We start from the raw sequence: 42,053 nt of genomic DNA, 5'->3' as shown, positions 1-42,053 counted from the left end.
CGCGCACATGTATTGAACCCGGGCCGAGCCGGGAAGCGCCCGGGGGGAAATTGGGTCCCCGGGGGCGCTTTTTGTCCGGCGCAGAAAAATTTTTGGAAAAGTGTTAATTTGTCTCCGGGCCTGACGATATAAGGAATGTAAGGGTTCCAGTCACCCCCTGTGAAGGCCTGCGGGGGATGGCGGGAATACCTTGAAGGGACAAGATGGAGCTTGTCCGACATTTCAAGGAGGAATTTTTTATGCGTATTCAGCACAATATCATGGCTATGAATGCCTACCGCAACTACACCAACAACACCTCCGCGCTGTCCAAGAACCTGGAGAAGCTGTCTTCCGGCTACAAGATCAACCGCGCCGGTGACGACGCTGCCGGTCTGGCCATCAGCGAGAAGATGCGCGCCCAGATCACCGGCCTGGACAAGGCCCAGGACAACGCCAAGGACGGCATCTCCCTGGTGCAGACCGCCGAAGGCGCCCTGACCGAGGTCCACGACATGCTTAACCGCATGTATGAGCTGGCCGAGCAGTCCGCCAACGGTACCTTTGAGGACGGCACCGACCGCAAGCAGCTCCAGAAGGAGGTCGATCAGCTCAAGAGCGAGATCAACCGTATCGCCGATTCCGCCAACTTCAATGGCATCAAGCTGCTGGACGGCTCTATGGCTGCCAATGGCACCACCAAGATCAATGGTGCTGCCGCTTCCGCTAAGGCCGGCGTGGATGTGAGCATTGTGGCGGACTCTCTGTTCGCTGAGGACGGCACCCGTTCTGAGCTGAAGTTTTCTCTGGCTGCTGTTTCTTCTGCCGGCAAGGAGGGCGTCGTAGTTAAAAAGGGCGGAGTTACTATTTCTCTGCAGAAGGGGAAGGAGTATTCTGCGGCGGACATTCAGGCCCTGTTGGCAAAGGCTAAGACCAGCGGCACCGGTGTAAGCGAGGATATGATGAAGTCCGTGCAGAACGCTACCATTACTGGCACAGGCGTTACGAATGGAACACAGGCTTGGACCTCCCTTGCCAAGTCTACTGGTACGGCTCAGCCCAATCAGGGTAAGCCCCTCACTCTGCAGATTGGCGACACCTCCGACAGCTTCAACCAGTTGAAGGTGGGCATCAAGGACTGCCACGTGGACGCTCTGGGCCTCACCGATATGAAGATCGGCGATCAGGACAGCGCTGCCAAGGCTCTGGACAAGATCAAGAGCGCCATCAACTATGTCTCTGATGTCCGCGGTACCCTGGGCGCTACCCAGAACCGCCTGGACCACACCATCAACAACCTGTCCGTCATGCAGGAGAACATCCAGGATGCCGAGTCCACCATCCGCGACACCGACGTGGCCGACGAGATGATGGCCTACACCAAGAACAACATCCTGATCCAGTCCGCCCAGGCCATGCTGGCCCAGGCCAACCAGGTGCCCCAGGGCGTGCTGCAGCTGCTCCAGTAAGCTCTGGTGTTGGCTGAGCATCTGCACGCTCCCGAACCCTCCTGTGCTGCCCCGCCCTGGGGCACGGGGAGCCCCGCCGAAGCCCAGCGAAGCGGGTTCGGTGGGGAGAGGAGGCGCGACGGAGAGAGCAAGCTTTGCCGCCTGCGGCGAAGCAAGGGATTCGAAGTCCGCGCCGACGAAGGGCGTGCTGCAGCTGCTGCAGTAATCCGGAGCAGTTGTTCTTTCACAGCAACCACAAGGGGGCCGGGCACTGCGCCCGGCCCCCGTTTTTCTATGCTGAGACAGGGAGGAACTATGACAAAGGAACAAACCGCCTTGGACATCGCCCGCCGGATGGCGGAGCTGGGAGAGCGGAGCCACGCTGTGACGGCCTATACCCTGGCTCTGGCGGACGCCCGGGGCCGCCAGCCGGAGACAGAACTGGAGGCCGCCCTTTACCTGTTTGAAAACGGCGGGAACTACAAGGTGGCCTATGACGCCTTCCGCTCCCTCTACCGCCGGGGCTTCCAGCGGGAAACTCTGCTGGAGCTGATGACCCAGGCTTTTTACCAGCCCAACATCAAACTCCTGAAGAGCCGATACGAGAAGAACTGCCGCCTGCTGCGCAAATATCCCTACTGCTTCCAGCAGGACTTTCCCGCTTTTGAGGAGCTGCCCCTCCGCTTTTACCCCTACGACGACCAGCGCTACATCCCCTTTACCGTAGAGACGGAGACCTTCGGGGAGCCTTTGGACCTCCGGCACCCGGTGGTCAGCCGAAACTTCTTCCAAAACCTGGACAAGCCCGTACTGGCGGCGGATGTGTACTCCCAGTATGAGCTGGAGTACCTCCGGGACAATGTGCGGAAAAGCGAGTGGGTGGGCCGGGAGAACCACGTCTATCTCCATTACACGGACTGGGGGATCTTCTGCGCCTATCTCCAGGTCCTGAACCTACGGCCCCTGCTGGAGGAGGAGAAGCTGGTCTTCCTGATCGGAGACGAGATCAGCCAGTACCCCATCGACTTCCAGGCCCGGTTCGGCATGGATTACAGCCAGTATCCCGTCAAGCCCGTCGGCATCCGGGAGATCCACCGGCTGATCTGGCACACCCAGCTCTCCAGCCATAACGGAGGCGACTTTTTCAACGAGATTTTTGACAACCATCCCAACCTGATTGCGGTGGAGTCAGAAATGCTCTACCATCTGCGGGATCAGGTATCGAAGTTCCGACAGCTCCTCAGCAGCGGCGGAACGATCACCTTTGACAGCGTCATCGGTGACGGGGATCTGGAGAAGCCCCAGCGGCTGGCGAATCAGCTCAGCCGGATGCGGGACCGGACGGACAAGGATATCTTCGTGGCCCTTTATCTGGCTATGGCGGATCTGCGGAACCTGGACCCCGCTGCCCGAATCGTTCCATCTATTTTTTTCCAACCCCACTTCCACAACTACCACTGCACTCTGGGCGCGAACGACCAGAACCGGGCGGTGCTGGACTCCCCGGAGTATCAGGAGCTGCGGGACTTCTCCCCCCTCAAGGGCTTCAAGTATATCAAAACGTTTACACCCCTGCGCCGTCCCACCACCTCCACCGGGGCGTGTGTGCGATTCATGCAACGCCAGATTGACGAGTGGAAACCGGGCCAGGAGCCGCTGACAATCCCCGACGAGCTCACCGAACGGGTCCTGAACCGGAACTACATGGTGGACTGGCAGGACCGGCTGTTTCAGGATTCGGTGCTGGTCCGCTTTGAGGACGGCAAGCTGAATCCGAAAGCCACCTTCACCGCCCTGGCAGCCTTTTTGGACCTACCCTATACGAAGAGCATGACCTACTGTTCCCGCAACGGCGAGCGGGACCCGGAGTCTTTGAAGGGAAATGACCGGGGCTTTGACCCGGCGGCCATCTACCGGACCTATGAGGAGTACCTGGGCCGGGAGGAACGGGTGTATCTGGAGTATCTGATGGGAGACGTATACCGGCGCTACGGCTATGATTTTCAGTATTACGACGGCGCGCCCATGGACGAAGAGGCGATGAACGCGCTGGTCGGCAGGCTGCACGGCTGCACGGACCTGATCCTGGCCTCCTATAAAAAGGCGATGGAGCACAGGGTGTTTTTCGAGGGGGAGGACCCGGAACAGCGGCGGCGGGAGATCTTGACCGAGATCGGGGAAAACATGGCGGCCAAGCGGCGGGAGATCGCAGGCGTTTTGATGCGGGGGCTGCGGTTCGTCAACAAAAACGGCGCGCCGCTGAACTTCATGCCCCTTTTGGAGCTGGATCCGGCGCTGCTGGAACAGCCGCTGTATCACTGAGGAGGAGGACATGGAACACAAGGGAACCGTATACTTTTTCACCGGCCTGTCTGGGGCGGGGAAGACGACCGTGGGCAGCCTGTTCTACCAGCGGCTCAAAAACACCAAGCCCAATGCGGTCTATCTGGACGGGGACGAAATCCGGTTGGCCTTCGGCGAGGATGTGGGCTACACCAACGATGAGCGCCTGCGCTGGGCGGGCCGGATCTTCCGGGTGTGCAGGCTGCTCTCCGACCAGGGTATCGACGTGGTGTGCTGCTCCATCGCCATGTTTGACACTGTGCGCCGCTGGAACCGGGAGCATATTCCAAATTACAAGGAAATCTATATCCGGGTCAAAAAAGAGACCCTCATCCAGCGCAACCAGAAGGGCCTGTATACCGCTGGACACAATGTGGTGGGAGTGGACCTGCCCTTTGACGAACCCAAGTCCCCCGACCTGGTCGTCCAGAACGACGGTAACCGCACACCGCTGGAGCAGGTGGAGGAGATTGAGCGGGTCTTTTATCCCAACATTGTGGAAGATCCCATCGATAACACCGATTACTGGAACCAGTACTATCAGAACAGGGTGTGCTCCACCCAGCCCTCCCCTTTTGCCCAGTATGTCTCTACTTTGGTGGAGCCGGGAAAGGCCCTGGTGGATCTGGGTTGCGGCAACGGTCGGGATGCCATCTACTTTGCCGGGCTGGGCCTGAACGTGGTGGCCATGGATCTCTCCGATTCTGCCATCCACATGCTAGAGGAGCAGCAGGTGCCCAACGCCCGTTTCCTCTGCGGCGATTTTATTAGCCACCCTGCCCATCAGCCCGGCGCCTACGACTACGCTTACAGCCGCTTTACCATCCATGCCATCAACCAGAAGCAGGAATCCCTCCTCTTGCAGACCATGTTCCAGGCGCTGCGACCTGGCGGAAAGTTCTTCATTGAAGTCCGCAGCGTTCACGATCCCCTCTACGGTAAGGGACAGCCCGTGGAACGCAACGCCTTTTTCTATGACAACCACTACCGCCGGTTTATTGTTCTCAATGAGCTCACCAAGAGTTTGGAACAGTACGGCTTCCGGGTGGAATACGCCAAGGAACAGACCGGATTTGCTCCCTATGGAAACGATGATCCGCCGGTGATCAGAGTCGTAGCGATCAAACCACAATAATGAGGTGTGAATCATGATACAACTGGTGGATCTGCATACTCATTCCACCGCCTCTGACGGACAATACTCCCCAGCCACACTGGTGGACAAGGCAGTGGCGGCGGGGGTTTCCCTGCTGGCCCTCACCGACCATGATACCCTTGATGGTGTGGCGGAGGCGGTGGAAGCGGCATCCAGCCAGAATATCACCGTTCTCCGGGGTGTGGAGCTGGGCGCCAAGGAAGATCGCCATATGCACATTCTGGGACTGGGACTCGGGGCAGACAGTACTGCCCTGGAGACGTTGTGTCAAAAGTTGAAAGCAGGCCGGGATGAGCGAAAATACCGCATCGTGGACTTTCTGGCCGAGAAGGGTATCCATATCGACCTAGCTGAGGTGGAGGACTTGGCGGGAGGCGACCTGATTGCTCGGCCCCACTTTGCCCGGGTCATGCTCCGCCACGGCTACGTGTCTTCCGTCCGGGAGGCCTTTGACCGCTACTTGGACACCGATGAGTACCAGCGCATCGAGCGCTTTAAAGCGGATGCCCCGACCTGTATCGACGCCATACATCGCTCTGGCGGTTTGGCGGTGTTGGCTCACCCGTATCAGTTGGGCTATTCGGAGGAAAAGCTAGAGGAGACGGTTCGCTGGCTCAAGGAAAGCGGCCTGGATGGCCTGGAATGTCACTATCCCCGGCATACGCCGGAGATGGTGCGGACCTACCTGGCTCTGGCGGCGCGGTATGGGCTCCACGTCAGTGCCGGCAGTGATTTCCATGGAGAACAGGTTCGGCCTGACACTCAGATATGTCCCGTTCGCCTGGAGACGGACTGGCTGTTGGAACGCTGAAATAAATAAAAGGAAATGCCCCGGGCACGAAGCCCGGGGCATTTCCTTTTATTCATTTGGATGTCTTTAGATGGGTCATCAGCACACTGGAAATGTTCTCACAGGATGCTTGTACGGTGACTGCACCGATCTCATGGGCCACGCAGGGCATGCCATACACCACGCAGGACTCCTTGTCCTGGCCAATGGTGTAGGCGCCGGCCTTGCGCATCTCCAGAAGGCCGCTGGCACCATCCCGTCCCATGCCCGTCATAATAATGCCGACCATGTGGCACTTGACCGCGCTAGCCATAGAGGAGAAGAGCACGTCTACCGAGGGACGGTGACCGCTGACCTTTTCGCCGGGCATACAGGAGACGGTATAACGGCTGCCCAGCTGCACCACGCGCATCTGTAGATCAGCGGGGGCGATGAGGGCCAGGCCCCGGTGAATCTCGTCCCCGTTGATGGCCTCACGGACTTCCATCTGGCACAGACGGTTGAGCCGATCGGCATACATTTTTGTGAATCCGACCGGCATGTGCTGAACGATGACCATGCCTGGAATGTCGGCGGGCAGACGCTTGAGGACCTCCAGAGTGGCCTCAGTGCCGCCGGTAGAGGCGCCCAGGCCGATGATGGTGCTGTCCAAGGCGTGGTTGTTGCCCAGGGGAGTGATCGGGGGGCGGGAGGCGCTGGCTGCTGCTGCACGGGTCGCCCGGTGGACCTTGGCGCAGGAGGCCACAATGATCTTCTGAGAGAGGGCGTGGATAAATGAGGATACACTTTCGGTGCCGTCAGGCTTGCGGACAAAATCCACTGCGCCGGCAGCCAGGGCGTCAAATACCCGCAAGTCCAGTGCCGATACGAGGATAACGGGGATCGGATGTGTGGGTAAGTATTGCTTGAGAAATTCAATGCCGTTAATCCCAGGCATCTCCACATCCATGGTTACCACATCGGGAGAAAGACGGGCAATTTTATTCTTGGCATCTGTGGCGTTGATAGCGGTTCCCACCACCTGAATGCGGGGATGGGACGCCAATCCCTGGGTGATGAGGTTCCTGGCCACCATGGAGTCATCCACCACCAGCACGCGGATGGGATTGTTGTTGGCGAACATAAATTGATCCTTCCTTTTGGACAGGACAACAACCGGTCACTTCTTCTGATAGATGGAGGGGGCTACCAACCGGAATTTTGGGTCCTGCCCCAGAGACTCCGAGTGGCTCACAAAGAGGTAGCCGCCCGGGTGCATGGCGTCGTAGAAGCGATGGACCAGGGCATCCCTGGTCTCCTGATTAAAATAGATCATCACATTCCGGCAGAAGATCACATCGAATTTTAGCCGGAACTGGATAGGGTCCATAAGATTGAAGGGCCGGAAGATCACATTTTTCCGGATGGTTGGCCCAACGGCATACATCCCTGTGGCCTTATCAAAGGTGAAATACCGCTTCAGCCACTCATTGGGCATATCAGCTGGCACATGGTAAAGTCCGGCCTTGGCCTTGGCCATGGCCTGCTGGGAAATATCGGTGGCCAAAACCCGGGTGTCCCACTGTGCGGCCTTGGAGCCAAAATACTCTTTCAAATAAATTGATAGGGTATATGGTTCCTCGCCGCTGGAGCAGCCGGCACTCCAGATTGAGAGGACGTGGTCATTTTGGTGCCGCTTCTCCAGCTCAGGCAGGATGGTCTTTTGAAAATAGGTGAAGTGGTCCGGCTCCCGGAGAAAATAGGTATAGTTGGTAGTAAGCTTGTTGAGAATCAGCTCTACATCCTCTGGGTCCCGGCGAGAAAAGAGCCGCTCCAGAAATGGCTCCAGAGAGGTATATCCGCGCTCTCTTAGAGCGTGTGAAAGCCGACTGGTAATGAGGGTCTTTTTTTTGCTCAGATCGATACCGTAATTTTTCTGCATGAACTGGACCAGGCGCTGAAAGTCCTGGTCCGAGACGGTCAGGTCATGGAAAAGGTCGTCCATTGGTGCGTCTGCCTCGCTTCCGTCAGGATTGTGCCAGCAGCTGAGGACAATCAAAGACCAGCATGGTTTGACCGTCGCCCAGGGAACACATGCCGGAGACCAACTTCTGCTGATCGTGGTTGGGGGAGGGAAGGAGAGTGTTGACCGGTACATCTAGCATCCGCTGTACCGTGTCCACCAAGATGCCAACCATGGTGTCGTTGATGTTAAGAATGATGATACAGTTCTGCTCCGCCGGCTCCTGGCCCAGCAGCAGCCGGATATCCACGATGGGAATGATCTGCCCGCGCAGGTTGATGATGCCCCGGACATATTCAGGGACCAGGGGCAGGGCAGTGATGGGGTGATTGGTGATGATCTCTACCACATATTCCGCGCCGGCACCGAAAAGTAGGTCGCCAGAGAGAAACAGCAGATACTTTTGTGCTTCGGCCGTTTCTGCACTCTTCAGATTAGAGGAAGGCGCCTCCTCGGGGGCGGAAAAAACACGATCTTCTTCCATTACAAAGCCTCCTGTGGATCACTGGACAGGCGTATAGAGGTTGCTCACGTCCAGAATGATGCTGATGTTGCCGTCGCCCAAGATGGTACAGCCCGCGATCCCGCTGCGCTTGATGTTGAAGCTGTTGAGGTAACTGGGCAGCGGTTTTACCACCACCTGCTGCTCTCCCAGAAGCTCATCCACGAACAGGCAGTAGGAAGATTCTCCGGCCTCCAGCCAGATGAGGATGCCGTCTTCCACTTCGGTGTAGCCGCCGTCGATGCGGTAGAGGTCCCGCATCCGGACGACCGGATAAAAGCTGCCCATACACTTGAAAAGCTCGCCGCCGGTGGCATCATGGACCAGATCCGACTGGCTGATCTTGAAAGACTGCCGGATATTGTGAATGGGGATGGTAAAGATGGACTTGCCCACCGATACCTCCATGCCATCCATAATGGCCATAGTGAGGGGGATCTTGAGGGTGGTGGTCATGCCCTTGCCGGGCTCACTGGTAATGACCACGGTACCACCCACATTTTCCACGTTCTGCTTGACCACGTCCATGCCCACGCCTCGACCGGAGAACTCTGTAACCTCTGTGTTGGTGGAGAAGCCGGGGGCCAACAGGAAGTTGAGGATGTCCTTGTGGGAGTAGTCCACGCCGGGCAGGGCCAGCCCTTTCTGAAGGGCCTTGTTAAGCGTAGCTTCATAGTTGACGCCCTGACCGTCATCCTTGATCTCGATGATGACCTCGCTGCCGGTGTGTCGGGCAGAGAGGATGATCTCACCCACCGGGTCCTTCCCAGCGTTGATGCGGTCCTGAACATTTTCCTCGATGCCGTGGTCCATGGAGTTGCGGACGATGTGCATGATGGGGTCGCTGATGCTGTCCACGATGGTCTTATCCACTTCGGTGTCCTCGCCGATGAGGACCAGCTTTGCCTGTTTGTCCAGCTTTTTGCACATGTCGCGGACGATGCGGTTCATCTTCTGAAAGGTGGCCGAGACAGGGACCATCCGCAGGGACATAGAAACATCCTGGAGCTCGTCGGTGAGCTTGCGCAGCTGCCGGGCCGACTTGGTGAAGCTGTCCAGCTTGAGGCCCTTCAGATCGGGGGAGCCGGTGACCATGGATTCGGTGATAACGATCTCACCTACCACTGCGGCCAGCTCATCCAGCTTGCTGAGACTGACGCTGATGAGGCTCTCCTTGTGATGGGTGTTCCCTTCCGGTTTAGCGGCCGGCTGACTGGGGGCCGGAGTGGCCGGCTCTGGCTTGGCGGCCGGAGCCGGTGTCGGAGCCGGTGAAGGAACGGGAACGGGAGCGGGAGCCGGCTCAGGTGTCGGTTGAGGCGCCTGCGCCGGCGGGGTGGGCGGCTGGGGCTGATCGATGGCCTGATAGGTCCTCACAGAACCGGCCCCGGTGACAACATGGATGGCGTTGTCCCGGTCGGACTGGTTACGGAAGGAGAGAAGGAAGCCGGACTCCACGATCTGAGCCGCCGTGGAGGGGTCGTGATCCACGCCTTCCGGGGAGAAGGTGAAGTCGTCCTCGCCACAGATCTCGCGGATGGAGGTGACCAGCATGAAGGCCCGGAGGTTCTCCATACCGCAGCCCTCGTCAAAGAAGACCTGGAGGGAGTAAGGGAAGCCGGCTTGGGCGCTGGTACTCTCTGGTGCGGCAGGGGTGCCGGCCGGAGCGGCTGTGCCGGATGTGGCAGGCGCCCCGTCGCCGGCGGGAAGGGAGATTTGTTGGATGAAACTATTAATCTTTTGCAGGAGACTGTCGATATTTTGAGTTAGGGGCTGATCATTTTCAATGTGATCCATCTCCTGGCGGAAAAAGTCGATGGTCTGAAAAAGCAGATCGAAAAGTTCCGGCCGGAGGGATTCGGGAACCACGGAAATGGTCTTGTCCCGGATGATGGCAAAAAGGTCCTCCGCACGGTGGGCGATGGTCATGAGGGAATCGTATTCCATCATGGCTGAGGAGCCCTTGATGGTGTGCATGATGCGGAAGATCGTGTTGATATCCTCGTCGGAAAAGGTATCCTCTTGCTCTGCGGCAAGCACAATGCTGTCGAGCTGCTCCAGGAGACCGTTGGTCTCGTAGAGGAACGCTTCCAAAATACTGTCGTTGCCCGTACCCATAAGCAAAAATCCTTCCTTTTTCATGTTACTACTGCTTTTCTATCGACCAGTTTTTGAAAAGATTAAGTCACCCCCGGCATAAAATGTGGCCGGGACGATGATAGGCGGTAGATTGGGGAAGACAGACGGGCAATTTTATGGGATAATAAGATAAGGTGATAGAAATGGCAAACTTGATGGGTGTGACCAATCCGGTGCCGGGCTATGACGGGCCAAACAACACCCGCACCCTTCCCACCACACCGAAACCCACGGATACCAGCATTCAGAATATCCCTGATCCAAGCCGGGTGGGGCGGGCAGACGCCCGGACAGACCAGAAGGGCGCTGGAAATGCTCTGGACTCTGACGCGCTGCGATATGACTCTAACCTCCAGTTTTTCCTCCAGGCCCTGCGGGATGCCCCCGACGTACAGGCCGAGCTGGCTAAGGCCATCACCTGGATACGCGGGCTGGTGACCATGCCTGGGCTGACCCAGGGTGTGGCCGAGGAGATGGCCCAATTTCTCCAGATGCTCCGCTTGGATGCGGATGGATTCAAGCAGTTTTTCCTGGACCAGATGGCGGCGGGCAACCGGTTCAGCGGGCCGCTGCTCTCCCTCCTGCGGCAGGCCTACCAGGAGACTCCCAGTCAGGGGGTCCGGGACGGGATTCTAGCCTTCCTAAAGCGGTACAGCGACTTCTCCTCCACGGAGCACGTGGCCGGGAATCTGTCCCGGCTCTTGCGGCAGCTGCCCGAGTACATGCCCAAGAGCTGGAGTGGTAAGCTGCTGGAGCTGTCTGCCAGGCTGGAGAACAGCCTCCAGGCGGGGGACCGGACCGGGGCACTCAAGCTGCTCCAGGGAGAGATCATGCCGTATCTCTCCACCTATGTGGAGCGCACCCACGACATGGGGACGGCCCGGGGACTCATCAGTCTGCTGATGCTGAATGTGGCGCGGTACGAAAACGGCGGCGAGGAGGGGCTCCTTGCGGCCTTCCGACAGCTGAGCGGCTACGGCGACACCCTGTCCGGCCTCAACCAGCTGGACGACAAGGCGCTGCTCAAGCTGCTGCGAGAGAACACATTTACCCAGGCCGCCCGGACGGATACCTTTGCCGAAAAGCTCTCCGACATGGCCTCCAAGGCCCTGCGGGGAGAATTCGGCGCCGAGGCCCGGGAGGCGTTTCAGGAGATCGTGCGGTCTATCCTCATCAACGAGAGCGTCTTTATGCCGCTGCGCCACGGTATTCTCCCCTTGGAATGGGAAAACAAGATGATGTACTCTGAGTTCTGGGTGGACCCGGATGCGGAGGAGGACCGGGAGCAGGGTGGAAAGTCGGGTAGAGGGGGGAAAATCCAGTTCCTCTTTAAGCTGGATATCCAGGGCCTTGGCTTTCTGGACATGACCCTGGCTGCCCGGGAGGGCCAGGTGGACCTGGCGGTGTTTGGTCCGGACGCCGTGGCGGCCCACCAAGACCAGATCGCCCAGGATCTGAAGGATATCCTGGCCGACCACGGCCTGGACGGTAGGAGCGTGCGGGTGACCAAGAGCCAGCGGCCGCTGGCCATCACCGACGTGTTTCCGGATCTGTTTGAAGGGAAGCGAAGTGTGAATGTTAAGATCTGATCAGGGACAGGCAAAGCGAGCCGTGGCACTTCGCTACGGCGCCGACGACGGAGCGCCGGTGATTGTGGCTTCCGGTATGGGCAACCTGGCGGAAAAAATTGTGGAGGTGGCCTCAGAGAATGGCGTGCCTGTCTATGAGGACAACTCCCTGGCTACGGTCCTCTCCCAGATGGAACTGGGGAAGGAGATTCCAGAGGAGCTCTATGAAGCGGTGGTAGAGATCTATCTCTACTTTTTGAATTTTGATCCTGCTGACCCGGAGAAGTATCAGCGGGAGCGGCAGGCGCGTCAGCAGGGGGGAGAGCATCATGGCGTATAAGTATCTTGTCCTGGACAGCCTGGGCAGGCCGGTGGCACGGTGTATGTCACCGGAGGGCCTAGACGCGCCGGTGTGGCGGCTGGAGGCGAGCGACGAAGATCTGGAGCGGATCTTATCCCATAAGAACGTCACACTGGTGGGCACTTCGGAGGAATGGGCTGCCGCCGAAGGGCGGATTGTGCGTCACGAGGGAAACCAGGTGTGGGTAGAGGCCGTCCGGGAACTGGACGGTACGGTACGGGAGAACTTGAGGATGCCGGTCCAGTTCCAGAGCTTTCTCTATCCCGTCTCCGGCGGTTGGAAAGGGCGCCGGCTCATTCTGAGCCGGGACCTAAGCTGCGGCGGTGTGGCGTTTTACTGTGCGCAGGACCTGGGAAATGGGGAAATCGCCCAAATCGTAGTGCCGGTGACATCTCAGCCTCTCCTGTTGAAGCTGAAGATTTTGCATCAACGGCCAAGTTCAGAACCAGTCCCCCTCTATGCGGCAGAGTTTGTGGATCTGCTCCGGGAAGAGGAGAGCATGATACGGGAAGCAGTATTTAACATTCAGCTCCGCTATCCGGCAGAGCCGGGCCGGGGTACCCCGTCCAGTGGAGATACCGGAAAAGAAGAAAGGAAGTAAAGGGACATGAAGGGGAGATTTCGGCGAATTGGCGCATTCCTGCTGCTGGCCATGCTGGCGGCCATGATGCCCCAGACAGCCCTGACTGCCGTGGCGGCAAGCTATACGGAGCCCTATCTGAACCAGATGGTGGGTTGGGGCTTCATGCGCGGCGACATCGATGGGAACCTGAATCCGGACAACGACATCACCCGGGCGGAGTTTGTTACCATCATCAACCGGGCCTTTGGCTATGAGAAGATGGGGAGCACGCCCTTTACTGATGTGAAAGATACCGACTGGTATGCCGAGGATGTGGCCATCGCCTATACAGCGGGGTATATTAACGGCACTTCGGCCAGCACCTTTTCGCCTCTTGCGGAGATCACCCGGGAAGAGGCGACGGTCATCCTGGCCCGGAACCTGATGATGCAGCCGGCGGTGGGGGAGAACACCGACTTCACTGACGGCCGAGAGCTGAGCAACTGGAGCAGCGGTCTGGTGAGCACGGCGGCTGCCTACAACCTTATCTCCGGCTATCCGGACGGTAGCTTCCGGCCTCAGGACCCCATCACCAGGGGTGAGGTGGCCATCATGGTCACCAATGCCATCGGCACTCCGGTCCAGGAGCCGGGAGAGCATACCCTGGGCAATGTTTACGGCAACGTGGTCATCACTGATTCCGGCATTACCCTGCGGGATACCACTATCGCCGGAAACCTTTACATTACCGCTGGTGTGGACTTGGGCGACGTGCACCTGGAGAACGTCACCGTGCTGGGTGAGATCGTAGTCAGCGGAGGTGGTGTCAGCGAGGGCGGCGATGACAGTATCGTCCTGCGCAACGTGGACGCCCCCAAGCTCATCGTGGACAATATCAAGAACCAGCTGGTTTCCCTCCGGGTGGAGGGCGATGGTGTCATCACCACCACCAGTGTGCGTACCGACAGCTACCTGGCGGACAACACCCCGGCGGGTTACGGCCTGAGCCGCATCGAGCTGGACGGCGAGGAAGGACGCAGCCTGAAGCTGGCGGGCAACGTCAAAGAAGTGGTGAACCTGACGCCCAAATCCAGCATCGGTGTGGCTGCCGGCGAGGTGGATACCATCACCGTGGATGAAAAAGCCACCGGGTCCACCCTGAGCATCACCGCCGGTGCTCAGGTGGGTAATGTGAATCTGGACGTGGCCACTACTGTCACGGGCGACGGCGACATCGCCAACCTGACGGTGAACGCCGACGGCAGCACGGTCTCCATGCTGCCCGACCAGATCGTGGTCCGCCCGGGTGTCACTGCTACCATTGACGGAGAGCAGATGGACAGCGCGGCGGCGGCGGAGTCCTCCGCCGACCCCCGGCTGCTGGCGGGATATCCCGAGATCACGGATCTTGCGCCCACCAGCGCCACGGCCAGCTTCAGCGCCAATAAGCGGGGCACCGTCTACTGGGCCATCACCTCGGTGACCGACGGCTCGGTGGGGGTGGATGACCTCATCAACCCCCAGTCCTACGCCACCACCATCGTCAAGCAGGGCACTGTGACCCTGGGCGGCTCCAACCAGCCCGGTACCTCCAAAATCAGCGGACTGACCTCCGACGGCTCCTACTACCTCTCCACCGTCTTTGTGGACGCCCGAGGGGACCAGAGCCCTTTGAAGGTCATCTCCTTCACCACGCCGGACAACACAAAGCCCGACTTCGCTTCCGGCTACCCCTACCTCTCCAAAATCACCAACATCTCCGCCCAGGTGACGGCCATGCCCACCAAGACCTGCCGCTTGTACTGGGCGGTGCTGCCCAAGGGCTCCGCAGCCCCCACGGCCAGTGACTTTAAGGCCAACGCCGTCACCGGCAACCTGGGCTTCGGCACCCTGGACGTGACCAAGAACACCCCTTACTCCTTCGACGTGAACAGCGTGCCCCTGGAGGAGCTGGAGAGCTATGACCTCTATCTGTGGCTCACGGATGTGGACGGCGCCCAGAGCTCGGCGGTGAAGAAGCTGAGCTTCACCACCGTGGACAAGACGCCCCCGGTGTTTAACACTGAGCCCACCATCAACAAGGTGGATAAGACCTCCGTGGGTATGTATGCCAATCTGAACGAGGCCGGCACCCTGTATTGGGTGGTGGTAGCCCAGGGCGAGGAGTACCCCAAGCCCCTGGCGGGCCAGTCCGGCGCGGTGGATTTGGCCAGTGACACCGCCAAGCTCCAGGCCTCGGCGGGCATGAACGCCCTCAAGAGCGGCAAGGTGAGCATGACCGAGGGCAAGGATGTGACCTTCACCATTAGCGGTCTGGAGGCGGAGAAGGCCTACGATCTCTATTATGTGGCCCAGGACAAGGCGGGCAACTACTCCGCCACGGTGAAGAAGATCACCATTCACACCGCCGATCCCAACGCCCCCACCGTCACCCAGGAGTTCACCAAGTACAACGGAACGGATACCACCACGCCCCTGCCCAATACTGACATCCGTCTGGTGTTCAGCGAGGCGGTGCGGGATGCCGCCACCAATACAGAGCTGACCAAGCTCTATGAGGATGCCACCCAGGCTGGTTCAGGGGATTCGGATGCCCGGAACAAGATGGCAAACTTCCTTCGCAACAGCATCAAGCTGTATGTAGATACCGGTAATGGTCGGCCTGAAACGGTGCCTGAGGCTACCTCTGGGACGGATAAGGAAAAGGACGAGTGGGTCATCGATTACCGCTACGCTGAGATTACCATGGAGGAAGGCAAGACGGTGGTTACCTTCCCTACCCAGACGACTGCAGCCACCAGTGCTCTAAATCTGCAAAGCGGTGTAAAGTACTATTTTGAGATTGAGGCGGGTACCATCGCGGACACGTCGGAGACTAAAAATATTATGGGAAAGACGCCGTTGGACCCCTTCAAGACGGTCTTTGCTATTGTAAATCTGAGCAATCCCAATGTCACTAGTCTGGGACTGAGCGATAAAGACGAGGATGAAAACCGTGTGGATGTGAGCTGGACTCTGACCCCCACCACTACGGAGAGTACGGCGGACAGCGTGGACTGGGATATGGTCATCTGGTCGGATACCAGCGTGAAGTTCGAACTCTATTACCGAGATACGGAGCCCGGGGGACAGAAGGACTGGAAACTGCTGGGGTCGGAGAGCATTACCGTCCCAGGCGGTACGGAACGGGTGGGCGTCAGCCTGACCCGGCATTTTCTGGATCGCTCCAACAACCCTGATTTCGCACAGCTCAACACTCTGAAGGAGAGCGCCAAATACGAATACGCCATCCATTTCACCCAGATCGGTACGCTGACGGACCCGGAAACCTGGAGCCAGCGGGTCCGGATCGGGGTCAACATTCTGGCGGGTACGACCAATGACCTGAGCGCCCTGGCCAACAACCTCTCGGAAGACAACTACGAAACCATGCTCAAAGAGGGGTTGACCAACATCGGACAGCCCTCCGACTTCACTCTGACCAAGCAGTTCAGCGACCAAACGCCTCCCCGGTTTGCCAGTGGTCGCCCGACCTTTACGGCGGGTTCCTCGGCGGTGAACATGTCCCTGATGCTGGACCGTGAGGGAACGGTGTACTACCTCATCGCGCCTGCCGGTACGGTCACCACCGAGGGTAAGGATACCGGCGGCAAGGATGTGAGCTTTGGCAAGGATAACGCAGGTGATCTCCCCCACGCCGGCGAGTACGACAGCGGTAACTTCCGCTATGACTATACCTTTACCCAGCCGGATACCCTGAACATCATTGAAGCGGACAAACTGACCAGTTCCATTTACAAGCATGGTACAGTGTCGGTAGGCACCATCGAGGAGACAGAGCTGGTGGATGGGCTCCAGCCAAACCAGGATTATATCGTCTACTTTGTCATCCAGGGCAGATCCAACCAGAGTTATTCCCAGGTTTATGCTTATTATTTCCGGACCGATGAGGTGGAGGTGCCCTACATCACGCTGGAGGCCCTGAACCCGGAGGTGGCTTTCACCACCAGTGAGGATGCGGATCTGGACTACGCCCTCTTTGCCCCCAAGCAGCTGCCCAGCCAGTTTACCACCAAGAGCATCTCCTACAAAGTGTCCAGTACGTCGGGGGATGAGACAAAGACCATGACATGGCTGGAGGCCATGTTGGAGACCTATGATGCCTCCACCGGCGAGTCCTACTTCGACCACTATGCCAGTGAGCCGGATAAATTGACGGTCCAGCAGATTATCCAGCGGCAGATCACCAGCGGTGGTACCCCGGTGGATACCGGTGATATGACCACAACCAAGGAAAAGTCGCAGGTTGTGGACTTCACCGATGCCATGAAGAGCGAGAATGCGGACAATGCCACTTACTTCTACTGCCTGGCCACCGCCAAAAATATTCTGGGAAGTGGATACTCCTTCAAGGCAGTGGAGAACGTCCACATCCGGGACAAGGAACCTCCCTATCTTATTTATGTAGGCGCTACCATCCAGCAGGGCTCTTCCAAGGGTGTCTACTCCGGGACGCTGACCTTGACCTTCAACGAGCAGGTCTACTATATGGACAAGGTGAGCGGCGGCAGCGGCGCCGACTCCAACACGCTGCGTCCGGTGGTGGCCAACCCCTACGGTGATACCAAGGACTATATCTCCATCATCGCCGCTTCGGAGCTGACAGGCGGCACCTTCACGACCGCCGGCTACAGCACTACGCCCACCAATACCTTCACCATTAAATTTACAGACATTGCCAACGGGGCCAGCATCATTTTCTCCAACAAGGGATTTGTGAGCGACGCCTCGGAAAACAGCATTGCCACACCCTTCATCATTCAGTTCCAGGAAGGTGCGAGCGGAGTGGAAGGCTTCGTACAGGCGGGCAAGTTCGTGGTGATCTCGGGAGATTACCGCCCCACCAAATAAGGTGAGACCTGCCCGGAGCCCGGAGCGGGGGGAAATTCCGTTCCGGGGCTCCCCTTTGCCCAAGGAGGTTTTGATATGACACAGCGAACCATCAACAGAGTATTGGCTCTGTTTCTGACACTGGCCATGCTGAGCACCTCTGTTCCAGTGTCGTGGGCAGCAGAGGTGGACGAGCCCCAAACGGAGGAGCCGCCCCAGGAGACCAGCTATACCATCACGCTGCCCACCAGCTTCCCCACGATGAAGGTCGGGGAGGAGAAGACGCTCACCGCTACCATCGCTCCGGCCCTGTCAGAGGAACAGCTGGAAGGGTTGAACGTCACATGGAATACGGAGAACAACTATGGCCGTATTTCCATCCAGAAAAATGAAGATGATCCTCTTACAGTGACCATCAAGGCGGAAAAGACTGCAGAGACCACCGTTACTGTGCCTGTTACTGTGACCGCCACTACCGAGATCAATGGAAAGCCGGTGGGGCCGGCCACGTGCCAGGTGGAGGTGGCGCCCACCGATCCTGCCAGTGTCACCATTACCAATGGTGACCAGGTGGAGATGGAGCGGAACGGCTCTCTGACCCTGAAGGCCGAGGTGTTGCCTGATACAGCGGATCAGACGGTCAAGTGGCGCAGCAGTGACGCGGCAATCGCTACCGTGGACGAGAATACAGGACTGGTCCAGGCGGGAAATACGCCGGGGACCTCTGTCATCACCGCCTCCTCCGGCACCTATGATGACACCTGCACCGTGGTGGTTCGGGGCATCGTTCTGGACAAGACCTCCCTCTCTCTGAAGGAGCGGGATACCTATACCCTGTCTGTCACGGCCTATGGCGGTGACTTGGAAAAGAAGACGGTGACCTGGAGTTCTTCTGATCCCAATGTGGTGACAGTATCCAACGGCTATCTCTATGCCAAGGCGGAGGGGACGGCCGTTATCACTGCCTCGGCCGGCACGGCCTATACAGCCACCTGTGAGGTCACGGTCAAGCGCAACACCGCCGACATCATTACCGCGTCGGTGGACGCCGGGGCGCCGCTGAGCTTTTCCAGCATCCAGTCCCGGATTCAGACCCAGGCCAGCAATGTGCTGGGCCGCTCCCTGAGCTACATCAGCGGCCTGTCGGTGTCCACCAGTCAGGGCACCCTCTACTACCGCTACCAGTCCGACAGCGATACCGGCGCGGGAATCGGCACCGGTGAGCGCTATTACGTCAGCCCCTCCCTGGGCCAGATGGCCATCTCGGACATCTATTTCGTGCCTAAGGCCGATTTCAGCGGCACCGCTGTTATCAACTACACCGGCTATGCCGACGGCACCACCTTCTTCCAGGGCACCATCGAGGTGACCGTGGCCGAACTGGAGGAGATCACCTACTCCACCACCAGCCAGAAGGCGGTCCAGTTCAACGTGGACGACTTCAACCGTATGTGCCGCAGCCGCACGGGCCGGGACGTGAGCTATGTGGTCTTTGCTCAGCCCGACAGCAGCCAGGGCACCCTCTATTACGGCTATGTCTCCGCCCAGAACTACGGCAGCAAGGTGGACGAGGCCAAGCAGTACCGCCGCAACGGCTCTCCCAGCCTGGCCGATGTGTACTTCGTGCCGGTAGGGAGCTATTCCGGCGAGACCTTGGTCACCTATACCGCTTACGACGTCAACGGCGACTCCTTCCGGGGCAGGGTGAAGATCCGGGTGACCGAGACCTCCGCCACCGGAGACCTCAGCTACTCCATCTCCCAGGGCGGCAAGCTCACCCTGGCCGATGGCGACTTCAACGATCTGTCCAAGAACGTTACCGGCTACGCCCTGGACTATGTCCGCTTCACCCTGCCTGCCTCCTCCAAGGGCACCCTCTATTACAACTATACCAGCAGCGGCGGCTATGACAGCCGGGTCACCGAGTCCCAGAGCTACTACCGCTCCTCCTCCCCCTATCTGCGGCGGGTCACCTTCGTGGCGGCCTCCGACTATACCGGCACCGTGAGTCTGAGTTTCACCGCCTGGGACATCAAGGGCAACCAGTTCTCCGGCACGGTGTCGATCTCGGTGGGGAAGGTCGGCAAGGGCGACATTCGCTACTCCGCTTATGAGGGCGGCAGGGTGACCTTTGACGACAGCGACTTCAACGCCCTGTGCCGGGACCTCACCGGCAGCACCCTGAAGTACGTCCGCTTTACCTTGCCGTCCTCGTCGGAGGGCACCCTCTACTACAATTACAGCAACGGCAACTACGACAGCAAGGTGACCGCCTCCCAGAGCTACTACCGCTCCTCCAGCCCCTACCTGGATAAGGTGACCTTCGTGCCCAAGAGCGGCTTTACTGGTACCGTATCCATTGACTTTACGGGGTACAGCACCAACGACGAGAAGTTCGAGGGCACCGTGGAGATCGGGGTGGACTCCCGGAGCGATCAGATTGCCTATACCGTCCGCTATGGTGGCACCGTTACCTTTGACGACGGCGACTTCGATTCCCTGTCGGAGGACCTGACCGGCCAGCGGCTGCGCTATGTCCGCTTTGAACTGCCCTCCTCCTCCAAGGGGACCCTTTACTACGACTATGATGACGGCGAGTACGAGAGCAAGGTGACCGCTTCCAAGAGCTACTACCGCTCCGGAAACCCCTATCTGGACAAGGTGACCTTTGTCCCCGATGAGAACTTCGCCGGAACCGTCAGCATCGACTTTACCGGTTGGAACACCAACGGAGAAAAGTTTGAGGGCACCGTGGAGATCACGGTAGAGGCCCCCGCCGGCCCCACCCTCATCACCTACACCACCGCCTACGCCCCCGTCACGTTCCGGGCGCAGGACTTCACCGCCGCCTGCAGCGACCGTGGTCTGGGCACGTTGAAGTCGGTGCAGTTCACCTCTCCCAGTAGCTCCTACGGCCACCTCTATTACCGGTACACCGATCTGAGTGACACCGGTACTGAGGTCCGGTCTAGCACCACATATTACCCTGACAGTACCCCCAACCTCTCTGAGGTGACCTTCGTGCCTAAGTCAGGCTATCAGGGGACTGTTACAATCGCCTATACAGGAACCGACAGTCGAGGCAATACCTACCAGGGGCAAGTCCAGATCAGGATACAGCCCAATACCAACTCCAGATATTTCTACGATATGTCCAACGCCAGCTGGGCGGTATCCGCAGTAGACCTTCTCTATGAAAACGGTGTAGTCACGGGAACGGGCAGCGGAACCTTTGGCCCCAACCTCCAGATCACCCGGGGCGATTTCGTGCTCATGCTCTGCCGGGCTTTTGATCTACAGGCTACCGGCGGTGTGGGTTTCCCCGACGTGCCGGCCGGTAGCTATTACGCCCAGGCGGTGACCACGGCTCAGGTCCTTAACATCGCTGATGGTTATCCGGATGGCGGTTTCCATCCCACAGATCCGCTCACTCGGCAGGATGCTATGGTTTTCCTGAAACGTGCTATGCAGGCGGCGGGCTGGAGTATGGATGCCGGAAACACCGCACTGCTGTACAGTTACCCGGATGGCGGGACGGTAACACCCTATGCCCAGGATGCGATGGCCACTATGGTCTCCTACGGTATCATCACTGGGACCTCGGATGGTCTCCTTTCTCCTCTAGAAAGAATGACCCGTGCCGAAATGGTCGTGGTCCTGGCACGGGCACTGACCATTTAATACAGATTGTAAAAGGATCACCATCGTGGCACCAGTGTTACGATGGTGATTCTTCCATTTTAGAATAATAAAAGGTAAAAGTCCAAAAAATGAGATGTTAAAATATACTATTAGTTATATATGGGAATAAGTAATTAAAAGTTCGGAATCGTTATATTAGAACTTCGAAGGAAAATAATACAAGTTTCGAAATGGAAGTTAAAAAGTAAAATTGTCAAAATGACAAGAGCAAAGATAGCACACATAGAAAAACAGTGCACAAGAGAAAAAAATCATTTTTTTTAAGCATATGCACTTGAAAAAATTACAGAAATAATCTAGAATAAATTCTATAGTGAAAAATATAACTTTTGTGCGGTACAGGATCTGACAAAAGAGGAAACGACCTTTTCCATTGATTGGGAAAAGTTGAGTATTTATGGATAATTAGTCAGATTTCGGCTGGAAAACGAGGTAAAAAATAATGGATTCGATCATGCAAGCCTCAGATGTGATGATGCGGCGCTCGATGGAATACCTGTGGACAAAGCAAAGCTGCATATTGGATAACATTGCAAATGTTGAGACACCTGGCTACAAAACAAAATATGTTACATTTGAAGAATCACTGGAAGATGCCATCCGCTCCGCGGTCCAGAAGCAAGGCGGCGGTGTCTCTTCGGTCCGACAGGCCATTGAGGATGCAAGCATTCAGGTCCTGGAGGCAGAGGAGAGCACACGAATGGATGACAACGGTGTCAATATCACGGAGCAGGCAGTTGAACTGGCCAGGAATGGGTACCAGCTACAATATGTGATGGACGCTATCTCCAGTGATTTTTCTTTGCTTCGTAAGGCAATCGGCGGTTAAAGGGAGGGAGCGACATGGCCTTTCTTAGTTCTATGAATGTGGTCGGATCTGGATTGACTGCCCAACAGTTCCGGCTGGATGTAATTTCGGAAAATATCACCAATATGTCCACCACCCGCACCGAAGCAGGCGGGCCTTACCGCCGGAAGATAGTTGTGCTGGAGGAGGCGGGCGCTCAGACCCCGTTCCAGGCCGCGTTGGCGCGGGCCAGAGGTGAGGAGGTCCAGAACCAGCAGGGCGGTGTCCGCGTGGCTGAGGTGGCGGAAGATCCCTCTGACTTCAAGCTGGTCTATGCTCCTACTCACCCGGATGCGAATGCGGATGGCTATGTGGAGATGCCTAATGTGGACCTGGTGAAGGAGATGGCCGATGCCATGGCGGCAAATCAGGCCTATTCTGCAAATGTAACCGCTTTCAATGTGCTCAAGCAGGTTACTGCCAAGGGACTTGAGATTGGGAAATAAGCCGTAAGTGGGGTGAAGCGGAATGAGTATGGAACTACAGACAATGGCGGCCATTCGTCCCCTGTGGGAGAACGCCGCAGCGGGAGGGACCACGAGCGTCGGTCAGATAGATGGACCGGCGCTTCCCTTTGCAGATGTATTTCAGTCGGCGATTGAGAACGTACGGGAGACCGATGCGATTTACAGAGAGAAAGAGTATCTTCTGGCGACCGGACAGTTGGACAACCCTGCGGAGGTGACCATTGCGGCTACCGATGCGTCTACGTCGCTGGAACTGCTGATACAGCTGAGAAATCGAGCACTGGATGCATACAGCGAATTGATGCGCATCAGCATGTAATATAGAAAGAAGTAACCCGTGAGCGGAGGCTGGGACTGTGCAGGAGAAGGTAAAGGGCTTTCTGAGCAAGGGAAAGCAGTGGTGGTCAGGCACCGGGAAGAAAACAAAAATACTGTTGGGTGCAGTCCTGCTGGCGATGCTGGTAGTCATTGCTGTCATCGTGGCAGTGAGCATGAACCGTCCCTATGTCACGCTGTTCACTGAGCTCAACCAGACGGACATGTCCGCCATCGTGACCTATCTCTCCGACAATGGTGTGACTGATTATAAAGTAAGCGGAGACAACACCATTCTGGTGCCGGAGGATCAGGAGGCACAGCTGAAGGCGGCACTGCTGACCGAGGGCTACCCCAGTTCGGGTTTTGCCTACTCCACCTATTTTGACCATGTGGGCAGTCTGACCACCGAGGCTGAGCGGAATCAGTTGGTGCTCTATGAGCTTCAGGACCGCACTGCGGCGGTCATCCGCAGCATGGACGGTGTGAAGGATGCAGTGGTCCAATTTACCCCTGGCGAGGACCGGACCTATGTGCTGGACAGCGGCAATGTGGTGGAGGCTTCTGCCTACGTCATGGTGACCATGAAGGACGGTATGAAGCTGGATTCCACCCAGGCTCAGGGTATCCGCAATCTGGTCAGCCGGTCGCTGCAGGGCCTGAAAGTGGACAACATCAGCATTGTGGATGCCTACGGCAACACCTATTCCCCGGAGAACTCCCTCACTGATATCCAGGATACATCCGCTCTCAAGCTGCAGCTGGAGGAGCAGGTCAATAACAGTGTGCGTACCAATATCATGCAGGTACTTACACCGCTGTATGGCGCCGATAACGTTCGGGTGAGCGTTAACAGCACCGTGAACGTGGACCGGACCTATACCGACTCCACCGACTACAGCCTGGAGGACTGGGCTACAGGCAGCGATGACGGCATCATCGGCAAGCGCATCTGGGACGATGAGATCGTCCGAAATGACGGTACTGATACTGCCGGCGGTGCGGCCGGTACCGAGTCCAACGCTGACCTGAGTACCTACGTGGAACAGGAACAGCAGGTGGATGGCACAGAACAGGTGGTCTCCAGCTCCGGTGAGAGCGACCGCCTGGTGGACACCACCAAGCAGCAGGTGGAGCATGTTTCCGGGTACATCTCCGACATTATGGTGTCGGTTACCATCAATCAGTCTGCCGCCGGCGGAGTGGACGAGACGGATCTCTATCCTCACATCGCCCGGGCGGCCGGCATCGGCGAAGACGTCCAGGACCAGAAGATCCATGTCCTTATTGCCCCCTTCTATCAGGAGAACACCGACGTGGTGGTCCCCGGCGTCCCGTCCGCGATCCCCATGTGGGCGATCCTGGCGGCGGGCGGAGGCCTGCTGGTCTTTGTGGTGCTGCTGGTGGTCTTCCTCCTGCTGCGCCGGCGGAAAAAGCGGAAGCAGGCGGCCCAGCTGGCCGATCAGATGGCTCAGATGATGCAGAACGCTCCGGCAGCTACCCAGGTGGTGCCGGAGGGGGCTGACATCATGGATATGGACACTGAGAAGAGCATGGAGCTGCGGAAGGATGTGCGCAAGTTTGCCGAGGAGAACCCGGAAATTGCAGCGCAGATGGTAAAGGCCTGGCTGCGGGAAGGGGATAGTGTGGAATGAGCGAGACAGTCTCCGTCGCACAGAGCGGCGGCAGCCCGGTGAAGCTGACCCGGCAACAGAAGGCGGCTGCGGTTATCGTTTCTCTGGGTACGGAAAAGGCCTCCCAGCTCTATCAATATATGGACCCTGAGGATGTGGAGCAGATCACTCTGGAGGTGGCCCGCCTGGGTTATCTGGACTCGGCCACCACCGAGGAGGTCCTGAAGGAATACTACCAGATGTGCCAGACCAACAAGGCGGTGACCGAGGGTGGTCTGGAATATGCTAGGGCGGTGCTGGAGAAGGCCTACGGCGCCCAGGCGGCGGAAAGCCTGCTGGAAAAGGTGACCAAGTCCCTCAAGAACCGGGAATTCGCCTTCCTCAACAAGGCGGATGAGAAGTCCCTGTACGCCGCCCTCCAGCACGAGCGGCCTCAGACCATCGCCCTGGTCCTCTCCTACGTGGACCCGGAAAAGTCGGCTGCTGTCATCGAAGAGCTGGACCCAGACCGGCAGATGAAGGTGGTGGAGAACATCGCCAACATGGAGAGTGCCTCTCCTGCGGCGGTAAAGATCATTGAGGCCGAGATGGAGAAGAAGTTCACCAACCTGATGGCCACCAACAATGTGAAGGTGGGCGGTGTGGACTATGTGGCCAGCATCATGAATAATCTGGATCGGTCCAGTGAAAAGAGCATCTTCGATCGCCTTACTGCCCACAATGCCGAACTGGCCGACGAGATCCGGAAACGGATGTTTGTTTTCGAGGACATCATCAGCATGGACGACAGGTCGGTGCAGCGCTTTGTTCGAGACTGCGATCCCAGGGATCTGGTCCTGGCCCTCAAGGGCAGCAACGCCGAGGTGGCCAACAAGATCTTTGCCAATATGTCCACCCGTATGGCGCAGAGCATCAGAGACGACCTGGAGATCACCTCCAATGTCCGCATCCGGGATGTGGAGGAGGCCCAGCAGCGCATCGTTTCCATCATCCGCGACCTGGAGGAAAAGAACGAGCTGATTATCATCAAGGGCGGAAAGGACGATATCATTGCCTAATATCTTCAAAAGCTTCCTGAAGCCGGCGGTGGATCAGTACATATTTCCCACTATGGACGAGGTGACGGTAGAGGAGCCGGAAGTGGAAGTGCCTCAGGCGTCCGTGGAGGAGCCAGAGGAAGACGCCGAAGGGGAAGCTGTCAGCCCGGAGGAACAGGAGGAGCAGTCCAGCGCAACCTCAGTCATCAGCTTTGCCAAGGTCCAGGCCGACGAGATCCTGGCCGATGCCAGACGGCAGGGCGAGGCCCTCCTGGAGGAATACCGGAAACGGGCCGAGGAGGAAGCCGCCCAGGCCAAAGAGGATGCCAGAGAAGAGGGCTATCGCCAGGGCTACGGAGAGGGACTCCGGAAGGCCCAGGTGGAGGGCCAGAGCAAGCTGGAGGAGCAGGAGCGCCGCCAGGCCCAGGAGGTCAAGACCTTCCTGGAGCAGGCCTCTGCCGCTAGAGACGACATGCTGGATGAGACTCGGGACGAGCTCCGGGACCTGAGTATTGCCGTCGCGGAGAAGGTCATCCACATCAGTCTCAAGAGCAGCCAAGGGGTCATTGCCCGAATGATTCAGGTGGCTACCGAGAAGCTCAAGCGCCGTGAGTGGGTCCACATCTACGTGGGGGGCTGCGGCGCCAAGGAACTGGCCCAGATCACGCCGGAGCTCATGCGCTCCCTGGCTGGGCTCTCAGAGCACATCAAGATCATTCCCATGCAGGAGGACGAGTCGGGCACCTGCATCATCGAAATGCCCGACGAGATCATCGACGCCAGCGCATCCACCCAGCTCCAGAATATCCGGGAGCTGTTGAGCCAGGGCTGAATGGAACATGCGGGAGCAAGGAGGCGAGGGAGATGTTCCAGAAGCTGATTCAGCAGGTCAAGGAAGCCGAGACCATCAGCTACACCGGAAAGATCGAGAACATTGTGGGCATGTCCATCGAGGCCTCCGGCGGCCGGGCGGCAGTTGGGGACATCTGCCAGATCTACAACGGCAGCTCCGGTGGACAGGTGATGGCCGAGGTGGTGGGCTTCAAGGACGACCACATCCTCCTCATGCCTTACTCCGACATGAGTGGCATCTCCGCCGGGAACTTTGTGCGGAATACAGGCCGGCGCCTGAGCTTGATGATGGGTCCCTTTCTGAAGGGGCGGGTCATCAACGCCCTGGGACAGCCTATCGACGGCAAAGGTCCCTTTTCCGGCGGCACCCTCTTCTGTGTGGAGAACAACAACTACATCAACCCCATGACCCGTCCCCCTATCCGGGAACGGATGGAGTTCGGCGTGAAGGCCATCGACAGCATGCTCACCATCGGCAAGGGACAGCGTATCGGTATCTTTGCGGGTTCCGGTGTGGGCAAGAGTACCCTCATGGGTATGATCGCCAAAAATGTGAAGGCCGACATTAACGTTATCGCCCTGGTAGGCGAGCGTGGCCGCGAGGTGCTGGAGTTTATGGAGAAGGACCTGGGACCTGAGGGCATGCGCCGGTCGGTGCTGGTGGTGGCAACCTCAGACCAGCCGGCCATGCTGCGCAAGCAGTGCCCGACGGTGGCCACAGGCATTGCGGAGTACTTCCGGGACCAGGGCTATGACGTACTGCTGATGATGGACTCTCTCACCCGGTTTGCTATGGCCCAGCGGGAAATCGGCCTGGCTGTAGGAGAGCCGCCGGTGTCCCGGGGCTACACCCCCTCCATCTACGCCGAGCTACCAAAGCTCCTGGAGCGCAGCGGAAACTTTCAAAAGGGCTCCATCACCGGAGTCTACACCGTGCTGGTAGAGGGTGATGACACGAATGAGCCCATTGCCGATACCGTTCGTGGTATCCTGGACGGGCACATCGTTCTCTCCCGAAAGCTGGCCAACAGCAGCCATTTCCCCGCCATCGACATCGGTGCCAGCATCTCCCGACTGATGGCCGACATCGTCTCGGACGAACACAAGCGTCTCTCGGCTAAAATCCGGGATGTTATGGGAGTTTATGAGAAAAACTCCGATCTGGTCTCCATCGGCGCCTACAAGGCGGGTACCAACCCCAAACTGGACTATGCCCTGAGCAAGATTGACGGAATCAACGATTTTCTCACCCAGGGTGTGAATGAGGCCTTTACTTACGAACAGGATTTGGAGATCATGCGAAAGCTGCTGTAAAGGAGACGGCGCAGAGGATGAAAGAGGATGAAAAAGTTTCAATTTTCTTTGGATCATGTTTTAGATTATAAACAGCAGGTTCTGGAAGGGGTCCAGAATGAGCATGCCATCCTCATGCAGCGGGTCCGCAGTCAGGAAGCGCTCCTGGAGGAACTACGACAGCGCTATCAGGACTGCAACCGGGAGTTCCGGGAGGCCGAGGCGACCGGAATCACGGTGGCTGAGGCTATGCGGCTGGAGAGTGGGCTCCGGTTCTGGGAGAACGAGATCGTGAAAAACGAGAAGATTCTGGCTCAGTACCAGAAGGAAGCCGAAGAAAAGCGCAAACAGGTGGTGGCTGCCCGGCAGGACACTGCCTCTCTGGAGAAGCTCAAGGATAAGAAACATCTGGCCTATCAACAGGAGGTCCAGAAGGGCGAGGAACAGTTTATCGAAGAACTGGTAGCCTCTCGTCGGGTCGTAATAGCGGCCAGTTGAACGGAACAGAAAGTGAAAGGAGGTGAAAAAGATGGATCAGAATAGTATGCTGCTCCAGATGGCCTACATGGCGGTCCAGTCCGCTCAGAACACCTTGCCACAGAGTACCGGCACCAAGAAAGGTGACGGAGGACAGGATTTCCGCACCCTGTTGGATGAGAAGCGGACGGCGCTGAACGGGCAGAAGGAACAGCCAGCAGAGGGCAAGGAGGAGCAGAAGACGGAGCTTTCAGCGGATGCGCTGGTCGCTCAGGCGGCAGTACTGACCCAGCCCGTCGTAATCCCTGCGGCAGCGGTGGTGGTTACCGGAGAGGAACAGACCCAGCTGGTGAACGCTCTGACGGAACTCCCGACGGTGCCGGAAACCACTCAGGATGCACAGGTGGTTGTACCTGAGATGAATGCGGAGGCTACGGTCCAGGAGCTCCAGGCAGAACAGCCGGCAGAGCCGGTTGTGCAAGCCCTGCCTGAGGAACCGGAAAAGGCGGTGGAAACACCCGCGACTGATACGGAAGCGCCGGTGGAGGAGACAGTCTCCACGCCCCAGATGGAGCAAAGCAGCGCCCCTCAGAGTGAAGAGGAGAGCAGCAGCCAGGACCGTCCAACGTCGGAGAACGGTGAAGATGTTCGGACCAACGACTACGAGGTTCTGACATCCCAGTCCGGTACAGCGGAGCGGCCTCTGTTCCGGGAAAGCGTGAGCATGCCCCAGCGAGTGGGTGACGCCCCAGTGCTGGACACCCAGTCCGGCGACATGGACGCCAAGCTGACCAAGGAACTGACCTCCGCTCTGGATGCCGGTACACAACGGCTGGAACTGAAGCTTACGCCTGAACGCCTGGGCAACGTGGTAGTAGAGATGTCCCGCACACCGGAAGGCGTACTCCACGTGGTGCTCCACACCGAGAACGAGCAGGCGGCCAAGCTTCTGGCCGAGCACGCCGACACCCTGGGGATGATGCTTCAGAGTGGCCAGCAGGGCGAGGTGCGGATCGAAGTCCAGCGGCCGGCTCAGAGCGAGCAGCCCTGGCAGCAGCCCGACCAGAATGGCGGACAGAGTGGTCAGGATGGGCGGCAGCAGCAGGAACAGCGCCGGCAGCCCGCCGATCCGGAGCGTTTTTTACAGCAGCTTCGGCTGGGCCTGATTACAACGGCCCAGTGAGAAAGGAGTGACACACGATGAGCAGCGATTTCATGCCCATGGCGCTGGACAGCCTGACCAGCGGCATCAGCGCCTACACAGCTAAGACCAGCGGGACGCCAACTGCGGAAGAGCTGGAGCGAATGGGCATCAATCTGGTGGATTCGGACAATAACATGGGGCTTCAGTTTGATGATTTCCTTCAGCTGATGGTCCAGCAGCTCCAGAATCAGACCATTGACAACACGGCGGACACCAGCGACATGCTCAACCAGTTGGTGCAGATGTCCACCGTGCAGATGCTCACCTCAGTGCAGGACAGCCTGGAGGCGCTGGTCAGCGCCAGTACCCTCAATTATGCGGCTTCGCTGGTGGGCAAGACGGTCACCGTGGGCCAGTATGATGAGGACGGCAACATCCAGGAGATCGTGGGCACCGTCACCGGTACAGGTACTTATCAGGGCACTTCTGTCATCTTTGTGGATGGCGAGATGTATGCCCTGAACGACATCATGGCGGTGGGCACCCTGCCCGATCTGCCGGAGCAGCCCAGTGAGGGCACCGAAGGCGGCGACGAAGCCGCCGGGGAGAGCGCACAGCAGAGCGTCGGGTGAGTGCAGCTGCCGAAGAGAGGCAGGTGACAGCGTGTGATTGACCGTATCGGGCGAATCCAGGGACTCCAGGGGGTCCAGGGCGGCACCTCCGCTGAAAAACGTGCGTCGGAAAAGACCGGCGGCGAGGCATTCGGTGCAGTGCTTCAGCGGGAACTGGAGCGGACCGAACCCCGGCAGGTGGCGTTTTCCAAGCACGCCATGGCGCGGGCGGAGGAGCGCGGTGTTGAGGTAACTGACACCCTACTGGACCGGCTCACCGACTCAGTGGAGCGGGCCCAGGCCAAGGGGGCAACCAATATCCTGGCGCTGGACCGCAGCCTGGCTTTTATCATCAACGTCCCCAACAGCCGGGTCATCACGACCATGTCCCAAGAAGAAATGAAAGAAAACATCTTTACCAACATCGACGGCGCCGTGATCCTGTGATACACAGAGGGCAGGACCGACAGGATGCCCTGGGGAGGGTCCGATTGACCGCTCCCCGGCGGCCCGCGATGTCGACAGCGAAAAAAGGAGATCTTGAACTATGGCTTTGACAGGAGCAATGAGCGCGGGAATTTCCGGGCTGAAGGCCCACATGGACGCCTTGACTGTGGTGGGCAACAATGTGGCCAACGTGAATACAGCCGGCTATAAGCCCGGCCGCGTCACCTTCAAAGAGAGCATTTATTCCACCCAGGCGGCCGGTTCTGACGGCACCGACACCGTGGGCGGCACCAACCCCCGCCAGACAGGCTACGGCTGCAGCGTGGGTACCATCGACCTGGACATGTCCTCCATGAACGTGGACTCCACCGGTAACGGCGCCGATGTGGCCATCCAGGGAGACGGCTTCTTCCTGGTGGGCGACAAGACCGGCGTGAGTCTGAACAATCTGAACAGCCTGATGCTTACCCGCGTGGGCAAGTTCCGGATCGACAACAACGGCTATCTCACCGATAACTACGGCAACATTGTCTACGGGTTTGCCACCTGTAATATGAATGGGAATAACAAGGATACTGCTGCCGGGCTGAATGGTGATGGCATTAGTACCCAATTGGTGCCTCTTCGTTTGCCCTTGGCGGCAAATGGAAAAGGTACAGATCCTGCAAATTCTTCTGTAGGAGATGCGATTTATCCCGGTGTTGACGGTAATGGTAATAATGATTATGGGACCTTTGATGATGCAGGCAGCGGTTATGAGTGCATTACTTACAACAGTCTGAGCATTGGCGCTGACGGCAAGGTGGTCTGTGTCAACGACAAGACCGGTGACCCGGTGACCATCGGCTACATCGCCATGGCCACCGTGCCCAACCCCGCCGGCCTCACCCACACTGAGGGCCCCTACTACAAGGCCATGGAGGGCGCCGGCAAGATGGCTATCAACACCGCCGGCGGCGCCTTGGCTGGACAATATCTCAACAACATGGCAGCTGATAATGCGAACGCTTCCATGGATACTCTGATTGGCAAGGGTTCCGACCTGCTCTCCGGTTTCCTGGAGCAGTCGGGCACCGACTTGGCAACTGAATTTGCCAACATGATCACCTACCAGCGCGGCTACCAGGCCAACACCCGGATCGTCACGGTGACCGACTCCATGCTGGAAGAGCTGGTCAACATGAAGCGCTGATCCATGGACACCTGAGCACTGGCCCCCCGCGGGGGCGGGCGCCCCCCCCCCGGCGGCCCACGTATATAAGGAGGACCCATGATCACATTGCAGAAAATGAACGGGGAGCGATTCCTGCTCAACCACAACCAGATCGAGTCTATCGAGCTCATCCCGGAGAGTAAAATCGTGATGATGAATCATGATTACTATCTTGTGCGAGATACGGTAGAGGAGATCATCCAGAAGATCGCGGAGTACAATGCCAAGGTGCAGGACATCCACCGGGAAATCTCTGTGACAAACCGGTGCTGACGAGAACGGTCGGCGTCAACACCGGACATAGATAGAAGGGATCGACGTTATGAATATCGTGTATTTGATCGGATTGCTCATGGCAATCTTCTTCACATTATTTGGTATCACCGTGGACCTGACCGCCACACCCCCCATTGTTTTCGATAAACTGGGCAACTTCTTTGATCTCTCAAGTCTTCTCATCGTGGTGTGTGGTACGCTGTCAGTGGTCATCGCGTGTTACCCGAAGCTGGCAAAATCCTTCCCCGCCCACATGAAGATCATGCTGCGGGCGAAGGCCTTTGATCCGGATATTTATGTGGAGAAACTAACAGAGCTGGCTCAGATTGCGCGAAAAAACGGCCTGCTGGCGTTGGAAGAGAAGGCCAACGAGCAGACGGATCCCTTCTTTAAGCAGGCCATTATGCTCATTGTGGATGCCAACGACCCCGACCGGGTACGCAGCATACTGGAAAACGATATTGAACAGACCTCTGCCCGACACCAGGAAGTGGTAGCCATGTATGAGCGGGGCTCCAATGCGGCGCCCGCCTTTGGTATGATTGGTACGCTGATCGGTCTGATCAATATGCTGAAGGGTTTGGACGGCGCGGACATGGAATCTCTGGGCCCCAATATGTCGGTGGCTCTGGTGACCACGTTTTACGGTTCTTTCCTCGCCCATGTGATCTTCAACCCCATCGCGGCCAATCTGACTGCCCGGGATGAGGAGGAAGTCCTCTGCCGGCAGATCATTGTGGAGGGCATCATGGCCATCCAATCCGGCGAGAATCCCAAGTTCCTGCGGGAGCGCCTGATGACCTTTATGCGCCAGAAGTCGCGCGAAGGCGGAGAGGGCGGACAGGCGAAGAAAGGGAAAAAGGGCCGGGAGAAGTGATAGCCCGGCGGCGTCGGGGAGTTGGAGTCAATGAAAAAAAAGAAAAGTGGCGGCGGCGGTGCCAACTGGATGGATACCTACGGCGACATGGTGACGCTGCTGCTGTGTTTTTTTGTCATGCTGTACTCCATGTCCAGCATGGATAAAGAGAAGTGGATCGCGTTGGTGGAGTCCTTTAACCCGGAAGCGGTGACGGAGTCTCAGCCGGGCGGCCATGAGGTGGGTACCGGATCGGGCATCACGCAGGCCGATGTGGACCAGACCATGGAGGAGCTCTATGAGACCATGGCCCAATACGTGTCCCAGTCCGGCCTGAGCGATAAGATCAGCCTGAGCCAGGGGAGTGGCTATGTGTTCATCTCCTTTGACGACACCGTGTTCTTCGATGGCGACAGCTATGTTCTCCGGGAAGACGGAAAGGCGGTGTTGGATGGGATCGCCCAGCCCATTGCGGAAGCGGCCGATTCCATCAATGAGATCCGGGTACTGGGCCACACTGCCCAGGCATCGCCGGATACACCCAATGATGTGACCGCGGACCGCTTTCTGGCGTCCAACCGGGCCACGGTGGTCACGATTTATCTCCAGGAGAAGAATATCATTGATCCGGCCCGGCTGATCAGCGTGGGCTATGGACAGTGGCGTCCTGTATCTAGCAACGACACCTCAGAGGAGCGTGCCCATAACCGCCGGGTGGAGCTGGTCATCAGCGGCCTGGAGCTGGATGGCAGCGCAGGCGACAGCGTGGAGGAGTACTATACCATGCGGGAAACGGCGGATGATCAGGATGCGGCGACGTAAACAAAAAGGGAGCAGAGTGATACCGATGTGTCGGGTCTGTGAGTCGGCTCCGGATAGGAGGTGCAACCATGGCAGAAGTTCTGTCACAAAGCCAAATTGATGCCCTGTTGGCGGCCGCCCGCAGCGGTGAGATGGATCTGTCGGCCACGGCGGAAAAAAGTCCGGAGAAAAAATACCGTAAATACGATTTTTACAGCCCACGGAAATTTACCAAAGATCGGCTGAAAATGCTCAGCGGTATTTTTGAGAATTACACCCGGATGATCAATTCTCGAATCAACGGCCTGCTGCATACCACCTGTGAGATCGAGGTGGAGTCAGTAGAGGAGCAGCGGTATTACGAGTTTTCAAATGCCCTTTCTGAGGGAGACGTACTTACACTGGCCGGGATCGATGTAGAGGGAAAACCCCAGACCGAAGATACGCCGGTCCTTTTTCACTTTACCACCACGCTCATGCTGAGCATGATGGATCGCCTCATGGGCGGTGATGGCGACCTGGGTACCAAGATCTCCAACGGTTACAGCTTTACGAATCTGGAACTCAAGCTCTATGAGAATATTGTGAAGGATCTGATCCAGACCTTGGGAGGCAGCTGGGAAAATTATATCGATCTGGAGTTCTGTTTCCGGAGGGTGGAGACCAATCCCACGCTGGTGCAGCTCATCGGCGTGGATGAGACAGTGGTCATCGTAGGCATCAACATCAATTTTCCCAATGCCTCCGGGCGAATGAGCATCTGCCTGCCAGGAATGATGCTGACGAATATCTTTGCCCGGATCGCCGCGGCCAACCAGGCCGGGCGGGGCAGCGGAGAGGATAATTCCCAGGAGATCCTAGGAATTCTGAAGGACTCCGAATTGGAACTCACCGCGGAGTTGGGACGGACCACCCTCCAGCTCCAGGATATCTATTATCTCCATGTGGGCGATGTCATTGACCTAGGACACTCCGCCACCGACCCCGTTCAACTGTATATCGGCGGGCGCCCGTGGTTCAGCGGTAAAATGGGAACACAGAACAACGCTATGGCGGTCAAGATCGTAGAGACCTATGACGACCAGGGAAGAAGGGAAAAGTGAGGACGATGGAGCAGAAGATTTTTAACGCCATGGAGCTGGACGCCATCGGCGAAATTATGAATATCAGCTTGGGGTCCTCGGCTACCGCGGTCTCGAACCTGCTGGACCACCGGGTGGATATCACCACGCCGTCGGTCTCCGTGGTACCGGTGGAGGAGTTCAGCCTGGGTGATCTGGAGCCCGCCATCGCGGTGGAGATCAAATATGTGTCCGGTCTGGAGGGCAGCAATATCATGCTGCTCAAGCGCAGCGATGTGAAGGTGATCGTGGACATCCTCATGGGCTCTGAGATGCCTGAGGAGGAGTTTGAACTCAACGATCTGACCATCAGCGCTGTGTGTGAGGTCATGAACCAGATGATGGGCGCGGCCTCCACTGCCCTGTCTGATTTCCTGGGCCGGCCGGTCAACATCTCCACCCCACAGTCCTATACCCTGGATGATCTCCAGAGCTTCAAGTCAGAGCATTTTGGCAGCCATGAGGGCCTCCTGGTGGTGGTCCGATTCATGCTGAAGATCGAAAATATCCTCAATAGTGAATTTGTCAACGTCATGTCGGTGGACCTTGCCAGGGAGCTGCTGCTTGGCTTTGGGATGGATGTGGGGGCACTGGATGACTCCGCAGCGCAGCCTCAGAGCCCGCAGCCTTCCCAGGCGGCACCTGCTCCGGAGCCGGCGCCCGCAGCCGAAAGCAGCGGCGGAAAGCTGAGCCAGGAGGAGATCGAGCGGCTCATGAGCGGGATGGCGCAGCCGTCCCAGCCCGCTCCGGAACCGGCGCCCGCGGCCGAGAGCGGCGGTGGGAAGATGAGCCAAGAGGAGATCGAGCGGCTCATGAGTGGGATGGCACAGCCGTCTCAGCCCGCGCCAGAACCGGTGCCCCCCCAGGCACAGCCGGCGGCTGTCCAGCCCCAGGCTACTCCGGTGCAGCAGGCGGATCAGCCTCAGTACGCACCGGTGCAGCAGACAGCCCAGCCCCAGTATGCGCCGGTACAGCAGGCGCCGGTGCAGCCCCAGTATGTCCAGCCCCAGTACGTCCAGGCGCCCGTCATGCAGCAGACCTATCAGCCGGAGCCTAAGGTTATCAACACCCGGCCCCTGCAGCTGCCCACCCTGGACGTGGCCAAGGAAATCGGTGAGGAGCAGGCCCAGAATCTGGAACTCATTATGTCGGTGCCCCTAGAGGTCTCGGTAGAGATCGGACGGACCCGCCGGAAGGTGGAGGACATCCTCACCTTTTCCAAGGGTTCCCTGGTGGTGCTGGACAAGTCGGCCGGCGACCAGGTAGATTTGTTCGTCAACGGGCTGTGTGTGGCCCGGGGCGATGTGGTGGTCGTGGACGACAACTTTGGCGTCCGCATCACAGAAGTGCTCAAGCAGCCCCAGCTGTTGGATATGGCGAAAAAGAACTGACCCATCGGAAACGAAATCAGTATAGAAAAGGATGAGTAGAAATGGCCAAGATTTTGATCGTTGACGACGCCGCCTTTATGCGTAAGGTGATCCGCGACACCCTGACCAAGAATGGATATTCCGATCTCTATGAGGCGGTGGATGGAAAGGACGCCGTGGAGAAGTATTTTGAAATCAAGCCCAACCTGGTCCTCATGGACATCACCATGCCCAACATGGACGGTCTGGAGGCTCTGAAGGCCATCCGTGCCAAGGACGGAAACGCCAATGTGGTCATGTGCTCCGCCATGGGCCAGGAGGCCATGGTGGTGGAGGCCGTCCAAGCCGGTATTAAGGACTTCATCGTCAAGCCCTTCAAGGAGGACCGGCTGATGAAGACGGTCAACTCCATTCTGGGCAACGGCTAAGCTCCATGCTGAAGGAGATCGCGGGCCTTTTGTGGACCATCCTGCTCATCGTGGCAGTCCTGGTGCTGGCCTATGCGTTCACCCGTTTTGTGGCTGGCAGGGCCGCGGGCAGTACCAGCATCCGGTACCGGGGCCGGCGACTCACTGTGCTGGAACAGGTGACCGTCGGCAAGGACCAGAAGCTGCTACTGGTGCAGATGGGGGAGAGGTACTACTTCCTCGGTGCCGCCCAGGGCGGGATCTCCTGCCTAGAGCAGGTGAGTCCCGAAGAGGCGGAACGGTGGAAGCAGGAAGCGGAGAGCGGGCAGGACACGTCGCCCACCATCCGGTTCCAGGATGCCCTGCGGGAAGTCGTGGAGCACCGAAGAGACAGGGGAGGTTCCTGAGCAGTGGACGCATTGATCAATGTAAACGGGGATCAGGTACAGACCCTAGAGATCCTGTTCCTCACCACCCTCATCACCCTCTTGCCCTCTATCGTGGTGATGATGACCTCCTTTACCCGGTACATCATTTCCTTTTCCTTTCTGCGCTCGGCCATGGGCCTGCAGCAAAACCCGCCCAACATGGTCCTCATTGGCATGGCGCTCTTTCTGACGCTCTTTACTATGTCACCGGTGGTGGATACCATCCGTACCGAGGCCTATGAGCCCTATGTGGCCGAGGAGATTGGTCAGGAGGAGTTCCTGAGCCGGGCGGAGGCGCCCTTGAAGGACTTCATGGCCCGGCAGGTGGAGACCAGCTCCCTGAAGCTGTTCTGTGACCTCTCTCATACGGATGTGCCGGAAGGGGAGGAGGCCAAGGATCTGCCATTGCGTATCCTGGTGCCCGCCTTCATGACCAGCGAGCTCAAGCGGGCCTTCATGATCGGGTTTTACCTCTACATACCCTTTGTACTCATCGATGTGGTAGTGGCTTCCACCCTCATGTCCATGGGCATGATTATGCTCCCTCCGTCCATGATCTCCATGCCCTTCAAGCTGTTGCTGTTCATCGCCCTGAATGGGTGGGAGCTGCTCTTTTCCACCCTGGTACAGGGGTTCCGATGAGGAGGTAAGACAAGATGGAAGTCGCAGACGTGCTGCGGGAGGGCGTGGGCGTGGCGCTGAAGATCGGTGCGCCCCTGCTGCTGCTGAGCATGGTGGTGGGCATTTTCGTAGCCATCTTCCAGGCGGTTACTCAGATCCACGAGCAGTCTCTCTCCTTCATCCTCAAGCTCATTGTGGTAGTGCTCATTCTCTTGGTGGGCGGTGGCTGGATGCTGGAGACCCTGCTGGACTACACCCGATACCTCTTTACTCTGATGTGAAGGCGACGACATGATCGATTGGGTGCAGTTATATCTCTTTGAACTCATCGCCATGCGCATGACGGGTTTCGTTATGTTCAACCCCATCTGGGGGCGCAACGGCGTACCGGGGCTGGTGAAGGCCGGTTTTATCCTGGTCCTGTCCGTGGCCACCTACAGTGCGGGGGGCGTTGCGTCACCGGAGCTCCCGGCCAATCTCATTGTCTTTGCCGTCACCATGTTACTGGAGCTGGGGGTGGGGTTCACCCTGAGCTTTGTGATTCGGCTCTTCCTCTCTATCGTGCAGATGGGTGGCGAAATCATTGACACGCAGATGGGCATGACCATGGCGCAGATCTACGATGCCAGTACGCAGGCCAACCTGACGGTGACCGGCTCTCTCCTCAACATCCTGCTGATCCTGGACTTTTTTGCAGAGAATGGGCACTATACCCTGCTGCGAATCCTGGTCACATCAGGTGAGGTGCTGCCCTATGGCACTGCCTCTTTCGGACAGTCGGTGGCGTCCCTGGTGGCGGAGCTCTTTCTCACCTGTATGGTGCTGGCTGTAAAACTGTCTCTGCCTATCCTGGCGGCGGAGCTGCTGGGCGAGATCGGCATGGGCATCCTGATGAAGGCCATTCCTCAGATCAACGCCTTCGTCATCAATATTGAGCTGAAGGTCCTGATTGGATTGGGACTCTTCTTCCTTTTCCTGACCCCCATCAATGAATTTCTGCTGGGTGCGGAAGTCCAGATGCTCTCCTCCCTGGGGCAGGTCTTGGAGACCATCGGAGGCGGATAGCGTCCGACAGCTGGCCACGATAGGGGGGTGGGAGCCATGGCCGACAGCTCAAAAACTGAAAAAGCAACCCCCAAAAAGCGACGTGACGAACGGAAGAAGGGCAATATCTTCTTCAGCAACGATGCCGTATCGGTGGCGGTGCTGTTGGCCAGCTTCGCGGTGATCCGGGTGATGGGGCCTGGGGCGGTGGAGCAGATGGAGGCTTTCCTTCGCTACTGCATGGCCCTGGCCACCGACGTGGAGACCGAGAGCCTGACGGGTACTCTGAATGGGTTGCTGATGCAGTTTCTCCTCACCTTTGCAAAAACCGCCGGCCCCATTCTGGCGGTAGCCGTGGTGGTAGGCATCGCGGTGACCCTGTTCCAGACCAAGATGCTCCTCTCCGGAGAGTCTCTCAAACCAAAGTGGGATAGGCTGAACCCCATCCAGGGCATGCGACGGCTCTTTTCTCTGCGCAGCGTCATCGAAGCCCTGAAGGGCCTTTTAAAGATCGGCGTGCTCCTCCTCCTCATGTATCAGTTCATTGACGGCGTGGTAGACCTTTTTACGAAAAACTTTTACACCGATCTTACCAGTGCCGCTGCCCACATCTTCTCCACCGCCTTCCAGATGGTCATGGAGATCATGGTGGCCTATATCGTATTGGCGGGGGCCGACATCTTCTACCAGTGGTGGGATTATGAGCGGCAGATCCGCATGTCCAAGCAGGAGATCAAAGAGGAGTTTAAACAGATGGAGGGCGATCCCCAGGTCAAGGGCAAGATCAAGGAGGCCCAGCGGAAGATGGCCCAGTCCCGGATGATGCAGCAGGTACCCAAGGCAGATGTGGTCATCCGTAACCCCACCCACTTTGCGGTGGCCCTCCGCTACCGTCCGGACCAGGACGCAGCTCCGGTGGTGCTGGCCAAGGGGCAGGACGAGTTGGCCCTGCGCATCGTGCACAAGGCCGAGGAGAGCCACGTGGCGGTGGTGGAGAACGTTCCACTGGCCCGTGCCCTCTATGCGACGACGGAGCTCAACCGGCCCATTCCGCCGGAACTCTATAACGCAGTGGCGGAGGTACTGGTGTACCTCTATCGGATGGACGGCAAACTGAAATAAGGCGAGAAAGTAGGAACCTAGAAGACGATGAGACGGATATTCAACAACGCAATATCGCTGATGGTTGTAGTGATCGTCCTCTTCCTGGTGATCCCGCTGCCCACATTCATGCTGGACATCCTCATTGTGGTGAACATTTCCCTGTCCATCATGATCCTCATGATCACCATGAGTATCTCGGAGCCATTGGAATTTTCCATTTTTCCCTCTCTGCTCCTCATTACAACGCTGTTCCGATTGGGACTGAATGTGTCCTCGACCCGGCTTATCCTCTCTAACGGGGGCAATGCCGGCGTGGTCATCAAGGCATTCGGACAGCTGATTACCCAAGGCAACATCGTCATCGGTGTGCTCATCTTCCTCATCATTGTTCTGGTACAGTTCATCGTCATCACCAAGGGCGCCGAGCGTGTGTCCGAGGTGGCAGCCCGCTTCACTCTGGATGCCATGCCCGGCAAGCAGATGGCCATCGATGCCGATCTGAGCTCCGGCCTCATCAATGAGGAACAGGCCCGCCTTCGCCGGTACAAGATCCAGAAGGAGGCCGACTTCTACGGCGCCATGGACGGCGCGACCAAGATCGTCAAGGGCGACGCCGTTATGTCCCTTATCATTACAGTCATCAACTTTGTGGCGGGCCTCATCATCGGTGTGGTCCAGGGCGGCGGCGATATGGCCACCGTGGTGAGCACCTACTCCATTGCCACCATCGGCGACGGCCTGGTCTCCCAGTTGCCCGCCCTGATGATTTCCACCGCTACCGGTATGATCGTCACCCGCTCCGTGTCCGACGGCAGCCTGAACACAGATGTAATCCGTCAGTTCACAGCTCAGCCCAGGGCCATCCTCGCCACCGGTGTCATCCTGATCCTTCTGGCCCTTGTCCCTGGCACGCCCACCCTGCCGCTGCTGGCGGTGGGTGCGGCCCTGGCCGTAGGCGGCTATCTTGGCAGCCAAAAGATCCAGAAGGAGGCTGAGGGTGAGGCACAGACCGCAGCGGAAAGCGCTGCCCCGGTGCCCGAGACCAAGGCGCCCAGCGAGGCGGAGTATTACAAGGATATCAACAACGTGTATTCCCTCCTGACGGTGGAACCCATCGAGATGGAGTTTGGGTACAGCCTGATCCCGCTGGTGGATGAGAACAGCGGCGGAAAGCTCATCAACCGCATCGTCATTTTCCGCCGTCAGTACGCACAGGATATGGGCTTTGTCATTCCCTCTATCCGGCTCCACGACGGGGCGTCCCTGGGGACCAACCAGTACGTCATCCGCATCCGCGGAGAGGAAGTGGCCTCCGGCGAGATCTTGGTGGACTACTACCTGGCTCTGGAGCCGGCCAACCCCAGCGGCGAGATTGACGGCATCGAGACGGTGGAGCCGGCCTACGGTATCCCCTCCCGGTGGATTCTGCCGGAGAACAAGGAGATGGCGGAGATCTACGGCTATACGGTGATCTCCCCCCTGACGGTGATGCTCACCCACCTCTCCGAGACCATCAAGAAGCACGCCTACGAGCTCTTGAACCGCAGCGAGACCATGCTCCTGGTGGAAAACCTGAAAAAGACAGAGCCGGAGCTGGTGGCCGATGCCATCCCCAATGTGGTGACCTACGCCAACCTGGAGAAGATCCTCCGCAGCCTTCTCAAGGAGGGCATCCCTATCAAGGACCTGAGCACGATTCTGGAGACCATTGTGGACGCCGGTTCCACCACCCGGGATGTCGATCTCATCACCGAGCAGGTCCGGGGCGCCCTGAGCCGCACCATCACCCGCAAGTTCTGCGACAACGGCCAGCTCCGGGTGGTCACCCTGGACGCAAGTCTGGAGACCAAGATCCTCTCCGCACTCACCAAGAACGAGAGGGGGGTCTATCTGGCACTGAGTCCGGATATCATGCAGCAGGTCATCGCCCAGCTGGGGGAGCTGCGTAAGAAGTTCAACGACCTCTCCGCTACGCCCATTGTGCTGACCAGCCAGGTGATCCGGGTCTACGTCAGCCGGATGATCGCACAGTTTTATCCGGACATCTATGTGCTCTCCTTCAACGAGATTACCAGCAACGTACAGATCCAGGCCATCGGAAACATCACGCTCCAGCCCCAGGAGCAGCATATCTGATCAAAGAGATGAGCAAAACAGTTGGAAAGAGCGGCCCGCAAACAGGCAAATGGGAATCGAAAGAGATTAGGGCATCTCAAGGGTGCAAAAACCATAGCGCGGTAAACCCCGCG

The 42,053-nt window shown here is 58.0% G+C and carries 37 protein-coding genes; 33 read left to right on the top strand and 4 right to left on the bottom strand.

Annotated elements, in window-relative coordinates:
• Nucleotides 1-239: 239 nt before the first annotated feature.
• The 4 genes from ACTNBK_RS11925 (at nucleotide 240) to ACTNBK_RS11910 (ending at nucleotide 5,737) form a co-directional block, all read left to right on the top strand.
• Complete coding sequence (locus ACTNBK_RS11925) at nucleotides 240-1,448, top strand: flagellin N-terminal helical domain-containing protein (protein WP_441146355.1); 1,209 nt, start codon at nucleotides 240-242, stop codon at nucleotides 1,446-1,448.
• Between the two features lie 294 nt (nucleotides 1,449-1,742).
• A complete protein-coding gene (locus ACTNBK_RS11920) occupies nucleotides 1,743-3,749 on the top strand; it encodes a hypothetical protein (RefSeq protein ID WP_441146353.1) in 2,007 nt (668 codons plus the stop codon).
• Between the two features lie 10 nt (nucleotides 3,750-3,759).
• Entirely contained in the window at nucleotides 3,760-4,905 is a 1,146-nt protein-coding gene (locus ACTNBK_RS11915) for an adenylyl-sulfate kinase (RefSeq protein ID WP_441146351.1), read from the top strand.
• A 13-nt stretch (nucleotides 4,906-4,918) separates the two neighbouring features.
• Entirely contained in the window at nucleotides 4,919-5,737 is an 819-nt protein-coding gene (locus ACTNBK_RS11910; protein ID WP_441146349.1) for a PHP domain-containing protein, read from the top strand.
• Between the two features lie 52 nt (nucleotides 5,738-5,789).
• Here the strand turns inward: ACTNBK_RS11910 and ACTNBK_RS11905 are convergent, their stop codons facing one another.
• The 4 genes from ACTNBK_RS11905 to ACTNBK_RS11890 are packed head-to-tail and all read right to left on the bottom strand — an operon-like array spanning nucleotide 5,790 to nucleotide 10,335.
• On the bottom strand, nucleotides 5,790-6,839 hold the full coding sequence (locus ACTNBK_RS11905) for a protein-glutamate methylesterase/protein-glutamine glutaminase (RefSeq protein ID WP_441146347.1): 1,050 nt from the start codon (nucleotides 6,837-6,839) through the stop codon (nucleotides 5,790-5,792).
• A gap of 36 nt (nucleotides 6,840-6,875) precedes the next feature.
• Entirely contained in the window at nucleotides 6,876-7,700 is an 825-nt protein-coding gene (locus ACTNBK_RS11900; RefSeq protein ID WP_441146345.1) for a CheR family methyltransferase, read from the bottom strand.
• A gap of 22 nt (nucleotides 7,701-7,722) precedes the next feature.
• Nucleotides 7,723-8,202 (bottom strand): chemotaxis protein CheW, encoded by a 480-nt coding sequence (locus ACTNBK_RS11895; RefSeq protein ID WP_441146343.1) that lies wholly within the window; start codon nucleotides 8,200-8,202, stop codon nucleotides 7,723-7,725.
• Nucleotides 8,203-8,220: 18 nt separating this feature from the next.
• Nucleotides 8,221-10,335, bottom strand: a complete 2,115-nt coding sequence (locus tag ACTNBK_RS11890; protein WP_441146357.1) for a chemotaxis protein CheW — start codon at nucleotides 10,333-10,335, stop codon at nucleotides 8,221-8,223.
• A gap of 164 nt (nucleotides 10,336-10,499) precedes the next feature.
• On the opposite strand from ACTNBK_RS11890, the gene ACTNBK_RS11885 reads away from it, so the two are divergent.
• From ACTNBK_RS11885 to flhA, 29 genes are all read left to right on the top strand, one after another.
• Complete coding sequence (locus ACTNBK_RS11885; RefSeq protein WP_441146341.1) at nucleotides 10,500-11,945, top strand: hypothetical protein; 1,446 nt, start codon at nucleotides 10,500-10,502, stop codon at nucleotides 11,943-11,945.
• Nucleotides 11,932-12,264, top strand: a complete 333-nt coding sequence (locus tag ACTNBK_RS11880; RefSeq protein WP_441146339.1) for an EscU/YscU/HrcU family type III secretion system export apparatus switch protein — start codon at nucleotides 11,932-11,934, stop codon at nucleotides 12,262-12,264. Before ACTNBK_RS11885 ends, ACTNBK_RS11880 begins: the two co-directional genes overlap by 14 nt.
• Nucleotides 12,254-12,886 carry a PilZ domain-containing protein gene (locus ACTNBK_RS11875; RefSeq protein WP_441146337.1) on the top strand — a complete coding sequence of 211 codons (633 nt, stop codon included), beginning with the start codon at nucleotides 12,254-12,256 and terminating at the stop codon, nucleotides 12,884-12,886. Before ACTNBK_RS11880 ends, ACTNBK_RS11875 begins: the two co-directional genes overlap by 11 nt.
• Nucleotides 12,887-12,892: 6 nt before the next feature.
• The gene (locus ACTNBK_RS11870) at nucleotides 12,893-17,758 is read left to right on the top strand and encodes an S-layer homology domain-containing protein (RefSeq protein ID WP_441146335.1); all 4,866 of its coding nucleotides are present in this window, start codon (nucleotides 12,893-12,895) and stop codon (nucleotides 17,756-17,758) included.
• A 75-nt stretch (nucleotides 17,759-17,833) separates the two neighbouring features.
• The gene (locus ACTNBK_RS11865; protein ID WP_441146333.1) at nucleotides 17,834-21,418 is read left to right on the top strand and encodes an S-layer homology domain-containing protein; all 3,585 of its coding nucleotides are present in this window, start codon (nucleotides 17,834-17,836) and stop codon (nucleotides 21,416-21,418) included.
• A gap of 463 nt (nucleotides 21,419-21,881) precedes the next feature.
• On the top strand, nucleotides 21,882-22,268 hold the full coding sequence (gene flgB, locus ACTNBK_RS11860; protein WP_441146331.1) for a flagellar basal body rod protein FlgB: 387 nt from the start codon (nucleotides 21,882-21,884) through the stop codon (nucleotides 22,266-22,268).
• Nucleotides 22,269-22,282: 14 nt separating this feature from the next.
• Nucleotides 22,283-22,732 (top strand): flagellar basal body rod protein FlgC, encoded by a 450-nt coding sequence (gene flgC, locus ACTNBK_RS11855; RefSeq protein ID WP_441146329.1) that lies wholly within the window; start codon nucleotides 22,283-22,285, stop codon nucleotides 22,730-22,732.
• Nucleotides 22,733-22,760: 28 nt separating this feature from the next.
• Nucleotides 22,761-23,072: a flagellar hook-basal body complex protein FliE gene (locus ACTNBK_RS11850; RefSeq protein WP_441146327.1), complete on the top strand. Its 312-nt coding sequence runs from the start codon at nucleotides 22,761-22,763 to the stop codon at nucleotides 23,070-23,072.
• Nucleotides 23,073-23,109: 37 nt separating this feature from the next.
• Nucleotides 23,110-24,723 carry a flagellar basal-body MS-ring/collar protein FliF gene (gene fliF, locus ACTNBK_RS11845; protein ID WP_441146326.1) on the top strand — a complete coding sequence of 538 codons (1,614 nt, stop codon included), beginning with the start codon at nucleotides 23,110-23,112 and terminating at the stop codon, nucleotides 24,721-24,723.
• On the top strand, nucleotides 24,720-25,760 hold the full coding sequence (gene fliG / locus ACTNBK_RS11840) for a flagellar motor switch protein FliG (protein ID WP_441146324.1): 1,041 nt from the start codon (nucleotides 24,720-24,722) through the stop codon (nucleotides 25,758-25,760). Before fliF ends, fliG begins: the two co-directional genes overlap by 4 nt.
• Nucleotides 25,753-26,571 carry a FliH/SctL family protein gene (locus ACTNBK_RS11835; RefSeq protein WP_441146322.1) on the top strand — a complete coding sequence of 273 codons (819 nt, stop codon included), beginning with the start codon at nucleotides 25,753-25,755 and terminating at the stop codon, nucleotides 26,569-26,571. Before fliG ends, ACTNBK_RS11835 begins: the two co-directional genes overlap by 8 nt.
• A gap of 32 nt (nucleotides 26,572-26,603) precedes the next feature.
• Nucleotides 26,604-27,905 (top strand): FliI/YscN family ATPase, encoded by a 1,302-nt coding sequence (locus ACTNBK_RS11830; protein ID WP_441146320.1) that lies wholly within the window; start codon nucleotides 26,604-26,606, stop codon nucleotides 27,903-27,905.
• A gap of 27 nt (nucleotides 27,906-27,932) precedes the next feature.
• Nucleotides 27,933-28,382, top strand: a complete 450-nt coding sequence (locus tag ACTNBK_RS11825; protein WP_441146318.1) for a flagellar export protein FliJ — start codon at nucleotides 27,933-27,935, stop codon at nucleotides 28,380-28,382.
• A gap of 31 nt (nucleotides 28,383-28,413) precedes the next feature.
• Nucleotides 28,414-29,544 carry a flagellar hook-length control protein FliK gene (locus ACTNBK_RS11820; RefSeq protein WP_441146316.1) on the top strand — a complete coding sequence of 377 codons (1,131 nt, stop codon included), beginning with the start codon at nucleotides 28,414-28,416 and terminating at the stop codon, nucleotides 29,542-29,544.
• Nucleotides 29,545-29,561: 17 nt separating this feature from the next.
• On the top strand, nucleotides 29,562-30,137 hold the full coding sequence (locus tag ACTNBK_RS11815; protein ID WP_441146314.1) for a flagellar hook assembly protein FlgD: 576 nt from the start codon (nucleotides 29,562-29,564) through the stop codon (nucleotides 30,135-30,137).
• A gap of 33 nt (nucleotides 30,138-30,170) precedes the next feature.
• Nucleotides 30,171-30,563, top strand: coding sequence for a TIGR02530 family flagellar biosynthesis protein (locus ACTNBK_RS11810; protein ID WP_441146312.1), 393 nt, complete (start codon nucleotides 30,171-30,173; stop codon nucleotides 30,561-30,563).
• Nucleotides 30,564-30,663: 100 nt separating this feature from the next.
• Entirely contained in the window at nucleotides 30,664-31,755 is a 1,092-nt protein-coding gene (locus ACTNBK_RS11805) for a flagellar hook-basal body complex protein (RefSeq protein WP_441146310.1), read from the top strand.
• A gap of 78 nt (nucleotides 31,756-31,833) precedes the next feature.
• A complete protein-coding gene (locus ACTNBK_RS11800) occupies nucleotides 31,834-32,049 on the top strand; it encodes a flagellar FlbD family protein (protein WP_441146309.1) in 216 nt (71 codons plus the stop codon).
• Between the two features lie 49 nt (nucleotides 32,050-32,098).
• Entirely contained in the window at nucleotides 32,099-32,929 is an 831-nt protein-coding gene (locus tag ACTNBK_RS11795) for a motility protein A (protein ID WP_441146307.1), read from the top strand.
• Nucleotides 32,930-32,959: 30 nt separating this feature from the next.
• The gene (locus tag ACTNBK_RS11790) at nucleotides 32,960-33,730 is read left to right on the top strand and encodes an OmpA/MotB family protein (RefSeq protein WP_441146305.1); all 771 of its coding nucleotides are present in this window, start codon (nucleotides 32,960-32,962) and stop codon (nucleotides 33,728-33,730) included.
• A 68-nt stretch (nucleotides 33,731-33,798) separates the two neighbouring features.
• Nucleotides 33,799-34,812, top strand: coding sequence for a flagellar motor switch protein FliM (locus ACTNBK_RS11785; RefSeq protein ID WP_441146303.1), 1,014 nt, complete (start codon nucleotides 33,799-33,801; stop codon nucleotides 34,810-34,812).
• A 5-nt stretch (nucleotides 34,813-34,817) separates the two neighbouring features.
• Complete coding sequence (fliN, locus tag ACTNBK_RS11780; RefSeq protein ID WP_441146301.1) at nucleotides 34,818-36,221, top strand: flagellar motor switch protein FliN; 1,404 nt, start codon at nucleotides 34,818-34,820, stop codon at nucleotides 36,219-36,221.
• Nucleotides 36,222-36,262: 41 nt separating this feature from the next.
• On the top strand, nucleotides 36,263-36,628 hold the full coding sequence (locus tag ACTNBK_RS11775; protein WP_441146299.1) for a response regulator: 366 nt from the start codon (nucleotides 36,263-36,265) through the stop codon (nucleotides 36,626-36,628).
• 29 nt (nucleotides 36,629-36,657) lie between these two features.
• Complete coding sequence (locus tag ACTNBK_RS11770; RefSeq protein ID WP_441146297.1) at nucleotides 36,658-37,014, top strand: flagellar biosynthetic protein FliO; 357 nt, start codon at nucleotides 36,658-36,660, stop codon at nucleotides 37,012-37,014.
• Nucleotides 37,015-37,017: 3 nt separating this feature from the next.
• The gene (gene fliP, locus ACTNBK_RS11765) at nucleotides 37,018-37,677 is read left to right on the top strand and encodes a flagellar type III secretion system pore protein FliP (RefSeq protein ID WP_441146295.1); all 660 of its coding nucleotides are present in this window, start codon (nucleotides 37,018-37,020) and stop codon (nucleotides 37,675-37,677) included.
• Nucleotides 37,678-37,691: 14 nt separating this feature from the next.
• Nucleotides 37,692-37,937 carry a flagellar biosynthetic protein FliQ gene (locus ACTNBK_RS11760; protein WP_441146293.1) on the top strand — a complete coding sequence of 82 codons (246 nt, stop codon included), beginning with the start codon at nucleotides 37,692-37,694 and terminating at the stop codon, nucleotides 37,935-37,937.
• 10 nt (nucleotides 37,938-37,947) lie between these two features.
• A complete protein-coding gene (locus tag ACTNBK_RS11755; protein WP_441146291.1) occupies nucleotides 37,948-38,721 on the top strand; it encodes a flagellar biosynthetic protein FliR in 774 nt (257 codons plus the stop codon).
• A gap of 36 nt (nucleotides 38,722-38,757) precedes the next feature.
• Nucleotides 38,758-39,822, top strand: a complete 1,065-nt coding sequence (flhB, locus tag ACTNBK_RS11750) for a flagellar biosynthesis protein FlhB (protein ID WP_441146289.1) — start codon at nucleotides 38,758-38,760, stop codon at nucleotides 39,820-39,822.
• 27 nt (nucleotides 39,823-39,849) lie between these two features.
• Nucleotides 39,850-41,940 carry a flagellar biosynthesis protein FlhA gene (gene flhA, locus ACTNBK_RS11745; protein WP_441146287.1) on the top strand — a complete coding sequence of 697 codons (2,091 nt, stop codon included), beginning with the start codon at nucleotides 39,850-39,852 and terminating at the stop codon, nucleotides 41,938-41,940.
• Nucleotides 41,941-42,053: the final 113 nt, after the last annotated feature.

The sequence above is a fragment of the Intestinimonas sp. HCP28S3_D6 genome (assembly GCF_052065695.1).
Classification (GTDB): domain Bacteria; phylum Bacillota; class Clostridia; order Oscillospirales; family Oscillospiraceae; genus Intestinimonas.
This window is presented reverse-complemented; position numbering and strand designations above follow the sequence as displayed.

What these genes read in the sequence shown, in the direction of transcription:
- ACTNBK_RS11925 (WP_441146355.1), top strand. Translation starts at nt 240, where the DNA reads ATGCGTATTCAGCACAATATCATGGCTATGAATGCCTACCGCAACTAC.
- ACTNBK_RS11920 (WP_441146353.1), top strand. Translation starts at nt 1,743, where the DNA reads ATGACAAAGGAACAAACCGCCTTGGACATCGCCCGCCGGATGGCGGAG.
- ACTNBK_RS11915 (WP_441146351.1), top strand. Translation starts at nt 3,760, where the DNA reads ATGGAACACAAGGGAACCGTATACTTTTTCACCGGCCTGTCTGGGGCG.
- ACTNBK_RS11910 (WP_441146349.1), top strand. Translation starts at nt 4,919, where the DNA reads ATGATACAACTGGTGGATCTGCATACTCATTCCACCGCCTCTGACGGA.
- ACTNBK_RS11905 (WP_441146347.1), bottom strand. Translation starts at nt 6,839, where the DNA reads ATGTTCGCCAACAACAATCCCATCCGCGTGCTGGTGGTGGATGACTCC.
- ACTNBK_RS11900 (WP_441146345.1), bottom strand. Translation starts at nt 7,700, where the DNA reads ATGGACGACCTTTTCCATGACCTGACCGTCTCGGACCAGGACTTTCAG.
- ACTNBK_RS11895 (WP_441146343.1), bottom strand. Translation starts at nt 8,202, where the DNA reads ATGGAAGAAGATCGTGTTTTTTCCGCCCCCGAGGAGGCGCCTTCCTCT.
- ACTNBK_RS11890 (WP_441146357.1), bottom strand. Translation starts at nt 10,335, where the DNA reads ATGGGTACGGGCAACGACAGTATTTTGGAAGCGTTCCTCTACGAGACC.
- ACTNBK_RS11885 (WP_441146341.1), top strand. Translation starts at nt 10,500, where the DNA reads ATGGCAAACTTGATGGGTGTGACCAATCCGGTGCCGGGCTATGACGGG.
- ACTNBK_RS11880 (WP_441146339.1), top strand. Translation starts at nt 11,932, where the DNA reads ATGTTAAGATCTGATCAGGGACAGGCAAAGCGAGCCGTGGCACTTCGC.
- ACTNBK_RS11875 (WP_441146337.1), top strand. Translation starts at nt 12,254, where the DNA reads ATGGCGTATAAGTATCTTGTCCTGGACAGCCTGGGCAGGCCGGTGGCA.
- ACTNBK_RS11870 (WP_441146335.1), top strand. Translation starts at nt 12,893, where the DNA reads ATGAAGGGGAGATTTCGGCGAATTGGCGCATTCCTGCTGCTGGCCATG.
- ACTNBK_RS11865 (WP_441146333.1), top strand. Translation starts at nt 17,834, where the DNA reads ATGACACAGCGAACCATCAACAGAGTATTGGCTCTGTTTCTGACACTG.
- flgB (WP_441146331.1), top strand. Translation starts at nt 21,882, where the DNA reads ATGGATTCGATCATGCAAGCCTCAGATGTGATGATGCGGCGCTCGATG.
- flgC (WP_441146329.1), top strand. Translation starts at nt 22,283, where the DNA reads ATGGCCTTTCTTAGTTCTATGAATGTGGTCGGATCTGGATTGACTGCC.
- ACTNBK_RS11850 (WP_441146327.1), top strand. Translation starts at nt 22,761, where the DNA reads ATGGAACTACAGACAATGGCGGCCATTCGTCCCCTGTGGGAGAACGCC.
- fliG (WP_441146324.1), top strand. Translation starts at nt 24,720, where the DNA reads ATGAGCGAGACAGTCTCCGTCGCACAGAGCGGCGGCAGCCCGGTGAAG.
- ACTNBK_RS11830 (WP_441146320.1), top strand. Translation starts at nt 26,604, where the DNA reads ATGTTCCAGAAGCTGATTCAGCAGGTCAAGGAAGCCGAGACCATCAGC.
- ACTNBK_RS11825 (WP_441146318.1), top strand. Translation starts at nt 27,933, where the DNA reads ATGAAAAAGTTTCAATTTTCTTTGGATCATGTTTTAGATTATAAACAG.
- ACTNBK_RS11820 (WP_441146316.1), top strand. Translation starts at nt 28,414, where the DNA reads ATGGATCAGAATAGTATGCTGCTCCAGATGGCCTACATGGCGGTCCAG.
- ACTNBK_RS11815 (WP_441146314.1), top strand. Translation starts at nt 29,562, where the DNA reads ATGAGCAGCGATTTCATGCCCATGGCGCTGGACAGCCTGACCAGCGGC.
- ACTNBK_RS11805 (WP_441146310.1), top strand. Translation starts at nt 30,664, where the DNA reads ATGGCTTTGACAGGAGCAATGAGCGCGGGAATTTCCGGGCTGAAGGCC.
- ACTNBK_RS11800 (WP_441146309.1), top strand. Translation starts at nt 31,834, where the DNA reads ATGATCACATTGCAGAAAATGAACGGGGAGCGATTCCTGCTCAACCAC.
- ACTNBK_RS11795 (WP_441146307.1), top strand. Translation starts at nt 32,099, where the DNA reads ATGAATATCGTGTATTTGATCGGATTGCTCATGGCAATCTTCTTCACA.
- ACTNBK_RS11790 (WP_441146305.1), top strand. Translation starts at nt 32,960, where the DNA reads ATGAAAAAAAAGAAAAGTGGCGGCGGCGGTGCCAACTGGATGGATACC.
- ACTNBK_RS11785 (WP_441146303.1), top strand. Translation starts at nt 33,799, where the DNA reads ATGGCAGAAGTTCTGTCACAAAGCCAAATTGATGCCCTGTTGGCGGCC.
- fliN (WP_441146301.1), top strand. Translation starts at nt 34,818, where the DNA reads ATGGAGCAGAAGATTTTTAACGCCATGGAGCTGGACGCCATCGGCGAA.
- ACTNBK_RS11775 (WP_441146299.1), top strand. Translation starts at nt 36,263, where the DNA reads ATGGCCAAGATTTTGATCGTTGACGACGCCGCCTTTATGCGTAAGGTG.
- ACTNBK_RS11760 (WP_441146293.1), top strand. Translation starts at nt 37,692, where the DNA reads ATGGAAGTCGCAGACGTGCTGCGGGAGGGCGTGGGCGTGGCGCTGAAG.
- ACTNBK_RS11755 (WP_441146291.1), top strand. Translation starts at nt 37,948, where the DNA reads ATGATCGATTGGGTGCAGTTATATCTCTTTGAACTCATCGCCATGCGC.
- flhB (WP_441146289.1), top strand. Translation starts at nt 38,758, where the DNA reads ATGGCCGACAGCTCAAAAACTGAAAAAGCAACCCCCAAAAAGCGACGT.
- flhA (WP_441146287.1), top strand. Translation starts at nt 39,850, where the DNA reads ATGAGACGGATATTCAACAACGCAATATCGCTGATGGTTGTAGTGATC.